Origin of the sequence: Sphingomonas sp. CFBP8993, assembly GCF_034044895.1 — a bacterium.
In the GTDB taxonomy this organism is placed as follows: domain Bacteria; phylum Pseudomonadota; class Alphaproteobacteria; order Sphingomonadales; family Sphingomonadaceae; genus Sphingomonas.
In genome coordinates this window covers 115,344-173,014 of the sequence record NZ_JAXCWU010000004.1, presented here as the reverse complement: position 1 = coordinate 173,014, position 57,671 = coordinate 115,344, and the positions used below count along the sequence as shown (strand labels likewise).

At 66.9% G+C, this 57,671-nt stretch carries 43 protein-coding genes (2 of these 43 cut by a window edge); 20 read left to right on the top strand and 23 right to left on the bottom strand.

Features of this window, described 5'->3' with window-relative positions; genetic code table 11:
• The 3 genes from SOM26_RS09620 to SOM26_RS09610 all read right to left on the bottom strand — a co-directional run.
• A protein-coding gene (locus SOM26_RS09620; RefSeq protein WP_320452503.1) for a TonB-dependent receptor domain-containing protein crosses the window boundary here: on the bottom strand, positions 1–711 show its beginning. 1,275 nt of this gene lie to the left of the window's left edge; 711 of the gene's 1,986 nt are visible here — the first part of the coding sequence; its start codon is at positions 709–711; its stop codon lies beyond the left edge, outside the window.
• A 96-nt stretch (positions 712–807) separates the two neighbouring features.
• Positions 808–1,689: a LysR family transcriptional regulator gene (locus SOM26_RS09615; RefSeq protein ID WP_320452775.1), complete on the bottom strand. Its 882-nt coding sequence runs from the start codon at positions 1,687–1,689 to the stop codon at positions 808–810.
• Positions 1,690–1,977: 288 nt separating this feature from the next.
• Positions 1,978–2,883, bottom strand: a complete 906-nt coding sequence (locus SOM26_RS09610) for a substrate binding domain-containing protein (RefSeq protein WP_320452502.1) — start codon at positions 2,881–2,883, stop codon at positions 1,978–1,980.
• A gap of 92 nt (positions 2,884–2,975) precedes the next feature.
• Between SOM26_RS09610 and SOM26_RS09605 the strand changes: the two genes are divergently transcribed.
• The 6 genes from SOM26_RS09605 to SOM26_RS09580 all read left to right on the top strand — a co-directional run bounded on the left by SOM26_RS09605 (position 2,976) and on the right by SOM26_RS09580 (position 7,317).
• A complete protein-coding gene (locus tag SOM26_RS09605; protein WP_320452501.1) occupies positions 2,976–3,764 on the top strand; it encodes a DODA-type extradiol aromatic ring-opening family dioxygenase in 789 nt (262 codons plus the stop codon).
• Positions 3,765–3,882: 118 nt separating this feature from the next.
• A complete protein-coding gene (locus SOM26_RS09600) occupies positions 3,883–4,728 on the top strand; it encodes an SDR family oxidoreductase (protein ID WP_320452500.1) in 846 nt (281 codons plus the stop codon).
• Between the two features lie 9 nt (positions 4,729–4,737).
• Complete coding sequence (locus tag SOM26_RS09595) at positions 4,738–5,097, top strand: DUF3861 domain-containing protein (protein ID WP_320452499.1); 360 nt, start codon at positions 4,738–4,740, stop codon at positions 5,095–5,097.
• A gap of 35 nt (positions 5,098–5,132) precedes the next feature.
• Positions 5,133–5,660: a phenolic acid decarboxylase gene (locus tag SOM26_RS09590; protein WP_309658643.1), complete on the top strand. Its 528-nt coding sequence runs from the start codon at positions 5,133–5,135 to the stop codon at positions 5,658–5,660.
• A gap of 11 nt (positions 5,661–5,671) precedes the next feature.
• Positions 5,672–6,433 (top strand): glucose 1-dehydrogenase, encoded by a 762-nt coding sequence (locus SOM26_RS09585; RefSeq protein ID WP_320452498.1) that lies wholly within the window; start codon positions 5,672–5,674, stop codon positions 6,431–6,433.
• Between the two features lie 20 nt (positions 6,434–6,453).
• A complete protein-coding gene (locus SOM26_RS09580; RefSeq protein WP_320452497.1) occupies positions 6,454–7,317 on the top strand; it encodes an MBL fold metallo-hydrolase in 864 nt (287 codons plus the stop codon).
• A 206-nt stretch (positions 7,318–7,523) separates the two neighbouring features.
• On the opposite strand, the gene cobA is transcribed toward SOM26_RS09580, so the two are convergent.
• From cobA to SOM26_RS09545, 7 genes are all read right to left on the bottom strand, one after another.
• Positions 7,524–8,309, bottom strand: coding sequence for a uroporphyrinogen-III C-methyltransferase (gene cobA / locus SOM26_RS09575; RefSeq protein ID WP_414712043.1), 786 nt, complete (start codon positions 8,307–8,309; stop codon positions 7,524–7,526).
• Positions 8,302–10,896: a molybdopterin-dependent oxidoreductase gene (locus tag SOM26_RS09570; RefSeq protein ID WP_320452495.1), complete on the bottom strand. Its 2,595-nt coding sequence runs from the start codon at positions 10,894–10,896 to the stop codon at positions 8,302–8,304. The genes cobA and SOM26_RS09570 overlap by 8 nt, the downstream gene beginning before the upstream one ends.
• A 151-nt stretch (positions 10,897–11,047) precedes the next feature.
• Positions 11,048–11,386 carry a nitrite reductase small subunit NirD gene (gene nirD, locus SOM26_RS09565; protein ID WP_175310516.1) on the bottom strand — a complete coding sequence of 113 codons (339 nt, stop codon included), beginning with the start codon at positions 11,384–11,386 and terminating at the stop codon, positions 11,048–11,050.
• Positions 11,383–13,863: a nitrite reductase large subunit NirB gene (gene nirB / locus SOM26_RS09560; protein WP_320452494.1), complete on the bottom strand. Its 2,481-nt coding sequence runs from the start codon at positions 13,861–13,863 to the stop codon at positions 11,383–11,385. The genes nirD and nirB overlap by 4 nt, the downstream gene beginning before the upstream one ends.
• A 28-nt stretch (positions 13,864–13,891) precedes the next feature.
• Positions 13,892–15,136, bottom strand: coding sequence for a nitrate/nitrite transporter (locus SOM26_RS09555; RefSeq protein ID WP_320452493.1), 1,245 nt, complete (start codon positions 15,134–15,136; stop codon positions 13,892–13,894).
• Between the two features lie 285 nt (positions 15,137–15,421).
• Positions 15,422–16,633 (bottom strand): CmpA/NrtA family ABC transporter substrate-binding protein, encoded by a 1,212-nt coding sequence (locus tag SOM26_RS09550; RefSeq protein ID WP_320452492.1) that lies wholly within the window; start codon positions 16,631–16,633, stop codon positions 15,422–15,424.
• On the bottom strand, positions 16,630–17,211 hold the full coding sequence (locus SOM26_RS09545; protein WP_320452774.1) for an ANTAR domain-containing response regulator: 582 nt from the start codon (positions 17,209–17,211) through the stop codon (positions 16,630–16,632). The genes SOM26_RS09550 and SOM26_RS09545 overlap by 4 nt, the downstream gene beginning before the upstream one ends.
• Positions 17,212–17,357: 146 nt before the next feature.
• Between SOM26_RS09545 and SOM26_RS09540 the strand changes: the two genes are divergently transcribed.
• Both SOM26_RS09540 and SOM26_RS09535 read left to right on the top strand, forming a co-directional pair.
• Positions 17,358–18,425, top strand: a complete 1,068-nt coding sequence (locus tag SOM26_RS09540; protein ID WP_320452491.1) for an arabinan endo-1,5-alpha-L-arabinosidase — start codon at positions 17,358–17,360, stop codon at positions 18,423–18,425.
• Between the two features lie 274 nt (positions 18,426–18,699).
• A complete protein-coding gene (locus tag SOM26_RS09535; protein ID WP_320452490.1) occupies positions 18,700–21,606 on the top strand; it encodes a TonB-dependent receptor in 2,907 nt (968 codons plus the stop codon).
• A 174-nt stretch (positions 21,607–21,780) separates the two neighbouring features.
• On the opposite strand, the gene SOM26_RS09530 is transcribed toward SOM26_RS09535, so the two are convergent.
• From SOM26_RS09530 to SOM26_RS09510, 5 genes are read right to left on the bottom strand one after another with little or no spacing between them, the layout of a single operon-like run.
• Positions 21,781–23,226: a GH1 family beta-glucosidase gene (locus tag SOM26_RS09530; protein ID WP_320452489.1), complete on the bottom strand. Its 1,446-nt coding sequence runs from the start codon at positions 23,224–23,226 to the stop codon at positions 21,781–21,783.
• 44 nt (positions 23,227–23,270) lie between these two features.
• A complete protein-coding gene (locus tag SOM26_RS09525; RefSeq protein ID WP_320452488.1) occupies positions 23,271–25,064 on the bottom strand; it encodes a glycoside hydrolase family 9 protein in 1,794 nt (597 codons plus the stop codon).
• Positions 25,061–26,674: a tryptophan halogenase family protein gene (locus tag SOM26_RS09520; RefSeq protein WP_320452487.1), complete on the bottom strand. Its 1,614-nt coding sequence runs from the start codon at positions 26,672–26,674 to the stop codon at positions 25,061–25,063. The genes SOM26_RS09525 and SOM26_RS09520 overlap by 4 nt, the downstream gene beginning before the upstream one ends.
• On the bottom strand, positions 26,671–28,137 hold the full coding sequence (locus tag SOM26_RS09515) for a tryptophan halogenase family protein (protein ID WP_320452486.1): 1,467 nt from the start codon (positions 28,135–28,137) through the stop codon (positions 26,671–26,673). Before SOM26_RS09515 ends, SOM26_RS09520 begins: the two co-directional genes overlap by 4 nt.
• Positions 28,134–29,651: a tryptophan halogenase family protein gene (locus SOM26_RS09510; RefSeq protein ID WP_320452485.1), complete on the bottom strand. Its 1,518-nt coding sequence runs from the start codon at positions 29,649–29,651 to the stop codon at positions 28,134–28,136. The genes SOM26_RS09515 and SOM26_RS09510 overlap by 4 nt, the downstream gene beginning before the upstream one ends.
• 302 nt (positions 29,652–29,953) lie before the next feature.
• Between SOM26_RS09510 and SOM26_RS09505 the strand changes: the two genes are divergently transcribed.
• Entirely contained in the window at positions 29,954–33,340 is a 3,387-nt protein-coding gene (locus tag SOM26_RS09505; protein WP_320452484.1) for a TonB-dependent receptor, read from the top strand.
• A gap of 178 nt (positions 33,341–33,518) precedes the next feature.
• Here SOM26_RS09505 and SOM26_RS09500 read toward each other — a convergent pair whose 3' ends face one another.
• The 3 genes from SOM26_RS09500 to SOM26_RS09490 form a co-directional block, all read right to left on the bottom strand.
• Complete coding sequence (locus SOM26_RS09500) at positions 33,519–34,112, bottom strand: hypothetical protein (protein ID WP_320452483.1); 594 nt, start codon at positions 34,110–34,112, stop codon at positions 33,519–33,521.
• A gap of 102 nt (positions 34,113–34,214) precedes the next feature.
• Positions 34,215–36,566 carry a glycoside hydrolase family 31 protein gene (locus SOM26_RS09495; protein WP_414712039.1) on the bottom strand — a complete coding sequence of 784 codons (2,352 nt, stop codon included), beginning with the start codon at positions 36,564–36,566 and terminating at the stop codon, positions 34,215–34,217.
• A 318-nt stretch (positions 36,567–36,884) separates the two neighbouring features.
• Positions 36,885–38,927: a phosphocholine-specific phospholipase C gene (locus SOM26_RS09490; protein ID WP_320452482.1), complete on the bottom strand. Its 2,043-nt coding sequence runs from the start codon at positions 38,925–38,927 to the stop codon at positions 36,885–36,887.
• 298 nt (positions 38,928–39,225) lie between these two features.
• Here SOM26_RS09490 and SOM26_RS09485 point away from each other — a divergent pair, with 298 nt between their 5' ends.
• The 7 genes from SOM26_RS09485 to SOM26_RS09455 all read left to right on the top strand — a co-directional run bounded on the left by SOM26_RS09485 (position 39,226) and on the right by SOM26_RS09455 (position 47,979).
• Complete coding sequence (locus SOM26_RS09485; protein ID WP_320452481.1) at positions 39,226–40,077, top strand: TorF family putative porin; 852 nt, start codon at positions 39,226–39,228, stop codon at positions 40,075–40,077.
• 109 nt (positions 40,078–40,186) lie between these two features.
• Positions 40,187–40,276 carry a K(+)-transporting ATPase subunit F gene (gene kdpF, locus SOM26_RS09480; protein WP_037531783.1) on the top strand — a complete coding sequence of 30 codons (90 nt, stop codon included), beginning with the start codon at positions 40,187–40,189 and terminating at the stop codon, positions 40,274–40,276.
• 13 nt (positions 40,277–40,289) lie between these two features.
• A complete protein-coding gene (kdpA, locus tag SOM26_RS09475; RefSeq protein WP_320452480.1) occupies positions 40,290–41,993 on the top strand; it encodes a potassium-transporting ATPase subunit KdpA in 1,704 nt (567 codons plus the stop codon).
• A gap of 15 nt (positions 41,994–42,008) precedes the next feature.
• The gene (kdpB, locus tag SOM26_RS09470) at positions 42,009–44,045 is read left to right on the top strand and encodes a potassium-transporting ATPase subunit KdpB (protein WP_320452479.1); all 2,037 of its coding nucleotides are present in this window, start codon (positions 42,009–42,011) and stop codon (positions 44,043–44,045) included.
• Between the two features lie 12 nt (positions 44,046–44,057).
• Positions 44,058–44,630 (top strand): potassium-transporting ATPase subunit KdpC, encoded by a 573-nt coding sequence (kdpC, locus tag SOM26_RS09465; RefSeq protein WP_320452478.1) that lies wholly within the window; start codon positions 44,058–44,060, stop codon positions 44,628–44,630.
• Positions 44,627–47,296 carry a DUF4118 domain-containing protein gene (locus tag SOM26_RS09460; protein ID WP_320452477.1) on the top strand — a complete coding sequence of 890 codons (2,670 nt, stop codon included), beginning with the start codon at positions 44,627–44,629 and terminating at the stop codon, positions 47,294–47,296. Before kdpC ends, SOM26_RS09460 begins: the two co-directional genes overlap by 4 nt.
• Positions 47,296–47,979 (top strand): response regulator transcription factor, encoded by a 684-nt coding sequence (locus tag SOM26_RS09455; RefSeq protein WP_320452476.1) that lies wholly within the window; start codon positions 47,296–47,298, stop codon positions 47,977–47,979. The genes SOM26_RS09460 and SOM26_RS09455 overlap by 1 nt, the downstream gene beginning before the upstream one ends.
• Before the next feature lie 31 nt (positions 47,980–48,010).
• Here SOM26_RS09455 and map read toward each other — a convergent pair whose 3' ends face one another.
• From map to SOM26_RS09430, 5 genes are all read right to left on the bottom strand, one after another.
• Positions 48,011–48,775, bottom strand: coding sequence for a type I methionyl aminopeptidase (gene map / locus SOM26_RS09450; RefSeq protein WP_320452475.1), 765 nt, complete (start codon positions 48,773–48,775; stop codon positions 48,011–48,013).
• Position 48,776: 1 nt separating this feature from the next.
• Positions 48,777–48,983, bottom strand: a complete 207-nt coding sequence (locus SOM26_RS09445; RefSeq protein ID WP_320452474.1) for a ParD-like family protein — start codon at positions 48,981–48,983, stop codon at positions 48,777–48,779.
• Positions 48,984–49,026: 43 nt separating this feature from the next.
• Positions 49,027–49,407 carry a YbaN family protein gene (locus SOM26_RS09440; RefSeq protein WP_320452473.1) on the bottom strand — a complete coding sequence of 127 codons (381 nt, stop codon included), beginning with the start codon at positions 49,405–49,407 and terminating at the stop codon, positions 49,027–49,029.
• Between the two features lie 160 nt (positions 49,408–49,567).
• Positions 49,568–50,764, bottom strand: coding sequence for a Na+/H+ antiporter NhaA (gene nhaA, locus SOM26_RS09435; protein ID WP_320452472.1), 1,197 nt, complete (start codon positions 50,762–50,764; stop codon positions 49,568–49,570).
• A gap of 220 nt (positions 50,765–50,984) precedes the next feature.
• Positions 50,985–52,016, bottom strand: a complete 1,032-nt coding sequence (locus SOM26_RS09430) for an alpha/beta fold hydrolase (protein WP_320452471.1) — start codon at positions 52,014–52,016, stop codon at positions 50,985–50,987.
• Between the two features lie 246 nt (positions 52,017–52,262).
• Between SOM26_RS09430 and SOM26_RS09425 the strand changes: the two genes are divergently transcribed.
• The 4 genes from SOM26_RS09425 to SOM26_RS09410 form a co-directional block, all read left to right on the top strand.
• Positions 52,263–53,777: an MFS transporter gene (locus tag SOM26_RS09425; RefSeq protein WP_320452470.1), complete on the top strand. Its 1,515-nt coding sequence runs from the start codon at positions 52,263–52,265 to the stop codon at positions 53,775–53,777.
• Between the two features lie 82 nt (positions 53,778–53,859).
• Positions 53,860–54,627 (top strand): SDR family oxidoreductase, encoded by a 768-nt coding sequence (locus SOM26_RS09420; protein WP_320452469.1) that lies wholly within the window; start codon positions 53,860–53,862, stop codon positions 54,625–54,627.
• A 128-nt stretch (positions 54,628–54,755) separates the two neighbouring features.
• Positions 54,756–55,586, top strand: a complete 831-nt coding sequence (locus SOM26_RS09415) for a glycoside hydrolase family 130 protein (protein ID WP_414712042.1) — start codon at positions 54,756–54,758, stop codon at positions 55,584–55,586.
• 31 nt (positions 55,587–55,617) lie between these two features.
• Positions 55,618–57,671: the 5' portion of a Pls/PosA family non-ribosomal peptide synthetase gene (locus SOM26_RS09410; RefSeq protein WP_320452468.1), read on the top strand. 1,954 nt of this gene lie beyond the right edge of the window; 2,054 of the gene's 4,008 nt are visible here — the first part of the coding sequence; the start codon lies at positions 55,618–55,620; its stop codon lies off the right edge, out of view.

The window sequence follows — 57,671 nt, the reverse complement described above, 5'->3', positions numbered from 1 at the left end:
AGCCAAGCTCTCGTCCCGGCGTTCTGGTGTGCCGCCGATGACATGATCCTCGCCGCGTCGGGTCGCAGCCCCCTGAACCTGAACACCGACCGAGCCGGCGATCGGACCGGACAAGTAAAAGTTGCCGTCGGCGACGTTGCCGTAATCGGAGCCTAACTGCATCGTGCCATTGGCCCGAGTGCTGCCGCGCCATGTCTTGGAGATGCGCCGCGTGATTATGTTGACGACACCGCCCATCGCATCGGACCCATATAAGGACGACATCGGGCCGCGTACCACCTCAATCCGCTCGATCGCCTCCAGCGGCGGCAATTGCCCGCCCTCCGATATGTTGCCACCGTTGGTTCGCGTCTCGCGGCTCGACAAGCGCTTACCGTCCACTAGGATCAGCGTATATTGCGGCGCCATGCCGCGGATCGAGATGTCGCGACTGTTACCCTCGCCCGGCGTCACGGTGACGCCTGGAATCTCGAGCAAGGCATCGGTCACTTCGCGATAGGGCAGGCGATCCAGATCCTTGCGTGTCAGCACGCTGATCGATGCCGGTGCGTCCTTGACCTGCTGTTCGCGACCGCCCGAAGCCGTGACGACGATCTCATCGGCACGGGTCGTCTGGCCTTGCGTATCCTGCATGCGGTCCCACGCGAGCGCGGATGTGGAGCAAGCGAGCGCGATGAGCGCCGCCGAGGAGCGGTTTAGGATGGTCGACATGAAGGTTCCCGTTATCGCTTGCTATTGCAAGTCGGTCGCAACCCTATGCGGGGGGATGCGGCAACGGGCCAGCCCCCAAATCTGAATAAGCCTTATTCAGCTTGCGGATGCACAATGCCGGGTCAGCATATCCGCCAGCCAGATCACCGCGCGGTCGCGCGAACTGCGGTCGTGCCACAGCAACCGATAGTCGAGATCGTCGATTGCGACAGGAGCGGGCCGGGTTGCCAAGCCATAGCTGGCGGCAAACCGCGTGGCGGCGCGGGTCGGAAGGGTCATCAGCACGTCGCTGCTCGCGATAAGGGAAGGTGCCGCATGAAAATACGGAAGCCGTACGGTGACGCGGCGCTCGCCGCTGCGCACGCCCAGCCGCACCTCGACCCCGTCTACCGCAAGGTCGCTGACTACGATGCCGACATGCGGCCATGCGAAGAACGCATCCAGCGTCAGCGCATCGTCCGACGTGGCAAGATCATGCTCCGCCCGCATGATGCAGGTATAGGTATCGGTAAACAGCGATCGAGTGTGCAGCGCCGGATGGTCGGACTCGAGGCCGGAGATGATGAGGTCGATCTCTCCCGACGCCATCTTCTTCATCATATCCGCGCTGAATGGTACGATATCGACCGTCAGCGATGGAGCGGCGGTGGTGATGGCCTCGAGTGCTGGCGCAACGACCGTGAGCACCCCGTAATCCGTCGATGCGATACGAAAACAACGATCGAGTGTAGCAGGATCGAATGTCGGCGGATGAAGCAGCGCAGAGGTTGATGCGAGCCATTGTTCGATGGGGGCGACCAGTTCGTCCGCCCGGCGCGTCCGCTGCATTCCGCCGTCTGTTCTGACCAGGAGCGGATCTCCGAGGATGTATCGGAGCTCGGCGAGCGAGCGGCTGATCGTGGGCTGGCTCATTCCAAGCCTGCGTGCCGTTCCGGTTACGCTCTTCGTCTGAAGAAGTACGGCCAGGGTGGCGAGCAGGTTGAGATCGATGTGCCCGGGAAGGATACGGCAACTCGCTTTACACTGAGTGACTAATGCGAGCTATTATCAATGCTCCTTGCCATTTTCAACTCTAGCGATGTCGCGCCCACTCACCGTTTCAGAGTGACACCGTGGGGCAACGCCGCACCATTCGGGGTTCGATGGTGCGACTGTGGATAGGTGATCTATCTGTTGCCCAGCGCATCGAAGGCGAGATTGCATGAGTGCGGCGACGTGAAATCCAAATTGCGCCAGCGGCTTTCTCGACCGAATCCGGTGTTAACCTCACCATCTGGTGGCGAGCACAGGAATTTCGCGGGCAAGAAAGTCGATCCAGGCGCGTGTCTTCGCCAGCGGATGGCGGGTCGGATGGGTCACCGCGAAAACACCGCCCAAGTCGACCAGCGGCTCGGTCAGCGTCACCTCGACGAGATCGCCGCGTTCGAGCGCCGCTTGCGCGATGAAGCGGGGTCCATAGACCAGCCCCTGTCCCGCCACGGCAGCGGCGACGAGAGCCTCGCCATTATTGGCGCACAGCGATCCGTGGACTGCCACGCGCTTGCCGCCGTCGGGACCGAAGCCCCAGGAGGCCGAGCCGGTCGCTTCGTTCAGCGTAAACCCCAGGCAGACATGATAAGCGAGATCATCGGCCCGCTCGGGCGTGCCGTATCGCGCCAGATAGGCGGGAGCGGCGCAAATCGCGAGCCGCATGGTGGCGAGCCGGCGTGCCACCAAGCTGCTGTCCGCAAGGCGACCGATACGGATCGCCATGTCCCAGCGCTCTTCGAGCAGGTCGACATAGCGGTCACTAAGTCCCAATTCGATCGTGACGCCGGGGTTCTGCTCATGAAACGCGGCGGCAAGCCGGGCGACGTGCAGCGTGCCGAACGTCATCGGCGAACTGACCCTGAGCAGCCCCTCGACCTTGTGCGAAACGGCGGACGCATCGGCGTCGGCTTCCTCCAGCTCGGACAGGATCCGCTCGGCGCGCTCCAGATACGCGGCTCCCGCCTCGGTCAGCACGAGCCGTCGCGTGGTACGCGTGACGAGCGTCGTGCCGAGACGCGCCTCCAGCGCGTCGAGATGACGTCCCGCCATCGTGGGCGACAGGCGCATCTGTCGCCCGGCCGCCGACAGGCCGCCACTGCGGATGGCGCGGACGAAGACTTCGATACCGGTCAGGCGATCCATGATCTTATACCATGAGTAGATAGTGATTCGACGAATTCGATCATTATCATCGATGATGGCGAGCGCCATCTGGTGGTTCGAAAGGACACACCATGCGACAGCCCAGCCTCTTCATTCCCCACGGTGGCGGTCCGTGCTTCTTCATGGACGACCCCGCCGGTGTCTGGACCAATATGGCAAAGTTCCTGCGGGACCTGCCCAACCGGCTGTCCGAGGCGCCACGAGCCATTCTGGTGGTCTCCGGACATTGGGAAACGAACGGCTTCGCCTTCACCGGCGCGGCGCGGCCATCGCTGATTTACGACTATTACAACTTCCCGCCCCATACATATCGGCTCAGCTACGATGCGCCGGGCGACCCGGCTTTGGCGGAGCGGGCGGCGGGGCTGCTTCGCGATGCCGGGTTCGTTGCGTCGGTCGATCCCGACCGTGGCCTCGATCACGGCGTGTTCGTACCGCTGAAGGTCATGCTGCCCGACGCCGCGATTCCAGTGGTGGAGATGTCGATCGACCATAGGCTCGATCCCGCTCGGGCGGTCGAAGCCGGCCGCGCTCTCGCGTCGCTGCGCGATGAAGGCGTGCTCATCATCGGTTCGGGCATGAGCTTTCACAACATGCGCGGTTATGGTGACCCGCGCTCGACCGTCCCCTCGGAGGCGTTCGACGCCTGGCTCAACGGCGCGATCCGCCAGCCCGGACCTGCCCGAGCGCAGGCGCTTGCGGCGTGGGAAAACGCCCCCGCCGCCCGCTTCGCCCATCCGAAGGAGGAGCATCTGCTGCCGCTGATGGTAGCGGCGGGTGCGGGGGACGATGCACCCGGCGAGCGGATCTATGGCGAGCGCGTGCTGGAAACCGCCATTTCCGGTTTCCGCTTCGGCTGATCGCAACGAGGAGACGTGAGATGATCCCGACGATCGCCAAAGGGCGCGATGCCGGTTCGCCCGGGGCCCGATCGTCACATCTCCCGCCCATTGCCTGTTATGACTGGAGGAGCAAATCATGACCATTGCCGTCACCGGCGCGACCGGACAATTGGGTCGCCTCGTCATTGCCGCACTCAAGCAGCGGGTCGCGATCGACGACATCGTCGCGCTGGCACGATCGCCGGACAAGGCCGGCAAGCTCGGCGTTTCCGTGCGGCCATTCGACTATGCCACGCCCGATGGGCTTGCCGATGCGTTGTCGGGCATCGGGACGCTGTTGCTGATTTCGTCGAGTGAAGTCGGAGAGCGTAGCGCGCAGCATCGCAACGTGATTGCCGCGGCGAAACAGGCCGGCGTCGGACGGATCGTCTATACCAGCCTGCTCCATGCGGACACATCGTCGCTCGACCTGGCGGTCGAGCATCGGGACACCGAAGCCGCGCTTGCCGCGTCCGGCATCCCCGTCACCCTGCTGCGCAACGGATGGTACACCGAGAATTACACGGGTGCGATCCCGGGGGCGCTCGCGGTGGGCGCCTTGATCGGCAGTGCCGGACAAGGCCGGATTTCATCGGCCTCCCGCGCCGATTATGCCGAGGCGGCGGCCATCGCCGCCAGCGTCCCGGATCATGTCGGCAAGACCTATGAACTGGCTGGCGACCATGGGTGGACGCTGGCGGATCTCGCCGCCGAGGTTACCCGTCAGACGGGGCGGGAGATCGCCTATGACGATCTGCCGCCGAACGATTATGCGCATCGGTTGCAGGATGCGGGCCTTCCCGCCGAAGTGGCACAGGCGATCGCGGGATATGACGTCGCCGCCTCGAAGGGCGCGCTGTTCGACGATGGTCGCCAGCTTTCCAGGTTGATCGGCAGGCCGACCACCCCGCTGGCCGACGCCGTGCGGGCTTCGCTGGCCTGATCACCGAGCGTGTCGGGCATCCCCCGATCGGTTCGCTTCCGCAACGACTTTCCGAAAGCCAGAGCCATGCCGCATGCCTTCCGCGTTACGCTGGAGGCGCTTGACGAAGCGTCAGGCGCGCCCACCGGCCGCCGGGTCCACACCGACATCGTCAATCACGACGACTTGTTCGACATCATCGAAAAAATATCCGCGCGCGGTGTCGTCCCCGCCGATGAATCGACCGAATTCGCGATCGGGTTGAAGCTCTTCACCGAAGTGCTGCTCCGCCACCGCAAGGATGCGCCGTTCGCTGAGCTTCAACCGCATATCGGCGCTTTCATGAAACGGCTGAAATCCACGCCCGCTGCAGCGCAGAGCCGCGCCTGATCCTCTCGAAACATCAAACCACAAGGAGAACCGACATGAATACCGACCTCGGCCTCGACCTGCCCAACGATCTCGCCGCCTTTATCGGCAACCATTTCATCTACACCTATGCCAATGGCTGGCGGTATGAATGGTATGCCCGCAACGCGACCACCTGCGACTATCGCATCCACCAGGGTCTGGTCGGCGGTCGCTGGGTGACGAACCAGACGATGGACCTCGTCCAGCTTGCGCCCGGCATGTACAAGGCGGACTGGCATGAGCCGACCGGCACCTGCGTCAGCCTGTATTTCGATATCGAACGGCGCCTGATCCACGGCACGATCTTCTTCCCGCAATGGATCGCGGGCGAAGGCCAGCATCCCGAAAAGACGATCTGCTACCAGAACGACTTCATCCCCGACATGAACCGCTTCCGCGACGAGGGGCCTGCCTACCCGTACGTCATCATCGGCGAGTTCGCGAAGATCACCTTCATGGAGCAGCGCGGCCCCGACAATGACGACGTGATCAATGCCGCGCCGGGACAGCTTCCCGACGGCTTCCTCGATCGCACGAACTGAGGGAGGTCGCCATGTCCCACCAGTCCCGTTTCGCGGATAAGGTCGTGATCGTCACCGGGGCGAGCACCGGCATCGGCCGCGCCACCGCTATCGCCTTTGCCCGTGAGGGTGCCAGGGTCGTCATCGGCGACTTCGACGATGCCGCTGCCGATACGGCCTCGGCCATTACCGACGCCGGTGGATCGGCGATGTTCGTCAAGACCGACGTCAGCCAGGACGCGTCGGTCCAGGGGCTGGTGCAGGCGGCCATCGATACCCATGGCCGCCTCGACATCGGCTTCAACAATGCGGGGCTTCTGCCCCGCACCGCCGATCTTGCCGATATGAGCGTCGAGGATTTCGACCGCACGATCGCGGTCGATCTGCGCGGCGTCTTCCTGTGCATGAAATATCAGATCGCCCAAATGTTGCGCAATGGCGGCGGAGCGATCGTCAACACGGCATCGGTGGCGGGGCTGGTCGCCGATCCCGGCATGGCCCCCTATGTCGCCGCCAAACATGGTGTGGTGGGGATCACGAAGGCGGCCGCCCTCGACTATGCGACCTGCAACATCCGCGTCAATGCCGTCGCACCGGGCCTCGTCGCGACCCCGATGACCGAACGCTGGCTGGCCGATCCCGCCTTTAAGGAGAAGCTTCTCCAGAATTCCCCGATCGGTCGCGCTGCCCGGCCCGAGGAGATAGCGACGACCGTTCTATATCTGAGTTCCGATGCCGCGTCTTTCGTCACCGGCCAGACCTATGTGGTCGATGGTGGCCAGACCTCCCACTGATTTCCATAGGAGACAAGACCATGGCGTCTTCCCTGCAAACCAAAGTCTTCATCAGCAGCGATCAGCATAACGGTTTCGGCGTGTCATCGACCATCGTGTATGGGCCGACCGAGGCACTGCTGGTCGATTCCCAGTTCAGCCTGTCGAACGCGCATCGCCTCGTCGCCGAGATACTCGAGGTGGACCGCGACCTGACACAAATCTTCATCACCCATATGCACCCCGATCATTATCTCGGGCTGGAAGTGGTGAAAGCCGCGTTTCCTGGCGCGCGCGTGATGGCGTACAAAGACGCCGCCGATGAGGTCAACGACGCGTTCGGATTCAAGATCGAGCATTGGCGCGATACCGTCCTCGGCCGCAACGGTGCAACGACGGCGGTGCCAGTCGAGCGCATCGACCAGACGAACCTGACGGTGGATGGCGAGGCGATCGAGATTCTGGGGTTGATGCGCGGCGACTGTGCCCATGCGGCCGCGCTGTGGATTCCGACGATCAAGACGCTGATCGCCGCGGATACCGTCTTCTCGGACGCGCATGTCTGGGTCGCCGATGCCCGCACGCCCGAGGAGCGACAGGCGTGGTTCGAAACGCTCGACCGGCTCGAGGCATTGGGCGCCACCACGATCATTCCCGGACATGCGCCCAATACCCGCCCCTATGATCCCGACGGCATCGGCTTCACCCGCCGGTATCTGACGGATTTCATCCGCGAACTGGAACGTTGCGCGGATGCCGCCGACCTCGTTGCACGGATGGACAGGCTTTACCCAGACCTGCCGGTGCGGATCTGCCTCGAATATAGCGCCCGCATCCTCAAGGATCATTACCGCTGGGACGGCGACTGGCCGGAGTCCTTGCGTGATCGCGAGGCGGTGATCTGACGCACGCTCTCGTATCGTCGCAAAACTCGTCTGGGCGGGATATTGGGACGTAGAAGACTTTCCCGTTCTGGTATCCCACAAGAGACGGCGTAGGAGGGGGCATTCACCCTCCTAGACAACACCGCACTGGGGATCAGCGCCGTGGGACCCAAACTTCCCAACAATCTGAGTGCCCAGTTTCATCCGGCCAGGGGCACCATTTCCGGTCAAGACCGGGCATCGACCTCCACCATAGCGTGCGGTCGGCCATGGGCTGGGATGCGCCGGGCGCCGACGGCTTCGCCGATCAGGAGCAGCGCGGGGTCCTTGTCGCCGATGGTCCGCGTCAGGAAGCCCAAGGCATCCAGGCGGCCGGTGATCAGGCGCTCGGTGGGGAGCGATATGTTCACCGCGATCATCACCGGCGTTCTGGGTGGCATGCCTGCGGCGATCAGCTGGCGTGCGATTTCGGGGGCGGCGGCGCGGCCCATATAGACGGCGAGCGTCGTATCCGGCGCGGCGAGCGCCGACCAGTCGAGCGATAGCGGCTCGCCCGCGCGCAGATGCGCGGTGACCAGGGTCAGTCGGCGGGACAGGCCGCGCAGGGTCAGTGAGATCAGGCCGGATGCCGCCGCCGCACTTGCGGCCGTGATGCCGGGACATATCCGCACCGGGATACCGGCGGCACGGCAGGCGTCGATCTCCTCGGTCGAACGGCCGAAGATCGACGGGTCGCCACCTTTCAGCCGGACGACGCGCTTGCCGGACAAGGCGGCGGCGACGATCAGCCCGTCGATCGTGCCCTGATCCCTGGAGTGGCGGCCCGATCGCTTGCCGACGCTCGACAGTTCCGCCGTCCCGGGCACGAGCGCCAGGATGTCCGGGCCGACCAGTGCGTCGTAGAAGACGATGTCGGCCGCCGCGATCAGCCGTTCCGCCTTGCGGGTCAGCAGGTCGGGATCGCCGGGACCCGCCCCGACCAGCCAGACCGAACCGGCGGGAAAGTCATCCATGCGCATGGGCAGGCTCCTGGGTTTCGCCGAGCAGGCGGGCGAGGGCGGGGCGGCACGATCCGCAATTGGTGCCCGCGCCCAGCGCCGCGCCGATCGCGGCAACGTCGGCCAATTGCTGGTCGCGGATCGCGGTGACGATGGTGCGCACGCCGATGTCGAAACAGGCGCAGACGATGGCGCCGCGATCGACCTGTGCGCCCGGCGCGCGCCCGGCCAGGATCGTGGGCGCGACTTCGGCGGCGGTAAGCTGTGCGATCAGCCAGTCGCGGGCGGGCAGTTCGCCGCGTTCGGTCAGAAACAGGGCGGCGACCAGGCGACCTCCGGCGATCCCCGCGACGCGGCGCGATCCCCGCGCGGGGTCGGTGGCTTCGATCCGCTGACCCTTGGGCAGCAGGGCGTCGAGCTGCGCCGGGTCGCCGTCGCCCGCCACTTCCCACAGCCAGCCGCCCGGAACCGCGATGCGCGTCGCCCAGAGGCAGTCGGGTGCGGCGATCGCCTCACCGGTCAGGATCACAAAGCCCCGCCAGCGGGGCATGACGGCCGCGATGCTGGCGGGCGTGCGCTTGAAGCCGGGCTGGCCCGAATGGGGATCGGTCAGCGGGCGGGGGAGCAGGCCGGTACGCCCGCCGGTCGCGGTCCGGTCGGTCCAGTGGATAGGCACGAACAGCTCGCCCGGCCGTTGGCCCGTGTTGACCGACACGCGATAGAGGCTTTCCCCCTGCGGCGTGCCGACCCGCGCCAATCCGCCATCGGTCAGGTTCAGGCGGGCTGCGTCATCCGGGTGTACCTCGACCAAGGGCTCCTCGCGGTGCCGCGCCAGCTTGGGGGCAAGGCCGGTTCTGGTCATCGTATGCCAATGATCGCGGTAGCGCCCGGTGTTCAGCGTCATCGGCCAGTCGCGCAGCGGCGCAGGGAGCGCCTTCTGAGCCACGGAAACCAGGCGGGCGCGGCCGTCGGGCGTGGGGAAACGACCATCGGCAAAGGGCACATCGCCCCATCGGAACGGCGCCATCACGTCATAATCCCCATTGCCGCCGCTTGACCGGCCGGGCAGGGCGAACAGCCGTGAACCGTCGTTTTCATAACGGGATAGGCGGCAATGCTCGCGCCAGATCTCGGCTGTGCGGTCATAGGCGAAGGCGGTTTTCCAGCCCATGCGACGGCCGACTTCCTTGACGATCCACCAATCGGGTCTGGCCTCGCCGGGCAGCGGGAACAGCGCGCGCTGGCGGCTGATCGTGCGGTCGGAATTGGTGACGGTGCCATCCTTCTCGCCCCAGGCGGCGGCGGGCAGGCGGACATGGGCATGGACCGAACTGTCCGTCTCGGCGACCACGTCGCTGACCACGACAAAGGGGCAGGCGGCCAGCGCCTCGCGCACCGACCCGGCGTCGGGCATCGACACGGCGGGGTTGGTCGCCATGATCCACAGCGCCTTGATCCGGCCCTGGCCCAGTTCGCGGAACAGGTCGACCGCCTTCAGCCCCGGCTTGGGCGCGATGGTGGGGGAGGCCCAGAAACGCTGCACCCGCGCGCGGTTCTCGGGCGCGAAATCCATATGCGCGGCCAGAGTCGAGGCGAGGCCGCCCACCTCGCGCCCGCCCATCGCATTGGGCTGTCCGGTGATCGAGAAGGGGGCCGCGCCCGGTTTGCCGATCCGGCCGGTGGCGAGGTGGAGGTTGAGGATCGCGTTGACCTGGTCGGTGCCAGCCGTCGACTGGTTGATCCCCTGGCTGAATAGCGTGACGGTACGCGGGGTTGCGGCAAACAGCTCGTAGAAGCGGCGAAGATCGGCGGGCGCGACGTCGCAGGTCCTGGCGACCGACCAGAGATCGCTGCCCTCCTCCAGCACAGCCCAGAATTCCTCCGGCACCGCAACCGACGCGCGCAGATAATCCTCGTCCACCACGCCTGCCGTCCGCGCCCAGGCGAGCGCGCCGTTCATCAGCGCCACGTCGCTACCGGGCCGGATGGCCAGGTGAAGGTCGGCCTGCTCCGCCGTCTCGGTGCGGCGCGGGTCGACGACGACCAGCTTCGCGCCCGCATCGCACCGCTCGCGGATACGCTGATAGACGATCGGGTGGCACCAGGCGGTGTTGCTGCCGACCAGCACGATCAGGTCGGCGGCGTCGATATCCTCATAGGAGGCGGGCACGATATCCTCGCCGAACGCGCGGGTGTGCCCCGCAACCGCACTCGACATGCACAGGCGCGAATTGGTGTCGATATTGGCCGAGCCGATAAAGCCCTTCATCAGCTTGTTGGCGACATAATAGTCTTCGGTCAGCAACTGGCCGGAGACATAGAAGGCGACGCTGTCGGGGCCATGCTGCGCGATGGTCTCGCGGAATCGCTTGGCGACCAGATCGAGCGCCTTGTCCCAACCGGCGCGGCGCTTGCCGATCATCGGATGGAGCAGGCGACCCTCCAGGCCGACCGTCTCGCCCAAATGCGTGCCCTTGGAACAGAGCTTGCCGCGATTGGCGGGGTGGTCGGGGTCGCCCTCGATCCTGACGCTGCGGTCGCCGGTCACGGTGGCGCGGATGCCGCAGCCGACGCCGCAATAGGCGCAGGTGGTGCGGATCATGAATCCTCCCCGGGACGGGGAGGGGGACCAGCGAAGCTGGTGGAGGGGGCGTGCGGCGAGGGGCTGACGGCATTATGGAGAGTGAAGCCTTTGCGGCGCCCCCCCTCCACCATGCTGCGCATGGTCCCCCTCCCCGTGCCGGGGAGGATCATCACGCCGCCGCCTTCAGGGTGCTGGCGCGGCAGATCAGCACGCGGCCGCCGCTGATCTTCACCGGCACAACAGGCGTGCAGCCCTTGTCCTCGCCCAGCGCCTCGCCGGTCGAGAGGCTGATACGCCAGTTGTGCAGCGGACATGCCACCGCGCCGCCGTGAACGATGCCCTGGCTCAACCGCCCATGTTTGTGCGGACAGCGGTCGAGCAGCGCGAAGACCTTGTTCTCGCCGGTGCGGAAGACGGCGATGTCGTTGCCGCCCTCGACCTGAACCGTGCGGCTGCCGCGGACCGGGATTTCGTTCACCCAGCCGATATCGAGCCATTCACCGATCATGCCATCTCTCCAACCGGCTGGAAGCGCGCCATCGGCGCATGGATTTCGCGTTCGGCCCCGGCGACGCGCTCGGCCCAGGGGTCTTCTTGCGAGAATTGCTGCGAGAAGAAGAAGCGGCGGGCGAGTTCGGCGCGCGCCTCCTCGTCGGGCAGGAGGCGCGACTGGATGTAGGCCAGGCCGACCCGCTCGATCCACGGCGCGGTCCGCTCCAGATAGCGCGCCTCCTCGCGGTAGAGCTGGACGAAGGCGGCGCACATCTCCATCGCCTCCGCCTCGGTCGCGACCTTGCAGAGCAGGTCGGTGGCGCGGACCTTGATCCCGCCATTGCCGCCGACATGGAGTTCGTAGCCGCTGTCGACGCAGACCACGCCGAAATCCTTGATCGTCGCCTCAGCGCAGTTGCGCGGACAGCCCGACACCGCGATCTTGAACTTGTGCGGCATCCACGACCCCCAGGTCGCCCGCTCCAGCTTGACGCCCAGCCCGGTCGAATCCTGCGTGCCGAAGCGGCACCATTCGGAGCCGACACAGGTCTTCACCGTGCGCAACGACTTGCCGTATGCATGGCCGCTGACCATTCCGGCGGCGTTCAGATCGGCCCAGACGGCGGGCAGATCCTCCTTCCTGATGCCGAAGATATCGAGCCGCTGCCCGCCGGTCACCTTGACCATCGGCGCGTTGAACTTCTCGACCACATCGGCGATCGCGCGCAGTTCCTTCGGCGACGTGATCCCGCCCCACATGCGCGGCACCACCGAATAGGTGCCGTCCTTCTGGATGTTGGCGTGCATCCGCTCGTTGACGAAGCGGCTCTGCTGGTCGTCGACATAGTCGCCGGGCAGCGCGCAGAGCAGATAGTAATTGAGCGCCGGGCGGCAGGAGGAACAGCCGTCCGGCGTCGACCAGTGCAGCTTCTGCATCACCTCCGGGATCGAGCGCATGCCCTGCGCGACGATCTCGCGCCGCACATCGTCATGGCCGAAGCTGGTGCATTTGCACATCGTCTTCGGGCCCGCCTCCACCTCGTCGCCCAGGGTCAGCGCGAGCAGGGTCTCGACCAGGCCGGTGCACGAGCCGCAGCTGGCCGACGCCTTGCAGGTGGCGCGGACGGTGTCGAGGCTGTGCGCGCCCTTGGCGATGCACGAGACGACCTGGCCCTTGGTGACGCCGTTGCAGCCGCAGATCTCCGCCGTGTCGGAGAGCGCCGCAACGGCCGCCTTAGGGTCCGCTTGCCCCCCTCCCGAGGCGAAGGCCTGGCCGAAGATCAGCGCGTCGCGGATGTCGCCGATGCTCTCGCCCTTTTTCAGCAGGTCGAAATACCAGTTGCCGTCGGCAGTATCGCCGTACAGCACCGCGCCGACGATCCGGTCGTCCTTGACTACGACGCGCTTGTAGATGCCGCGCGCGGCATCGCGCAGCACGATATCCTCCGCGCCGTCGCCGCCGCCGAAATCGCCCGCCGAGAAGACGTCGAGCCCGGCGACCTTCAGCTTGGTCGCGGTGGCGGTGGGGCGATAGCCGGACGGTGCGCCGGTCAGCGCATCGGCAAGGCTGCGGCACATGTCCCAGAGCGGCGCGACCAGGCCATAGACCTGTCCGTCATGCTCGACGCATTCGCCGACCGCCAGGATGCGCGGGTCGGACGTGACCATATGATCGTCGACCTTGATGCCGCGCCCGACCTCCAGCCCGGCGGCGCGGGCGAGCGCGACCGAGGGGCGGATGCCGACCGCCATCACCACCAGGTCGGCGGCGATCTCGCGCCCGTCCTTCAGGCGGATCGCCTCGACTCTGCCGTCGCCCAGGATCGCGGCGGTGTCGGCACCGGTCAGCACGGTCTGACCGCGCGCCTCAAGCGCCTGTTTCAGCAGCCAGCCCGCCGCCTCGTCCAGTTGCCGCTCCATCAGCGTCGGCATCAGGTGGAGGACGGTGACCGTCATGCCCCGCAGGCTCAGGCCATGCGCCGCCTCCAGCCCCAGCAGGCCGCCGCCGATCACCACCGCGCTGCCGCCCCGTTCGGCGGCGGCGAGCATATGCTCGACATCCTGCATGTCGCGGAAGCTGATGACGCCGGGCAGGTCGTGGCCGGGCACCGGGATGATGAACGGGTCGGAGCCGGTCGCGATCAGCAGCCGGTCATAGCCGAGCACCATGCCGCTCCTGGCGGTGACGGTGCGGTCCGCGCGGTCGATGGCGGCGACGGGATCGCCGCTGACCAGCGTGATGCCGTTGTCGGCATACCAGTCATGGCCATTGATGACGATCTCGTCGAACGTCTTCTCACCCGCCAGCACCGGCGACAGCATGATCCGGTTATAGTTCACCAGCGGCTCTGCGCCGAAGATGGTGATGCGGTAGCGGTCGGGATCGCGGGCCAGCAATTCCTCGACCGCGCGGCAGCCGGCCATGCCGTTGCCGATCACGACCAAATGTTCGCGGGTGTCCACCTTCGCAGGGGTGACGACTTCGTGTTTCATCGGTTCGATCCGTGGAAGAGAGGAAGCATCAAATCCGCACGCCATCGGCCGCGCCCCAGCTGCGCCGCCAGCGGCCCTTGACCAGCATCAGCCCGGCCAACGCCACCAGCGAAAGCGCGGCGAAGATCAGGAACCCGCTGGAGAAGCTGCCCGTCCACTGCTTGGCGAGGCCCAGCGACGAGGCGAGGTAGAAGCCACCGATGCCGCCCGCCATGCCGACCAGCCCGGTCATCACGCCGATCTCGGCGGCGAAACGCTGCGGCACCAGCTGGAACACCGATCCGTTGCCGACGCCCAGCGCCAGCATCGACAGCACGAACAGCGCCAGCGAGGCGGCGAACCCGTCGACCATCGCCACGCCGGTCAGCGTGACGGCGGCGGCGGTAAACACCGCGAGCAGCGCCTTCACCCCGCCGATCGCATCGGCCAGCGCCCCGCCCATCGGCCGCACCAGCGACCCGGCAAAGACGCAAGCCGCCGTGGCGTAACCGGCCTGCACCGGGGTCAGCCCGAAACGGTCGGTGAAATAGATGGGCAGGCTGGCGGCGAGGCCCACGAACCCGCCGAATGTGACGGCGTAGAAGCCCATCAGCCACCAGGCATCGGCCTGTTTCAGCGGCGCGAGATACTCGACCAGGCGGCGCGGCGGCGGCGCGCCCGGCGCATCCTTCGCCATCACCATATAGGCGACGAACACCAGGCCGAGCGGCAGGCAGGCCAGGCCCAGCACCGCGTTCCAGCCGAAGATCTTGGCCAGGCCCGGCGCGAACAGCGCGGCCAGCACCGTGCCCGAATTGCCCATGCCCGCCAGGCCCATCGCCTTGCCCTGATGCTCGGGCGGATACCAGCGGCTGGCCAGTGGCAGTGCGATGGCGAAGCTGGCGCCCGCAAAGCCCAGGATCACGCCCAGCGCCAGCGTGCCGCCAAAGCTGTTCACCCCCAGCACCCAGGCGGAAAAGAGTCCCGCGATCACGATGATCTGGCTGATCGCCCCAGCACGCTTCGGCCCGATCCGGTCGACCAGCAGGCCGTTGACGACCCGCAGCACCGCGCCCGCCAGCGTCGGGACGGCGACCATCACGCCCTTTTCCGCCGGGGTCAGCCCCAGGCTGGCCGAGATTTGCGGGGCGAGGGGCCCCAGCAGCACCCAGACCATGAAGGCCAGGTCGAAATAGAGGAATGCCGCGATCAGGGTCGGCGTATGGCCGCTCGACCAGAAACTGCCGTCATCCGCCTTTCTCTTTTCGGTGTCGTTCCAGAATGCCGTCGCCATCGTGCCGCCTCCGTGGGGCCTGGCCCCAAAACGAAAAAAGCCGCCAGGACGCGGGGCCCTTGGCGGGTCGCATCCTGGCGGCTTCATTGCCTCCAAGCGGAAAACGGGGACGTCCCCGTATCCGCCAGCGTGTCACCCCGTCGTTGGAGTGGCTTACGCTGCTATCTCGTGTCCGACGCCATTGCCGGACGAGTGGAAAGTTGCCTGATTCGCAGGCGGCGCGCAAGTCCCTTTCGCAATCGCAGCAATCGCATCTCCATTCCTCCCCCTCGCGGCGGAGGAACATCAGGGGAGGCTCGCCAGATATCCGGGAATATCGTCCGGATCGAACGCACGCCCGTCGAAGAACCGGTCGCTGCCCAGCACCAGCCGCCCTTGCGTCGATCCCGCCCCGATCGGCTCGACCAGAGCGCCCTCCAGCTTGGAGCTGGCGCCGGGCAGGGGGGCGCCCGATCCAGCCAGTGCGGCGCGGTACAGGTCGGGACGGAACACCGCCTGCGCGGTGGCGGCGTCGGGCGCGGCGAAGGTCATCCCCTCCCACCGCACCATCTGCGCATAAAGCCATGCCGCCTGGCTGCGCCAGGGGAAGTTCGCCGCCTCGCGATACTGGAACATGAAGTCGGGATAATGGACCGGCTCGCCGTCCGGCACCACGCGGATGCGGTCGGTGATCGCGCGCAGGATCGCGGCGACCGGCGCGTCGAGATATTGGGGGCGGGACAGGATGGCGGCACTGTGTTCGACCGTCTCGGGATCGACGAAATGCGCCGCCGCGGCGTGCAGCGCACGAATCAGGCGGAGGACACCGTCGCGCCGCTCCTCGGCCCGGTCGGCGCGCATCGCCAGCACCTTTTCCACACCGCGCCGCCAGATCTGCGCCGTCGCCAGCGCGATGCGGCCGACGCCGCGATCGACCGCGATCGCGTTCCACGGCTCGCCGACGCAGATGCCGTCCACCTCTCCGGCGGCCAGCGCGTCGGCGGCGAAGGGCGGGCTGGTCACGATGATCGTCACGTCGCTGTCCGGGCGGATGCCGACCCCGGCCAGCCAGTAGCGCAGCATGTAATTGTGGCTGGAGTGACGATGCACCACGCCGAAGCGCAAGGGCCGCCCCGCATCTCGCCGGGCAAATGCCACCCGCTTCAGGGCCGCGCCGATCGCGGCCGGATCGCCCAGCGTCTCGCCCAGGCCCATCGCGTCGCCGAGCGCGGTCGACACGGTGACGGCATTGCCGTTCAACCCCAGGACGAAGGGCACCGCCATGGGCACCGCCGGGCGATCGCGGCCAAGCGCGGTGGCGATCGCCAGCGGCGCGACCAGATGCGCCGCGTCGGTATGGCCATAGAGCAGCCGGTCGCGCACCGCCGCCCAGGTGACGTCGCGGACCAGCGCGATCTCCACCCCCTCGGCCTCGGCGAAGCCCAGTTCGCGCGCCAGGATGGGCAGGGCGGCGTCGACCAGCGGCAGGAAGCCGATGCGGAACGGGTCGAGGCTCATGGCAGATCTCCCATCAGCTGCTCGCTGGTCACGATCGCCTCGGCCACGTCGGCGATGCGGCGGTTGCTGGTCATGGCGTGGCTGCGCAGCAGGGCATAGGCAGCGGGTTCCCCGAGCCCCCGCCGGCGCATCAGGATCGCCTTGGCCCGGTCGATCACCTGCCGGTCGGCCAGCGCGGTCTTCGCCTCGGCCAGTTCGGCCTGGAGCCGCGAAAAAGCCTGGAAGCGGCGCACCGCCAGGTCGAGGATCGGCTTGATCCGCTGCTTGGCCAGGCCGTCAACGACATAAGCCGACACGCCCGCATCGATCGCCGCCATCGTCGTCTCGGGTTCGGACTGGTCGACGAACATCGCGATCGGGCGGTCGAGCGCGCGCGACATGGCGAAGAAATCCTCCAGCACGTCGCGGCTGGGATTTTCCAGGTTGATCAGGACGACCTCGGGCGCGGCCCGTTCGACCTGCGCGGCCAGCGGTCCGGTGGGATCGATCACCACCAGATCGGTCAGCCCCGCCTCGCACAAGCCATCGGAGATGATCGCCGCCCGCGTGCTGCTGGTATCGATGATCGCGATCCGCATGGCGGCTTGATGCCGCGTCATCCGCCGCTCGACAAGGGCGGCGTGGCGGACAATCACGCTTGCGTGGCGAAATGTCGGACTATAGGTGGTCAAGGTCACATGGTTCGGGTTGATCCCGTCCGATGACAGAGCGGGGGATGTCGTCGATGCGTGATCTGGGCCGATCGCCGAGCCTGCGCGTGCTGCGCCTGATGCTGGTCGCGGGGGCGATGGTGGTGGGCGTCCAGGCGCTGCGATCCGCGCCGCAAGCGGTCGGCGCCGCGCAGGACGCCGGAACCGCGTCCTTGCCGCTGTCGGGCGATATCGTGCCCGCGCACGATCCGGTCCTGATCCGCGAAGGCGGTCGCTATTACGCCTATTCGACCGGGCAGCGTGAACGGCGGCCCCTGATCGCCCGCACCTCGCGCGATCTGCGGCACTGGACTGCCATCGCCTCGCCACTGGCGACCATCCCCGACTGGGCGCTGGCGCGCGTGCCCGGCGCCAGCGAGATGTGGGCGCCAGACATCGCCAAGGTCGGCAATCGTTACCGCCTCTATTACTCAGTGTCTCGTTTCGGACAGCAAAGCTCGGTCATCGGGCTGGCGACCGCCTCGACACTGGACCCCGATGGCCCCGATCATGGCTGGCGCGACGAAGGATTGGTGATCGGGTCGCAGGCGGGCGACCCCTATAACGCGATTGACCCCCATTTCGTGCGCGACCGGCAGGGTGGCGAGTGGCTGAGCTTCGGCAGCTTCTGGGGCGGAATTCAGCTGATCCGACTCGATCCGCGTAGCGGCAAACCGGCCATTGGCGGCAAGCCGGTGATGATCGCGCGGCGCGGCCCGGCCGAGCGCGAAAATGCGATCGAGGCGCCGTTCATCGTCGATCATGGTGGCTGGTACTGGCTGATCGTCTCGTTCGACTATTGCTGTCGCGGCGTGAAGAGCAGTTACCATCTGCGCGTCGGCCGCGCGCGCAAGGTCGAGGGGCCCTATCTCGACCGGGCGGGCCTGGCGATGCGCGAAGGGGGCGGCACCGTCCTGCTTCGGGCGGATGCCGAGGGGCGGGACCGGTATCGGGGCACGGGCCATGCGGGCGTGCTGCACGACCGCGATGGCCGCGATTACCTGATTTATCATGCGTATGACTCGGCGGTGGGCGGTGCCGCCACCTTGCGGATCGCCCGGATGCGCTGGGACTCGGCGGGCTGGCCGGTGGTCGATCGGTAAAGCCTGACGCCGTCTGCGCTGTAAAAAGACGGACAAGACGGACCCGGTCCGAATCCTGTTAAGCGCTATCGCTGCGATCGTGTTTTCCGGAAAAATACACCTTTGATGGCGCTAACATCCGCGGATCGCCATAACTTCTGACTGTGGCTTAAAATCCACGACATGACAGCCGCATCATTATTTTGTCATGGCAGGCTTGACCAAATCCTCCGCTAGTCAGACAAATGGCGTCGAAGGGCACCGAAAGGTCGGGCCTACCAGAGGGGATTTCCTGATGAAGCGTCACGCCTTGTTGCTTTCGGTTGCGTCATTCGCGCTGCTGGCCGCGCCTGCCATGGCGCAGACCGCCACGCCCGAACAAAAGGCCGAGGCGGCCGATCCCAACGCACCGATCGAGGCACAGGCCCCCGTCGCCCAGGAACAGGCGACGGCGAGTGCGGCGGGACGCAGTCCGGGGACTCAGGCGACCGAAAATCTCGACAACAATGTCGACCCGCGCGACATCGTCGTCACCGGCTACCGCGCCAGCCTGGGCAGCGCGCAGGCGATCAAGCGCAATTCCGATGCGATCCTGGACGCCATCGTCGCGCAGGACATCGGCAAGCTGCCTGACAATACGGCGGCCGAATCGCTGGCGCGCGTGACCGGCGTCCAGGTCAGCCGGTTTAGCGACGAAGTGACGCAGGTTCTCGTGCGCGGTCTGCCCGACGTGGCGACGACCTTCAACGGCCGCGACATCTTCACCGCCGAGAACCGCCGCGCCGCGCTCCAGGATTTTCCCGCCGGTGCGCTGGCGGGTCTCGAAGTGTACAAGTCGGGCACCGCCGACCTGCTCGAACCAGGCCTGGCGGGCCTCATCAACGTCCGCTCGCGCCGTCCCTTCGATTTCGAGAAGGGCTTCACGATCGCAGGCGGCATCCGCGGGACGTATAACGACCAGTCCAAGAAGTTCGACCCGTTGGGCAACCTGCTGATCAGCCAGCGTGCCGATACGGCGATCGGTGAAATCGGCTGGCTGGTCAACGCGGCCTATACGCAGGCCCAGTATCGCAACGCCGTGCGCTGGGCCGATGGCTTCGTGACGACCCCCAGCGCGAATTCGACGGTCAGCCCGTCCTCGGTGGGGCGCACCTGGGCGATCCCGGCGGCGGTCGGCGTCTATAACGATAGCGGCAAGCGCTGGCGCCCGGCGGTCAACGCCAATGTCCAGTGGCGCCCGGCGCACAATCTCGAAATCTATTATGATTTCCTCTACCAGAGCTATCGCGGCGAAACCGCCAATGACTGGATGCGCGTGCCGCTGGTCGATGGCTCTCCCAGCTTCAGCAATGTCGTTCTGCGGGACGGCGAGGCGCGTCAGGTCGAAAGCCTGACGAAGACGGGCGGCGTCCGGCCCGAAACCTATCGCAGCACCAACAAGGGCTATACCGACACCTATCAGGTGGCCGTCGGCGGCAAGTGGGACCTGGGTCCGGCGCATTTCTCGACCGACCTGGCCTATACGACGTCGCAATATGGCACCAACGAATGGAGCTTCGACACGGCGTTCGCGGGCGCGCCGCAGGCCGATGTCCGCTTCTTCGTCGATGGCGGCTCGTCGTTCAGCCTGCCGGGTTTCGATGCGTCCAACCCCGCAAACTATATCTGGCGCGGTTATTTCGAGAGCATCTACCGGGTTCAGGGCAAGGGCTGGCAGTGGCGCGGCGATCTGGACTTCGACACCAACCTGTCGCTGGTCCCCAAGCTGCAGATCGGCGTGCGCTGGACCGATCGCGATGCGTCGCTGGAACGCGGCAATCGTTATGCCTATACCGAATGGCTGGGCATCCCGCTGAACCAGACGCCGACCGGCACCCTGGCGCTGACCCAGAACGCCTTTCGCGGCAACCAGGGCTTCACCAGCTGGCTGATGCCGTCGCGTGAGGGTATTGCGGGCAACGCCAGTCAGTTGCGTCAGTTCTCGATCGACGCGCTCCAGCGGATCATCGCTGGCAACCCGACCGACCAGGGATATCGCGACGCGCTGAACCGCTGGCAGTCGCCACAGGTCCAGTTCGATCCGTTGCAGGAATTCTATGCCACGGAGCAGACCTATGCGTTCTACGGGCAGGCCAAATATGAATTCGATATCGGCGCGGTCCGCGTCGACGGCCTTGTCGGCACGCGTGTCGTCAACACGGTCGGCCGGTATAGCGGCCTGTCGAGCGTCACGTTCAACGGCGTGACCCGTGCAGAGCCGCGCAGCACCAAGGCCAATTATGTCGACGTGCTGCCCAACTTCAGTCTGCGCGTGCGTCCGAACGACAAGTTGCAGGTGCGTTTCGGCTTTACGATCACCCGCACCAAACCCGAATTTAGTCAGTTGAACCCGGCGATCTTCATTTCGCAGAACACGGCAACGCCCGTCCCCGACCAATTGCCCGACACCCGCTTCGGCCCAGGCCTGCAAGGACGCCCCGACGCATTCGGCAATGGTGGCAACCCGGACCTTCAGCCGCTGACGTCGAAGAATTACGACGCCACGATCGAATATTACTTCTCGCCGACTGCCTCGATCACCGCCGCCGCCTTCTATCGCGACCTGAAGGGCTTCATCAGCACTTATGTGAACCGGACGATCGATCCGGTGTACGGCCTGCTGGAGATCAACCGTCCCGAAAATGCCGGTCGCGGCAAGATCAAGGGCTTCGAGCTGGGGGCGCAGACCTTCTTCGACTTCCTGCCGGGGCTGTGGAGCGGGTTCGGCGTGCAGGCGAACACGACCTATCTGATCGGCGAGCAGCAATATCCGGCCAATGTGTTCGCCAGTGCCGGCGGCACGACCGAGCCGCCGTTCGTGAACATCCCCGGCCTGTCGCGCTGGACGTACAATGTCGCGCTGTTCTACGAAAAGGGCGATGTGTCGACGCGCCTGTCGCTGAACAATCGTGACGCGTATCTGAACAGCAACTTCGTCAACGCGCAGGGCGTATACAACGGCGAGGGTGTCGAGCAGATTCAGCGCCTGGACTTCTCGTTCAACTACAACATCATGAAGGAGGTCACCGTGACCTTCGACGTGGCCAACCTGCTGGCGCAGCCGTTCAACAACTATGCGCAATATGGTGACGGCCTGCGCTACCCGCGCGATATCCGCGACGAGGGTCGTTATTACGGCGTGGGTCTGCGCTTCCGCTTCTGATCCGGTCGGGTGGGCATCGTCCCACCCGCCCCGCCCGCAAGGGCACCTCCGGGGCTGGGACGGCACGCGCCGTTCCGGCCCTTTTTCCTGGCGGGCAGGGGGGAGCGCCCTGATCACGAAAAACCCCGCCGGTCCTGCGACCGGCGGGGTTTCGTCTTGGTCAGGTCGACGGGATCAGACGAGTGCGTTGCGGCGGATCAGCTCCTTATACCACTGCGCGCTCAGCTTGGGGGTGCGCTTCTGGGTCGCATAGTCGACATGATGCAGGCCGAAGCGCAGGCCATAGCCGTCGGCCCATTCGAAATTGTCCATCAGGCTCCAGAGGAAATAGCCCTTGAGCGGATATCCCTCGGTCGCGGCGCGACGGAACTGGCCCAGATAGTTGCGCAGGTACATGATCCGGTCGCCGTCATCGACCAGGCCCTTGTCGTTCAGCTTGTCGTCGGCCGAGGTGCCGTTCTCCGAGATGTAGATCGCCTTGGGGCTCCACATCTCGCTGACCGCGCGCACCCCCCAATAGGCGGCCTCGGGGCCGACATAGAGCCAGGGCGAGGCCATGCGCGGCGAGTTGGGCAGGTGCGGCAGCGGGGTATAGCCGCGCGGGTCCTCCGGGTTCGCCTTGACGAAGGTCGGCGTGTAGATGTTGAGCGCCACGAAATCGAGCGGGCTGGCGATCGCCGCCATGTCACCCGCCTGCACCTTGGGCGCATCGGCTCCGGCTGCCTTCAGATAGGCGTCGGTATATTTGCCCTCCATCACGGCGGTCAGGAACATGGCGTTCTCTTCGCGCATCGCCTTCTTCGTCGCCTCGATATGCTCGGGCGTCTCGATGACGGGGACGAAGATGCTGGCATTGTCGGCGATGCCGACTTCGGTGCCCGCCTTGGCATTGGCGCGGATCGCCTGGACACCCAGGCCATGCGCCAGGCAGCCATGGTGGCGGACCTGATTCACCTGCGCCTGGGGCAGCTTCAGGCCCGGCGCGTGGATGCCGACCATATGGCCGAGGTCGGTGAAGCAGCGCAGCTCGTTGACCGTCATGAAGCGGTGGACGCGGTCGGACAGCTTGCCCGCCATGAAGCCCGCATAGTCGGCGAACGCCTTGGCCGTATCGCGATTCTGCCAACCGCCGGGCAGCGCCTGGGGCAGGTCCCAGTGGAACATGGTGACGTTGGGCTGGATGCCCGCCGCCAGCAGTGCGTCGATCACGCGGTTATAATAATCCAGGCCCTTCTGGTTGGGCTTGCCGCGACCCTCGGGGAAGATACGCGACCAGGCGAGCGACATGCGATACGCCTTCACGCCCAGATTCTTCAGGAGCGTGATGTCCTCGTTATAGCGGTGATAGCTGTCGCAGGCGACGTCGCCGGTGTCGTTGTTCGCGATCTTGCCCGGCGTATGCGAAAATACGTCCCAGTTGGTCTGGCCGCGCCCGTCTTCCTTCACCGCGCCTTCGATCTGGTAGGAGGCAGTGGCGCAGCCCCACAGGAAATCCTTGGGAAAGCTCAGGTCCGAGGCCGTGGCCGCCGCCGCGCCGCTGGCCGCCAGCGTGCCGCCACCGGTGGCCAGCGCGGCCCCGCCCAGCGTCATGCCGGACTTCATGAAATTACGACGATCCATTGTTACGTCCCCTCCGAAATATTGAAATTGGTGTTGGTGGAAATCTATCGGACTGGCACGGCCAGGTCGCTCGTCAGCCAGACAAGCGGCGCGTTCCAGTTGATCGCGACCTCGTTATGCGCATAGGCGCGCGCATCGTCGATCCAGCAGCGCATGCCCACGCAGCGACCCTGCAGCGATGCCGAGGCTTCGGGAAAGCTGGTGCTGTTCGCGCCGCCGCTCAGCACGCCGGGCGGGGGGCCGGGCATACGGGCGTCGACCTGATGCGCCCAGAAACGGTGATGCGGGTGCATCATCGGTTTCCAGCCGAAACCGCTGACATAACTCTGGTCGAGCGGGTTGCGGCCCAGCACATAGTCCATCGCATCGACCGCGCCGTCGCGGTAGCGCGCCTCGCCGGTGAAGCGGGCGGCGAGCGCCAGGATCATGCCGCGCCCCAAAATGCCGCTGTTCGAGCCCCAGCTATAGGCGGTCGAGGCATAGGGGATGTGATAGCCCGAGCGCGCTTCCTCGGCCAGGAAACGGTCGGCCAGCGCGACCAGTTTCGCACGCGCCGCCGCCCGCTCGGCGGGTGCCACGCCGCTCGCGGTCGCCAGCGTGATCGTGCCCAGCGCGGCGGTCGAGGCCCAGCTAGGCTCGCCGGACAGCGGCGCGGCGTGGAGCGGCATCCGGTGCAGCGCCTCGGCCAGTTCGGGCATGCCGGTCGCGGCATAAAGCTCGGCGGTCGCCCAATAGAGTTCGTCCGACAGGTTGTCGTCGCCGTAACCGCCGCTGCCGGTAAAGGCTTGCGCGGCATAGATGTCGGGATTGCGCAGCGCCGCCTCATACGCCTTGCCCGCCGCCGTCAGGCAGCGTTTGGCAAAATCCTTGTCCACGTTTCGCCAGATCCGCGCGCACTGCGCGGCGGTCGCCGCCAGGTTCAGCGTCGCGGCGGTGCTGGGCGGATAGAGCAGCCGCTCCTCGCGATCGTCGGCGGGCGCGGTGGGCAGGCTGGTCCAGTGGCGGTCGGCGACCTTGTGATGCGCCATGCCCCCGGCATCGACCGGCGTCAGCCGGTACGGCCCGCGCCCCTGCGGCCCGACCGGCAGGGACAGGGTCTGCCCCTGGGGCACCTGCATCGACAGCAGGAACCGCATCTCCCAACGCGTTTCGTCGAGCAGGTCGTTGATGCCGTTCCCCGCCTCGGGCAAGGCGGCGCTGCCATCGGCAAAGGGCGGCGCGACGGCATTGGCCTCGAACAGGTTTTGCAGCATCCATAGCGAGATGCCGCCATTGACGACATATTTGCCCTGGTCGCCCGCGTCATACCAACCGCCGGTCACGTCGAGCGTATAGGGACAGCCCGGCCACTGGGTGCCGGACTGGTCGGTGCCCTTGAAGCAGGACACGACTTCCTTGGGATGCCCCGCCGCCCGCGCCCATTCGGCACCCCCGGCAAAACGCGCCTCAATCGGCGTTCCGGCGCGCTGCTGATAGAAGAAGTTCAGCGCGGCGCGGGCCAGCGGGCGGTAGATATCGGGTGCGATCGCAAAGGCGTGGCTCACCTGGCCATCGATGCGCAGGCGATAGGTGCCGGGCGTCCGCACCGCGGCGAAGTCGATCTTCTGCACCGTGTCGCCCGAGGCGGCGTCGGGGCCGAACGGCACGCTCTGCCCGCGCGCGACGACGCTGCCCACTTCGTCCAGCACGTCCCAGGCCAGCGGCTTCGATCCCCCGGCGGCGATGATCGCGCGCTTGGCGGTGTCGGGTCGGAAGCCGACCTGGTTGAGATGCGGCCCCGGCGCATCGGTCGCGCCGATAGTCGCCAGTGCCAGCAAGGGCAGGGCAAGGCGCTTCACAACAGCGGGCCGTTGCCGGTGCCGCCGCCGGGCGCACGGGCGAAGTCGAACCCGCTATCGGCGGGTCGCCCCTTGGCCATGGCGGGGGCGAGTGGCGAGGGGGCGGTCATGCGCAGGAAGTCGCCATGGCTGGGCAGGCGTGCGGCGACATCGGCGTAACCGGCGCGCATCTGTTCCAGTGCCTGTGCGACCAGATTTTCGTCCAGCGCGTCGACGGCGGGTTCCCAGCTGTCGGGCACGATCCCCTGGCCCAGGCAGACCGCGACCCAACTGGGGTTGCTGAACAGGTCATAGCCTTCGCGGAACAACCGTCCCTTGCCTGCCCATAAATCCATCTTGCGCGCCAGGCTGTCGGGCACGTCCATGGTGCGCACGCGGTTCCAGAAGGGCGTGTCGTCGCGTCGGGTCGCCTTGTAATGCAGGATGATGAAGTCGCGCACATCCTCATACAGGTCGTGCATCTGGCGGTTGAACTCGTCGCGTTCGGCCGGATCGAACCGCTTGTCGGGGAACAGCGCCACCAAACGCTGGATCGCGGCCTGGACCAGATGGATGCTGGTCGACTCCAGTGGTTCGAGAAATCCGCTCGACAGGCCGAGCGCCACGACGTTGCGGTTCCAGCTCTGCCGCCGCCGCCCGGCGGTGAAACGCAGATGGCGGGGATCGCCCAACTGCTCGCCCTCAAGGCTGCCGAGCAACTGCGCCTCGGCCGCCTCGGCATCCAGATAGTCGCTGCAATAGACCAGGCCGTTGCCCATCCGATGTTGTAGCGGGATACGCCACTGCCACCCGGCATCGCGCGCGGTCGAGCGGGTGAAGGGATCGGGCTCGGCCGGGTCGGGCAAGGCGCAGGGGGCCGCGACCGCGCGGTCGCAGGGCAGCCACTGCGCATAGCTTTCATACCCGGTTTCCAGCGCCTCCTCGATCAACAGGCCGCGAAAGCCCGAGCAGTCGATGAACAGGTCGCCCTCGATCCGCCGCCCATCGGCCAGCGTCACCGATTCGACATAGCCGTCGTCCGGGCGGAGGTTCACCGCGTCGATACGCCCCTCGATCCGCGTCACGCCACCGCGTTCGGCATAGCCGCGCAGGTAACGCGCATAGAGCGAGGCGTCGAAGTGGAAGGCGTAGAACAACTCGCGGATGGGTGAGCGCGCATCGGCCTTGGCGCGACCGAATTTGCCGCTCCGCGCCGCCATCGCGCTCATCGACCAGTCGGCGATGTCGGGCAGCGCGCGGCGGCTGCGTTCGCGCAGGTAGAGCTGGTGGAAATGGACGCCCTGCAGGTCCTGGCCATGGCGTCCGAAGGGGTGGAAATAGCGTTCGCCGCGCTGGCCCCAGTCGACGAACTCGATACCCAGCTTGAAGGTGCCGCCGGTCTTAGCGAGGAAGTCGTTCTCGTCCAGGCCGAGCATCTGGTTGAAGGTGATGATCGGCGGGATCGTCGCCTCGCCGACGCCGACCGTGCCGATCTCCTCGGATTCGACCAGCGTGATCTGGGTATAGCCGTTGTTCAGCAACCGGGCGAAGGCGGCGGCGGCCATCCACCCCGCCGTGCCGCCGCCGACGATCACGACCCGGCGGATCATCTGGTCATGCTTAGGGGTCATCGGGCAAGGCGCCTCATCTGGGCCGCACGCCACTGGGCATGGGCGGGGGTGTGCGGAAGGGCGGCGGCGATCGCGTCGGTCATCCGCGCCATCATGCGGTGCACGTCGCCGGGCGAGGTGGAATGAACCAGCGGATCGACCCGGCGCGGCAGGAACCCCTGACCCAGCAGGATCGCGGCCCAGCTGTCGCGGGTGAAGGTCTCTTCCTCATAGAAAGGCAGGCGACCGCGTTCGGCGAACTGGGCGAGCGTATGCGCCAGGCCGGGTGGCGGCGCGGCCTGCGCCACCGTGTGCCACATCGGTTCGGAGCGGTGCGCGGTGCGGTAATGCGCGGCCAGGAAATCGCGCACCCGCTCCGCCTCGGCCAGCGTCTGGCGGTTGAAGTCGGCGGCTTCGACCTCGGCCATGTGGCGGTCGGGCAGCATCGCGATCAGCCGGTCGATCGCACTCAGCGCCAGATGGAGGTTACACCATTCCAGCGGCTCGACCTGGGTGGCGGCGTCGCCGATGGCGATGCAGTTGCCGCGCCAGGGGCAGGGGCGGGTGCCGGGGCGGATCGCGATGACTGCGTCGGCCGTCGTGCCCAGCATCGCGGCGGCATCGGCGTCGGACAGATGCGATGCGCTATAGGCGATGCCGCGCTGCTCCCCGCTCGACCAGCGCCATCCGGCGGCGTGCGCGGTCACCTCGGTCAGGACAGTCGCACCTTCGCCCGCCGGGGCCATCGCCAGCAGCACGCGGTCGCAGGGCAACCATGCTTGCCAGTCCCGCCATTCCTCGTCCACCGCCTCGCGCAACGTGGCGGCGGGGCCGGTCGCGTCGACATACAGGTCCGCCGTCACGGTCCGCCCGTCGATCAGCGTCACGCCGGTCACGAAGCCACGCGCATCGACCGAAACCTCTTCGATCTCGCCCGGCATCTCGATCACGCCGACATGGGTTGCGAAGGCGCGGATCATCGCCCGCTGACGATCGAGGTCGAGGGTCAGGCCGTAATCATGCCCGGCAAAGGGCGTGTCGGGCGTCGGCGGTACGAACCGTCCGGCGCGGGCAAGGTGCGCGGCGGGGGAGAACGCATCAAAGGGTGCGACCGTACCGTCCTGCGCCGCGCGGACCCAGTGGAGGTGAAACGCCGCCGAGCCGATCGGGTGGCCATAGCCGTCATAGGCATGGACATAATCCGGCCGTCCCTCCGCCCAACCGACGAAGCGCGTCCCCAGCCGATAGCCTGCGCCGGTGCGGGTCACCCCGTCATCCTCGCCGATGCCCAGATCGACCTGGAAACCGGGCAGCGAGGGCAGGGTGCAGGCGATGCGGTCGGCCAGCGCATCCGCTGCCGGAGGGGTGGCGAGCAGTGTCACGGTCAGGAACGGTGCCCGGCGCTTCAGCGCGGCGGCGGCGTACCAGGCGGTCAGCCCGCCCCCGACGACCAGCACATGGTCGATGCGATCGGCGGCGCTCATGCCGCGGCCATCGGGCAGTAGCGTTCCAGAAAGGCGCGGTGGCCGGGCCGCGTGCCGACGTCGGCCGCGATCTCGGCGCGCAGATCGCCGACGGCGCGCAGCAGATCGGGGGCGGCAGCCATGTCGGCACGCGGGTCCCAGCCTTGGGGAACGATTCCCTGGCCCAGATAGACCGCGATCCAGCTGGCATCCAGGAAGACGCCCTCGCGATACTTCACCACCCGCGCCCGCCTGCGCCACAGCTCCATCTTCTCGGCCAGGCTGTCCGGGATGGGCATGGTGCGGACATAGTTCCAGAAGGGCGAATCGTCGCGCGTCGTGGCGTGGTAATGCAAGATCAGGAAGTCGCGGATCCGGTCATATTCCAGGTCGATGATCCGGTTGAACTCGTCGCGGTCGGACGCGGCCATCTCGCGCGTTGGGAACAGCTCGATCAGGGCGGTGATCGCCTGCTGCACCAGATAGATGCTGGTCGATTCCAGCGGTTCCAAGAACCCGCTGGCCAGCCCGATGGCGACGCAGTTGCCGACCCAGCTGCGACGGCGACGCCCCGCCTTGAAGCGAAGCTGGCGCGGTGCGGCTAGCGGCGCGCCCTCGACCGCCTGCTCCAGCGCACGTGCCGAGTCGGCATCGCTGATGAAGTCGCTGGCATAGACATAGCCGTTGCCGGTGCGATGCTGGAGCGGGATGCGCCAGCGCCATCCGGCGGGCATGGCGATCGCGCTGGTATAGGGGGTGACGGCGGTTTCGGTCCGGCACGGCATCGCCACCGCGCGGTCGGTCGGCAGCCAGCGCGACCAGTCCTCGAACGGCTCCTCCAGCGTCTGGCCGAGCAACAGCGAACGAAAGCCCGAACAGTCGATGAACAGGTCGCCCTCGACACGCTCGCCGCTGTCCAGCACGACCGCGCGGATCAGGCCGCTTTCGCTGTCCCGCTCGACATCGACGACCATCCCCTCGGTCCGCACCGCGCCCGCGTCCTCGGCCAATTGCCGCAGATAGGGCGCGAACAGCAGCGCATCAAACTGATAGGCATATCCGAAGGTCGAGGGCAGGCCACCCCGCACCTGATCGGGATGATCGAACCGGGCCTGACGGGCGAGCTTGCAGGCATAGGATACGTCGTCCAGCGGCGGCAGGTTGTGCCCCTCGTGCAGCAACCGGGCCCAATAATGGTGAAAGTCGATCGCGCCCGCCCCGCGTCCGAACGTGCCAAAGGGGTGGATGTAACTGTCACCGATCCGGCCCCAGTCGCGAAACTCGATACCCAGCTTGAAGGTGGCGGCGGTGCGCGCCATGAAATCGGCCTCGGAAATGCCCAGCCGTTCGTTGAATGCGCGGATATGGGGCAGGGTGGCCTCGCCCACGCCGACCACGCCGATCGCGTCCGATTCGATCAATCGAACGCTGCACTGTCCCGAAAGGAGACGCGTGAACGCGGCGCCGGCCATCCAGCCTGCCGTACCGCCGCCCACAATGACGACCCGAACCTTGTCGTTTGTCACCTTTGTCATCCACTCCCGACCCACCGAATTCGTAGGCCATTTTTCTTATTCCATGGCGTGGGTTACGGCTTCCTGCAATCCACCCTGAAAGCCAGCGTGGCAGGAATGTCGCACCTTGTCCCGGATCGGACGCTTATAAGTTAAACATCTTGTCGAAATGTTGCTGGTAGCGCAATCACGAGTCTGCGGTTCAGGCCAATAGGCACGATCGCGACCTAATATAACGTGACGCCAATGGGGCGCCCGACCAGGGGGGGATGACCGATATGCGCAGCGCTGCGCCGCTAAATGCCAATCGTTTCAATCGGCTTATGCTCGGCGCGTCCGCCGGTGCTTTGTGCATCGCCGCGCTGACCACGCCCGCCTTCGCACAGACCACGACCGATCCGGACCAGAGCGCTTCGTCGCCGACCGGTGCCGTCGCGGGTCAGGGTACGGCAGGATCGACCACGCCGCGCACCAGCGCCAGCGTCCAGGCCGCTGGGGCGCAGCCGCCCGCGGGCGATGCCGAGAATACCACCAACGAAGTCGTCGTCACCGGCATCCGCCAGAGCCTGGCCAACGCCCAGACGATCAAGCGCAATTCGGACACGGTCGTCGACGCGATCACCGCCAGCGATATCGGTGCGCTGCCCGACCGTTCGGTCACCGAGGCGCTTCAGCGCGTTCCCGGCGTGTCGATCAGCCGCTTCGCCGCCGCCAACGACCCCGATCACTTCTCGGTCGAAGGTTCGGGCGTCGCGGTGCGCGGCCTGACCTTCGTCCGCTCCGAATTCAACGGCCGCGACACCTTCTCGGCCGGTATCGGTGGCCAGGCGATCAACTTCTCGGACGTGCCCGCGGAATTGCTGGGTTCGGTCGAGGTGTACAAGAACGCCACTGCCGAGCTGATCGAGGGTGGTCTTGCCGGTACCGTTAACCTGAACACCCGCAAGCCCTTCGACAACAAGGGCTTCCACCTGGGCTTCACCGCCGAGGGCAATTACGGCGACTTCAAGAAGAAGTGGTCGCCGACCGGCTCGCTGTTGGTCAGCGATACCTGGGACACCGGCATCGGCCGTTTCGGCCTGCTCGGCAACGTGTCCTATTCGCGCGTTCGCAGCCGCGCCGACAGCATCCGCATTACCAACATCCAGACCCGCGACAACACGCTGGCGCTGGCGGCGAACTCGACGACCGCACAGAACTGCCGCAACCCGTTGCCCGGCACGGTCGACCAGACGACGCTGCCCGTCGGCGGCACGACCGGTTTCGCGTGCGGCGCGGCCAGCACGCCGGGTGCGGACGGCAATCTCGACCCGGCATCGCTGCGTTACGCCCCGATCGGCGGCCAGTTCGCGACGCAGGAGTTCGATCGCAAGCGTGACGGTATCGCGCTGGCGGGCCAGTGGCAGAGCACCGACGAGCGTACCGTCCTGACCGCGCAGTTCCTGCGTACCCACACGATCAACAACACCTCGGAGCGGACTTTCGAAACCGCGCCGGATCTGGCCGAATACAACACCTTTCCGGTCGGTTGCGTGCAGAACAACGCGGGTCCGGCCAACTCGACGATCGCGCAGTGCCCCACCGGCACGACCAAGAACTATGCCTATGACGCGAACGGCCTGTTCCAGTCGGGCTATATCACGGCACCGGGCAACGGTTACCGCGCATCGTGCAGCGGCCAGGCGACCTGCTGGGTTCCCACCGGCGGTACGCAGCAGTCGCTGGCGCGTGGCATGACCCGTGACGAGAACACCGTCACGGATTTCGGTCTGAACCTGAAGACCCAGCTGAACGATCACCTGTCGATCAACCTGGACGGCGACTATACCCGTGCCAAGAAGACCAGCACCGATTTCCGCGTGTTCGGTTCGACTTTCGCGGATTCGGAGCTCGACCTGTCGGGCAGCCTGCCGATCGTGACCCCGCACAAGCCCTCGACGCTGCAGGCAAGCTGGGCCACGCCCAACCCGACGCTGAACCAGCAGACCGACTCGCAGTATTTCGCCAACCGCAATGTCCAGTTCTGGCGCGCGGCGATGGACCACCTGGAAGACAGCGTGGGCCGCGAATATGCGTTCAAGGCGGATGTCGACTATAAGTTCGACGACGGCAGCTTCTTCACCCACGCCAAGTTCGGCGCGCGTTATGCCGACCGTTCGTCGCAGGTCCGCTACACCACCTATAACTGGGGTGCGCTGTCGGAAGTGTGGTCGGGCACGAACCCGGTGTCGTTCGCGCAGGCACCCGGCCAGACCGAGCTGTATACCTTCCCGAACTTCTTCCGTGGCGCGACCAACGGTGCGCCGTCGGCCTATTACTATACGGGTGACCTGAGCGGGAATTACCAGCAGTCTGCGGCCTATATCCAGTCGATCGGCAATCTGTGGAAGACCGCCAACGGTTCGACCGCCACCACCTGGTCGCCGCTGGCGCAGCGGGCGGGCGTGGTCGCGGGTACGCCGTATCTGCCTTCGGAAATCCAGGACGTGTCGCAGCAGGACAAGAACCTGTACGGCCAGCTGAATTTCGCCACCCCGGGCACCCTGTTCGGCAATGTGCGCATGAGCGGCAATGTCGGTGTCCGCTACGTCCTGACCGACCTTACCTCGGCGGGTTCGATCGGCGCCCCGACACAGCAGCAGACGGGCACGACCGACGCCTTCGCGACGCGTTGCGCCATCACGACCACCACCCGTCCGGACGGCACCACTGTCACGGGACGTCCGGCCGGCATCTGCCAGTTGGGCGAGGCGGCCTACAATAACATCGCCGCCTTCTCGACCGGCATCACCGTACCGGACACGGCGCGGAACCAGTATCATTACTTCCTGCCCAGCGCGAACCTGAAGTTCGGCATTGGGCGGGACGTGGTGCTGCGTCTGGCCGCGTCGAAGGTCATGACCCGTCCGGACTTTGCGAACATCCGCAACTTCCTGCAGCTGGGCTTCGACGCCAATAGCGGTCAGATCACGGCGACGGCGGGCAACCCCTATCTGAAGCCCGCGACCGCGTGGCAGTTCGACGCGACCGTCGAATGGTATTTCGCGCGCGTCGGCCAGCTGTCGGTCGACGTCTTCTACAAGTCGGTGCAGAACTTCTTCTACCAGTCGGTCACCAACCGCTCGATCACCAGCAACGGCATTACCCAGTCGGTGCTCGTCCGTGGCCCGTCCAACTTCGACGGCACCGGCAAGATCAAGGGTGCCGAGGTTGCCTATCAGCAGACCTTCGACTTCCTGCCGGGTCTGCTCAGCGGCTTCGGTGCCAGCGGCAGCTACACCTATATCGACAGCTCGGGCCTGCCCAACTCGTTCCTGAACGGTGGTGCGCCTGCCAACACGTCGAACATCAAGCCGGGCAACATCCCGCTCGAGGGTCTGTCGAAGCACACGGTCAATGCGGCCCTGTTCTACGAAAAGGGTCCGGTCTCGCTGCGTGCGGCGTATAACTGGCGCTCCAAGTATCTGCTGACCCCGGCGGACGTGATCTTCCCGTACACCTCGATCTATCAGGATGCGGGCGGGCAGCTCGACGCCTCGGCGTTCATCAACCTGAACAAGTATCTCAAGATCGGCGTGCAGGGCGTGAACCTGGCCAACCAAGTCATCCGCACCGAGCAGGCCTATATCAGCGGTTCGACCGCGACCGCGCCGCGCTCGTACATCGTCAACGACCGCCGCTTCTCGTTCGCGCTTCGCGGCACGTTCTGATCCGGATTGCCGGCCGGACCTTTCGGGGTTCGGCCGGTACGTGTTGAAACAGAAAACCGCCTGCGTCCCCAAGGGGAGGCAGGCGGTTTTTTCATACCAACCTCCGCTCGGTCCGAGCGGAGTGTCGGGTACGGGATGGCCGACGCGGCAGACACACCGCCCCGGCCACCCCGCCGCATCAGTTCGCGGGCAGCTTCGACCGATCGAATTTCGGCCCCATGTCGAGCAGGAATGCCGGGCCGACCTCGACCACCTGTTTCGCGCCAGCCAGCTGGACCGAGACGTTAGCCTTGCCCGCCGCAAAGGCCTGGCCCGCGACGCCCGTCACGAAATAGCGTTTCCATGTCGATCCGACCTGAAGCGGTTCGCTGGTGATCGTCGGATAGGGAGGCTCGGAGCCACCCATGGCGACGGGGATCGGCACCGTCTGCCCCTCGGGCGCGTTCGGCGCGCGCAGGAAGATCATGGTGACCAGCGTGTCGCCCGATGCGATCGGCTTGACCGTCGGATAGGTGACGCCGCTGTCCCAGGGATTGGCCCCGGCCTTGGCGATCCTGACCTGCACGGCGTTGCCGCCGGGGATTCCGGCGGCGGGCACCTGCTTGGCGGTCTGGTTCGGACCGTAGGGCGTCCAGCCGATCCCCGGCGTGTTGATCGCCCTGTCGAAGATGCTGGGCTGTGCCGCGGCACTCGGCGCGCCCATAGGGGCGGCCTGGCCCGCAGCCCCTGTCGGCAGGGCCGCGACCAGCATGGCAATCACTCCGATCATCATCCTTCTCCCTCCTGTCGGCCGGATATTCCGGTCCGTTGCAAAACGATCGTATCGCGCGGGCAACAGGCGCCAAACCGCCTGTTCGGCGAGCCTGGCGTGCCGTTACCGACCGATGATCTTGACCAGCGGTTCGACTGGCTGACCGGTCGGCAGGCGGCCGCTGGCCGTCAGGCGACGGGCCTTGTCGTCCCAGCGCAGCGTCGCGCTGCGCCCGCCGGTCTTGCGCCAGGCGTTGGTGGCGCCGTCATCGTCATACAGCGTGAAATCGGCATCGCGTCCGGGATAGACGCGGATGCTCTCCAGCGCTTGCGTCGTCGCGGTGCTGGGCACCTGGGTGCCCATCGGCACGATCGAACCGGCGCGGACGAACAGCGGGATATGGTCGATCGGCGCGGCGGCCTCGATCCACTGGCCGCCAGTATAGCGCTTGTCGGTCCACCAGTCATACCAGTCGGCCCCGGCGGGCAGGTAGACGCGGCGCGACGTCTGGCCCTGTTCGGTGACGGGCGCGACCAGGAAGGCCGGTCCGAACATATATTCGTCGCCCAGATCCTTGACCGCCGGATCGTTCGGAAAGTCCATGAACAGCGCGCGCATGAAGGGCGCGCCGGTCTGGCTGGTCTGCCGCCCCAGCGCATAGATATACGGCATCAGCGCGTAGCGAAGGCGCAGGCTGCTCGCCAGGATCGGCTCCGCGGCGGTGCCGTAATCCCACAAAGCCGTGCCCGGCCGCTGGCCATGGATGCGCAGCGTCGGCGTGAAGGCGTTATACTGGAACCAGCGGACGAACAGTTCGGGGTAGTCGCGGTACGACGGCGCCATCGCGGTCGCCCCCGCCGGATCGACCAGCACCGGGTGCCGTGCCTCCGGCCCGTTCGGCCATTGCCAGCCGCCCGTATCGCTGGACCAATAGGCAATGCCGCTGGCGGTCATGCCCAAGCCTGCGGGCACCTGCCGCTTGAGCGCTTCCCAGTTGGACTGCACGTCGGACGACCAGAACAGGCAGCCATTGGCTTGGGTGCCGAGATAGGCGGCTCGGCACAGGATCATGTTGCGCTTGTCCGGCCGGTCGCGCGCCGAGCCCTCGGCGACGCTCGACGTGTGGAGCAGCGGATAGACGTTGCGATAGCGATCGCCCGACCCGATGGCATAGAAATGCCCCTCGGGCACCAGATCCGGCTCGGTCTCGTCCAGCCAGGCATAGTCGAAGCCCTGGGAGAAGATATTGTCGCGGATCTTGTCCCAGAACCAGGCGCGCGCCTCCGGATTGGTGCTGTCGATCAACGCGCCCGCCCGGTCGGAGCGGATCGGCAGGCCGTCGACCGGATTGCCGTCCTTGTCCTTCATCAACCAGCCCTTGGCCGCCAGTGTGTCGAACCAGCGGCTTTCGCGCTCGAAACGTGGCCAGATGCTGATGATGCTCTGCATCCCCATCGACTTGAGATGCGCGTTCATGCCCGCCGGATCGGGGAAGGCGGTGCGGTCGATGTCGAGCTGCCCCATCCGGGTCCAGTAGAACCAGTCGAGCACCATGATGTCGAGCGGCAGGCCGCGCTTGCGATAGCCGTCGGCGATCTCGGTCAACTGCCCTTGCGTCTCGTAGCGCGCCTTGCTCTGGATCAGGCCGAACGCGGCCTTGGGCGGCAACGGCGTCGCGCCGGTCAGCCGGGCGTAACCGGCATAGAGTTCGTCGGTCGTCTTGCCCGCGATCACGAAGAACGACACGCGCTCGCCGACATTGGAGGCGAATTTGGTCGCGTTCATCAGACCCGGCGAGACGGTCGTCGCGGACGGATTGTCCCACAGGATCGCATAGCCCTTGTCCGTCACCATGAACGGCACGCAGACGGACTCGCCGCCGGGGCGGTCATAGTCGTGGCGGCAGTCGATGGTGCGTCCGCGCAAGTCGAGCACGCCGTCCTGATACTGGCCGAGGCCATAATAATGGGTGTCGGGCGTGTCGGTGAAGCTGGCCCCGACGCGGAAGGTCTTCTCGCCCGAGACGGTGTGCGGCGCCTTTTCCCAGCCGTTCATGGCCGTCAGCGGCTTGCCGTCGGGACTGGCGAAGCTGATCGACACGGGCGGCAGCGAGGGCGCGAAATACCGCTCCATCTGGCTGGGCGGCTTGGGCCAGGGCTGGGCGGCGACCGTCACGGTCATGCCGGGCGAGGCGAAGACGTCGCCGGTCGTGTCGGCGCGGTGGGACCAACCGCTCGCGTTGCTTTTCGCGATCAGGCCATAGCCGGGCTTTCCTGCCGTCTCGCCGCGATCGGTGGCGATGGTGACGCGGACGATCCCGGGAGCGTAAGGCTCGACCGAGACGAGCGCGCCGTTACGCTCGACGGTGGCCAGCGGATCGGCGGTGAGGGCGACGGGAGCAACGCCCGCCAGCAGGACCGATAGCGCCAAGGCCCACCGACCGCCCAGCGCCATGGCGCGCGCATTGCCCCGCATATCCGTCCCCTAATAACAAAATTCATTTGTGTGAACGCTACCCTATCGCTGGTCCGGCGGGTGCGAAAGAGGGAATGACATGCGACGAAATCCGATTGCCGCACCCCCGGAAAAATGTCTCGGAAAGTGGGAACATAGCCCAATACCATGGACCACCCCGGCGAAGGTCGGGGTCCAGTTGGGAATCGTTTCCGGTAACTCAGACTCGTCTCGCAACTGGGCCCCGGCCTTCGCCGGGGTGGTGCTGGGAGAGTTTCGCAGAGGAATCCCTGGGGAGGCGCTCAGCGCAACTCCCTATAATGCCGTCTCGACTGAAGGTCAGGCACGGAACGGATCGCTGACGGTCGCGCGGCCGGACCTGTCATGCCGTCCGGCCAGCCGCAGGCGGTAGTGCGGATCGTTCGCCCGCGTCAGGGTGACGTCATACCAGCCCAGCGCCTTGTCCAGCGATAAGCGGTGGCGACCGGGCTTGAGCGGGCGAGGCGCTGGCGAGGCTTTGCCGGGTTCGAGCCGAACGATCGACAGGTCGGTCAGCGTCAGCGGCACGGTCACGATCAGCGCGTCGTCCTCCAGCCGCGTCTCGACGGCCAAAGCGCGCCCGGCGAAATGACGGTGGAAACCGTTGGGGCCCAGCACCCACAGGTCATGGGGGGCGGGCCAGACATCCTCCAGCTCGGTGCCCGCCGCCAGCACATAGCGGCGCGGGACTTGGTCCAGGGCGTGGCGGTCATAGACATGGAAGACCGCGCCCGCGCCTTGCGCATGGAAGCGCAGGCGAACGCCCGCTGGGTCGGCGCTACATTGCACGTCCAGCCGGTATGACAAAGGGCGGGCACGGCGGATGCCGGGTTCCTGGCTTGGCGCGCCGGTCGCGGCGGGGGCCTGCGGGTCGACCTGTCCCTTGATCGCGGCGGCGCGGACGGCCAGCGCGCGCGGGTCAGGCAGCATAGGCAGTCCGGCATCGCTCCCGGCAAAGTCGAACGCACTGGTCAGGTCGCCACAGATGGCGCGCCGCCAAGGGGCGATATTGGGTTCGTGAAACCCGAACCGCGTCTCCAGGAAACGGATGACGCTGGTGTGGTCGAACGCTTCCGAATTGACCCAGCCGCCCCGGCTCCACGGTGAGACGACATACATCGGCACGCGCGGCCCCAGGCCATAAGGGCGACCGCGATAGGCGGGCCTGTCCAGGTCCGCATCGCCGGTCGAGGCCACGTCATGATAGGCCCCGGCCAGACCGACGGTCGACCCGCCCAGCAGCCGGCCGTCCGCATCCCGAGAGGGCGGCGCGGGCGGGGGGACGTGGTCGAAGAACCCGTCATTCTCGTCGAACATCACGAACAGCGCGGTGCGCGCCCAGACCTTCGGATCGGCGGTCAGCGCGTCGAGCAGCTCGGCGGTATAGGCCGCGCCCTGAGCCGGGCTGGAGGGATTGGGATGTTCCGACCCCGCGGCGGTGGCGATGACATAGGACACTTGCGGCAATCGTCCGGCGAGCACATCGGCCTTCAGCGCGTCCAGCCCGCGCGTGGTCAGCGCCCGGTCCTTCAGCGCCGGGTCGCCGCGCCCGTGATGCGCCTCGCGATAGGCGTGGAAGCCGACCAGCGGGTTGTCGGTGAAATTGTCCGCCATGTCCTGATAGATGCGCCAGTCGATGCCCGCCGCCTGCATCCGTTCCGGCGTGGTGGTCCAGCGATACGGGTCGGCCGCGCCGCCATTCTCGACGAAGCTGTCATGCGAGTTGCCGATCGCCGGGCCGCCCGCCTGGCCGGAAGGGTCGTTGGTGCCGGTCCACAGGAACAGGCGGTTGGTATTCGTCCCCGTCTGCACCGCGCAGTGATAGGCGTCGCAGATCGTAAACGCCTCGGCCAAGGCGAACTGGAAGGGCAGGTCGGCGCGGGCATAATGGCCCATGGCACGCTGGTGCTTCGCCTCGGGCCAGTGGGCCATGCGGCCTTCGTCCCATGCGGCTTGCGCATCGGGCCAGGTGTGCGGTGTGCCTGCCATCCGCATCAACGCGAACTCCTTGTCCGTGTCGAGGTGGAAGGGCGAGACGAGGCGCGGGCCGTCCTTGGCCGTGCGGTCCCGTTGTTGCCAGACGGTGCGCGGCTCTCCGTCCGATGATGCCACCGGGATGGGGAAGCGGTCGCCGAACCCGCGCACGCCGCGCATCGTGCCGAAATAATGATCGAAGCCGCGATTCTCCTGCATCAGGATGACGACATGCTCGACATCGCGGATCGTGCCCGTGCGCCGGTCGGGCGGAATCGCGGCGGCGCGGGCGATGGCCGGGGGCAGGGCGGCGGACCCGGCCAGGGCGGCACCAGCGGAGAGGAGGGAGCGGCGGGAGAAGGTGACCATCGGTACGCCCATGGCGGAGATCGTTGACGTTTCGGTGACGCCTTTCTTTTCCTCCCCTGCAAGGGGAGGTGGCGCGCGCAGCGCGTCGGAGGGGTGTCCCGCTATCGAGAGGGTGACACCCCTCCGTCAGGGCTCCGCCCTGCCACCTCCCCTTCCAGGGGAGGAATGAGCGGCCACTATACGCCCTCTATATGCGAAACCGGGGGATCGCCCTCGCAATGCTACGGCGCTCGGGCCTAATTGCTCGGTCCTGGAGGTCGCCCAACTCACTCGTGGCGGCCTGTCCATAGGGGCATATATGAAGACCATGATGTTGAGCGCCGCCACGGCGCTGTTCGTGTTTCCGGCCGCCGCATCGGCGCAGACCGCCGAGACCGCGCCGCCGTCGCCGGTGACAGTCAGCGGGTCGGCCGCGATCGTCTCGGACTATCGCCTGCGCGGCATTTCGCAGTCGGACGAGCATATGGCGGTGCAGGCCGGCATCACGGCGACCCATGAAAGCGGCGTGTACGTCGGCACCTGGGCGTCGAACCTGGCGGGGTGGGGGACCTTCGGCGGCGCGAACATGGAGCTGGACCTGATCGGCGGGTACAAGACCAAGATCACGCCGAACGGTACGCTGGACGTGGGCCTGACCTGGTACATGTATCCGGGCGGCGCGAACAAGACCGACTATGCCGAACCCTTCGCCAAGCTGTCGGGCACGACCGGTCCGGTTTCGCTGACCGCCGGTGTCGCCTATGCGCCCAAGCAGCAGGCGATCGGCAAATGGTACAATAACGGCGCGAGCGCGGCGGCCGGTGCCTATGACAATCCCGGCGCCAAGAGCGACAACCTGTACCTGTGGGGCGACGGCGCGGCCGCGATCGCGGGCACGCCGTTCACCGCCAAGGCGCATATCGGCCATAGCTGGGGCATGGACGGGCTTGGCCCCAACGCGACCGCCCCGACGCCGACCGGCGATTATTGGGACTGGTCGCTGGGCGCGGACACGAGCTGGCACAACCTGACCCTGGGCCTGTCCTGGGTCGACACCAACATTTCCGACCGCAAGGCCGCCTATCTGCGGCCGAGCTTCAGCAAGGGGCAGGACGGCACCGGCAATATTGCGGGCAGCACCTTCCTCGCCACCCTCACCGCCGCCTTCTGAGGAGCATCGCACATGGACGATCTGATCTGGTTGCTGGTCATGGCCGGGCTGGTGGCGGCGACGCTCGCCTATGCCCGGCTGTGCGACCACGCGTGAGGGGGGCGAGACCATGACCCTCGACCTCTGGCTGGCGGCGCTGACCGCGCTTGGCCTTCTCGTCTATCTGGTGGCGGTGCTGATCCGCCCCGAACGCTTCTGAAGGAGGCGGCACCATGACGCTTCAAGGATGGGCCCTGATCCTGGGCTTCGTCGCGATCCTGCTCGCGCTGACCAAGCCGGTCGGTGCGTGGCTGTTCGCACTCTACGAGGGGCGGCGCACGCCCCTTCACCTCGTGCTCGGCCCCGTCGAGCGCGGCTTCTACAAGCTGTCGGGGATCGACCCGGACGCGCAGCAGGGCTGGCGTCGTTATGCGCTGCACATGCTGATCTTCAACGTCGCGCTGATGGTCCTGACCTATATCGTGCTGCGCGTGCAATATTACCTGCCGGGCAATCCGCAGGGGCTGGCCGGGCTGACCCCGCATCTGGCGTTCAACACCGCGATCAGCTTCACCACCAACACCAACTGGCAAAGCTATGGCGGCGAGTCGACCATGTCGAACCTGTCGCAGATGCTGGGCCTGACCATCCACAATTTCCTGTCGGCGGCGACCGGCATCGCGCTGGCCTTTGCGCTGTTTCGTGGCTTTGCGGGGCGTGAGACGAAGAATCTCGGCAATTTCTGGGCCGATCTGACGCGCATCACCCTGTATCTGCTGCTGCCGCTCTGCGTCGTCTATACCGTCTTCCTGATCGCCAGCGGCGTGCCGCAGACCCTGGCCGGTGTCGTCAGCGTCGACACGCTGGAGGGCGTGCGCCAGTCGATCCTGCTCGGCCCCGTGGCCAGCCAGGAAGCGATCAAGATGCTCGGCACCAATGGCGGCGGCTTCTTCAATGCCAATAGCGCGCATCCGTTCGAGAACCCGACCGCGCTGACCAACTTCGTCCAGATGCTGTCGATCTTCATGATCGGCTTCGGCCTGACATGGTGCTTCGGCAAGGCGGTCGGCAACACGCGCCAGGGCTGGGCGATCCTGTCGGCGATGATCCTGCTGTTCCTGGGCGGTGCGGCGGTCTGCTACTGGGCGGAAGCGGCGGGCAACCCCGTGCTGCACCAGCTTGGCGTCGCGGGCGGCAATATGGAGGGCAAGGAGGTTCGCTTCGGCGTCGCCGCCTCGGCCCTGTTCGCGGCCGTCACCACGGCGGCGTCGTGCGGCGCGGTCAATGCGATGCATGACAGCTTCACGGCCCTTGGCGGCATGATCCCGCTGTTCAACATGCAGCTGGGCGAAGTCGTCATCGGCGGCGTCGGTGCCGGTATCTACGGCTTCCTGCTGTTCGCCATCCTGGCCGTCTTTGTGGCGGGCCTGATGGTCGGTCGCACGCCCGAATATGTCGGCAAGAAGATCGAGAGCCGCGAGGTCAAGCTCGCTGTCCTTGCCATCGCCGTCCTGCCGCTGTTCATCCTGGGCCTGACCGCGCTGTCGTGTGTGACGCAGCAGGGGCTGGCCGGGCCGCTCAACAAGGGGCCGCATGGGTTCGGCGAAATCCTCTATGCCTTCACCAGTGCGGTAGCGAACAACGGTTCGGCCTTTGGTGGCCTGACCGCCGCGACCCCCTGGTATGACGGTCTGCTGGGCGTCGCCATGTGGGTGGGCCGCTTCTTCATCATCGTGCCGATGCTCGCCATTGCAGGCAGCCTGGCGGCGAAGAAGCATGTTCCCGCCTCGGCCGGTTCCTTCCCGACCACGGGTGTTCTGTGGATCGGTCTGCTCGTCGGCATCGTGCTGGTGCTGGGCGGCCTGACCTTCCTGCCGAGCCTCGCCCTTGGTCCCATCGCCGATCATCTTGCGATGATCCGCGGTCAACTCTTCTGATCGGGAGCGCCAGTCGTGGCCAATTCCCCTACCAAGAGCCTGTTCACCGCCGAGCTCGTGCTCCCGGCGATCAAGGCGTCGTTCGTCAAACTCAATCCGCGCGAGTTGATCCGCAATCCGGTGATGTTCGTGACTGCGGTGGTCGCCGCGCTCCTGACCGTCCTGCTCGTCGTCGGACATGACGGGCTGACCACCGGTTTCAAGCTGCAACTGGTCGTCTGGCTGTGGCTGACCGTGCTGTTCGGCACCTTTGCCGAAGCGTTGGCCGAAGGGCGCGGCAAGGCGCAGGCGGCGTCGCTCCGCGCCGCCAAGGCCGAACTGACCGCCAAGCGGCTGAGGGGCGCTGGCCATGAGTGGGAGAATGTCCCCGCCAGCGCGCTGAAGATCGGCGACGTGGTGCTGGTCGAAACCGGCGACCTGATCCCCTCGGACGGCGAGGTTGTCGCCGGTGTGGCTTCGGTCAACGAAGCCGCGATCACCGGCGAGAGCGCGCCCGTCATCCGCGAGGCGGGCGGCGACCGCTCGGCGGTGACGGCGGGCACGCGCGTCATCTCGGACGAGATCCGGGTGAAGGTGACAGTCAATCCGGGCCAGGGCTTCCTCGACCGCATGATCGCACTGGTCGAGGGTGCCGAGCGGCAGAAGACGCCGAACGAGGTGGCGCTGACCATATTGCTTGTCGGCCTGACCATCATCTTCCTGATCGCGGTCGGCACCATTCCGGGCTTTGCCTCCTATGCCGGTGGCAGCATCCCGGTGGCGATCCTGGCGGCGCTGCTGATCACGCTGATCCCGACGACCATCGCGGCGCTCCTGTCGGCGATCGGCATTGCGGGCATGGACCGTCTGGTCCGCTTCAACGTGCTCGCCAAGTCGGGCCGCGCGGTCGAGGCGGCGGGCGATGTCGACGTGCTGCTGCTCGACAAGACGGGCACCATCACCATCGGCGACCGTCAGGCGAGCGAGTTCCGTGCGGTCGGCGGCGCGGATGTCGACGCGCTGGCCGAAGCTGCGCTGATGGCCAGCCTGGCCGACGAGACGCCCGAAGGCCGCTCGATCGTCGTTCTGGCGCGCGATCAGTTCAAGGTCTCGATCGCCAGCCTGCCTGCGGACGCGGAGATCATTCCCTTCACCGCCCAGACCCGTATCTCGGGCGTGAAGATCGGTGACCGGCTGATCCAGAAGGGCGCGGTCGACTCGATCCTGCGCGCCCATCCGGGTGTGGGCGAGACGGCGGCGGCGACGCAACTCCGTCGCATCACCGACGAGATCGCGCGCGCGGGCGGCACGCCGCTGGCGGTGGCCGAGAATGGCCGTCTGCTGGGCGCGATCTTCCTGAAGGATGTGGTCAAGGCGGGCATTCGCGAACGCTTCGGCGAGTTGCGCCGCATGGGCATCCGCACGGTGATGATCACCGGCGACAATCCCCTGACCGCCGCCGCGATCGCCGCCGAAGCGGGCGTGGACGACTTCCTCGCCCAGGCGACGCCGGAGGACAAGCTCGACCTGATCCGCAAGGAACAGCAGGGCGGCAAGCTGGTCGCGATGTGCGGCGACGGCACCAACGACGCGCCCGCGCTGGCCCAGGCCGATGTGGGCGTGGCGATGAACACCGGCACCCAGGCCGCGCGCGAAGCGGGCAACATGGTCGATCTGGACAGCGATCCGACCAAGCTGATCGAGGTCGTCGGCCTCGGCAAGCAGCTGCTGATGACGCGCGGGGCGCTGACGACCTTCTCGGTCGCCAATGACGTCGCGAAATATTTCGCGATCATCCCGGCGATGTTCGTGGCGCTCTACCCGGGCCTCGGCGTGCTGAACGTCATGGGTCTGGCGACGCCGCAATCGGCGATCCTGTCGGCGATCATCTTCAACGCGCTGATCATTCCGCTCCTGGTGCCGCTGGCGCTGAAGGGCGTCACCTACAAGCCGATGGGGGCGGGCCCGCTGCTGGCACGCAACCTGGCGATCTATGGCCTGGGCGGCCTGATCGCGCCGTTCGTCGGCATCAAGATCATCGACCTTGTGGTCGGTGGCCTCGGGCTCGCATAAGGAAGCATTGTCATGGGTAAGGATTTCACTTCCGCCTTGCGGCCCGCGATCGTGATGACGATCCTGTTCGCAGTCCTGCTCGGCATCGCCTATCCACTGGCGATGACCGGGATCGGCCAGGCGATCTTCCCGCATCAGGCCAATGGCAGCCTGGTTCAGGTCGGTCGCCGGGTGATCGGTTCCGAGGTGGTGGGACAGGCATTCGTCAGCGACCGCTATTTCCAGACGCGCCCCTCGGCAGCGGGCAAGGGCTATGACGGGCTGGCCTCGTCCGGCTCGAACCTCGGGCCGACGTCGCAGGCCCTGGCCGACCGGGTGAAGGCCGACGTGGCCAAGCGCCGCGCCGAGGGCGTTATGGGCCCGGTGCCCGCCGACCTGGTCACCACCAGCGGTTCGGGCCTCGACCCCGATCTGTCGCCCGAAGCGGCACAGGCGCAGGCGGCACGGGTCGCCCGCGTCCGTGGACTGGGCGTGGAACAGGTCCGCGCGCTGGTCGTCGCCAAGACCGAGGACTCGGTGCTGGGCGACCCGCATGTCAACGTCCTCGCCCTCAACCGCGCGCTGGACGCGCTCGGTAAGCGATGACGGCAGGCGAGTCGCGTCCCGATCCGCAGGCCCTGCTTCGCGTCGCCGAACGCGAGGGGCGCGGCCGCCTGAAGATCTTCCTCGGGGCAGCACCGGGCGTCGGCAAGACGTTCGAGATGCTGTCCGAAGGGGCCGCACGACGGCGCGACGGCGTCGATGTCGTCGTCGCGGTCGTCGAAACGCACGGCCGGGTCGAGACCGAGGCCCTGGTCCGGGGGCAGGAGGTCATGCCCCGCCGCCCCGTCCCCTATGAGGGGCGGACGCTGCACGAAATGGATATCGACGCGGTCCTCGCCCGCGCGCCGCGCCTCGCGCTGGTCGACGAACTGGCCCACACCAACGCTCCGGGCAGCCGCCATCCCAAGCGGTATCAGGACGTGGAGGAACTGCTGGCGGCCGGGATCGACGTCTATTCCACGGTCAACATCCAGCACATCGAGAGCCTGAACGACGTCGTCGCCAGCTTCACCCGCGTCCGGGTGCGCGAGACGGTGCCCGACCGTATCCTGGAGGCCGCCGAGATCGAGGTGGTCGACATCCCCCCCGACGAACTGATCGAGCGATTGAAGGCGGGCAAGGTCTACCTCCCCCAGGAAGCGACGCGCGCATTGTCGCACTTCTTCTCCAAGTCCAACCTGTCGGCCTTGCGCGAACTGGCGCTGCGGCGCGCGGCGCAGGCGGTCGATGCGCAGATGCTGGACCATGTCCGGTCGCTCGGTGTCGGCGGGCAATGGGCGGCGGGCGAGCGGCTGGTCGTCGCGGTCAGCGAACTGCCCGGTGCCGACGAACTGGTCCGCGCCGCCAAGCGTACCGCCGATGCGCTGCGCGCGCCCTGGACCGCGCTGTTCATCGACACGCCGCGCACCGCGACGCTGGGCGAGGCGCAGCATCGGCGGCTGGCGGCGTCGATGACGCTGGCGACGCAACTGGGCGCGGCAGTGGCGACGGTGCCCGCGCCGAGTGTGGTCGAGGGTATCCGCGCCTTCCTGACCGATGCGCGCGCCACGCAGCTGGTCGTCGGCAAGGCCAAGCGCTCGCGCTGGTTCGAGCTGCGTCACGGATCGGTCGTCGACCGGCTGGTACGCGAGACGCCGGGTGTCACCGTGCATGTCCTGCCCGTCGGCGAAGTCACCGCCGATCCGCGCGATCGGGTTCGGCCGCGCGGGCAATGGGGATCGCCGACCGGTTATGCGCTGACGCTGGCGGGGGTCACGGCGGTGACCGCCTTGGCCAGTGCGCTGTTCCATATCCTGAACCTGGGCAATGTCGCGCTGCTTTACCTGTTGCCGGTCATGGCGGCGGCGAGCCTCTATGGCCTGCGCACCGGCCTGTTCGCCGGGATCGTGTCGAGCCTTGCCTACAACTTCTTCTTCCTGCCCCCGGTCGGGACGCTGAGCGTCAGCAATCCCGAGAATATCATATCGATCTTCGTCCTGCTGGGCGTCGCGGTCGCGACCAGCCAGCTGACCTCGCGGGTGCGGGCGCAGGCCGATCTGGCGGCGGCGAGCGCGCGCGACAATGCCACGCTGGCGGGGTTTCTTCACCGGTTGAGCGGTCTGGCCGACCCGGCCGAGGCGGCGCGGGTGATCTGCGAGGATATCGCGCTTCTGTTCGAGGTGCAGGCCGTGCTGCTTACCCCGTCGCCCGCCGGGCTGGCGGTGCAGGCGGCGACCAAGCCCGATTACCGGCTGGAAACCATGGAGATGGCGGCCGCCCACTGGGCCTTCGACACCGGCACGCCCGCGGGCAAGGGATCGGCGACGCTGGCCGCGTCGGAATGGCTGTTCCAGCCGCTCAAGGCGGGCAACCGGACGCTCGCCGTGCTGGGACTGGCACGCGATGCGGGGGGCGAGCCGGTGCGTGCCGACCGCCTGCCGCTGCTGACCGGATTGATCGACCAGGCCGCGCTGATCCTGGAACGGTTGCGGCTGGAGGCCGAGGTGCGCGATGTCGATGCGGTGCGCACCCGCGATCGCCTGCGCGCCGCGCTGCTGTCGTCGGTCAGCCACGACCTGCGCACGCCGCTGACCGCCGTGATGGCCGCCGCCGCGCAACTGCGGCAGGGGGCGACGCCCGACCTGATCGCCACCATCGAGGGGGAGGCGGCGCGGCTAAACCGCTTCGTCGCCAATCTGCTCGACATGGCGCGGGTCGAGGCGGGGGCGCTGAAGCTGAAGATCGAGGCGATCGACCTGAGCGATGCCGTCACCGGCGCGGCGCATGACGCGCGCCGCGCGCTGGAGGGGCATTCGGTGCGCCTCGACGTGCCGCCCGACCTGCCGTTGGTCCGTGCCGATCCGCAGTTGCTGCACCATTGCCTCCTCAACCTGCTCGACAATGCCGGGCGCTATGGCGATCCGGGGACCGAGATCGTGATCGAAGGGCGGCATCGCCACGGCACGCTGCGCCTGTCGGTGCTCGACCACGGCCCGGGCCTGCCACCGGGTCGCGAGAACGAGGTGTTCGAGACGTTCCGCCGGCTGGAAGGCTCCGACCGGGTGGCGGGCGGCACCGGACTGGGCCTCGCCATCGTCAAGGCCTTTGCCGAGGCCATGGGTCTGGGCGTAGAGGCGGGCAACCGCGAGGATGGCGAAGGGGCGATGTTCACCCTGTGCTTCCCGCGCGACCATATCATGCGCGATGGTGCGCCGGAGGGAATGGCCTGATGCCCGCGACGATCCTGGTGGTGGATGACGAAATCGCGATCCGCCGCCTGTTGCGCAACACGCTGGAACAGGCGGGGCATCTGGTGGTCGAGGCGCGTGACGGGCGCGAGGCGCTGGCGCGGGCGGCGGCGGACCATCCCGATGCCGTGCTGCTCGACCTGGGACTGCCGGACCGCGACGGATTGAGCCTGATCCCGCTGCTGCGTGCGGGAGAGCGGGTGATCCTGGTGGTGTCGGCGCGCGAGGCGACCGAGGAGAAGGTCGCCGCGCTCGACCTGGGCGCGGACGATTATGTCACCAAGCCGTTCGACACGGACGAATTGCTCGCGCGGCTGCGCGTGGCGCTGCGGCACCGACGCGCGGCGGAGGCGGCGCCCAGCATCGTGCGGACCGGCGATCTGGCGATCGATCTCGACCGGCGGGTGGTGACGCGCGGGGGCGAGGAACAGCATCTGACCCGCAAGGAATATGATGTGCTGGCCGTTCTGGCACGCCATCCCGGCCGGGTGGTGACGCACGACAAGATCATCGACGCCGCCTGGGGCGGGGACGAGGATCCGCGCATCGATTACCTGCGCATCGTCGTGCGCAACCTGCGCCAGAAACTCGAAGCGCCGCAGCCGGTCGGGAGCGTCATCGCGAACGAGCTGGGGGTGGGATACAGGTTGCGGGTGGAGGGGTAGAAATTCCTCCCCGGTACGGGGAGGATTTGGATCACCCCATCGTCTCGCCCGTCCGCAGGGTCAGCACCTCGACCCCGGTCTTCGTCACCGCGACCGTATGCTCGAACTGCGCCGAGAGCTTTCCGTCATCGGTCACGACCGTCCAGCCGTCATCCCCGGTCGACACCTTGCGCGTGCCCTGGTTGATCATCGGCTCGATGGTGAAGGTCATGCCCTCGCGCAGCGGCACACCCGTGCCGGGCCGTCCGAAGTGCATGACGTCGGGCGCTTTGTGCATCTCCCGCCCGATGCCGTGGCCGCAATAGTCACGGACCACCGAATAGCCGTTCGCCTTGGCATGTTTCTCGATCGCCGCGCCGACATCGCCCAGCCGCGCGCCGGGGCGGACTTGGGCAATGCCCTTCCACATCGCCTCCTGCGTCACGCGGACCAGCCGCTTCGCGACCGGCGAGACCTCGCCGACCATATAGGTCTTGCTGGAATCGGCGATGAACCCGTTCTTCTCCAGCGTGATGTCGAGATTGATGATATCACCGTCCCGAACCACGTCGTCGGCGCTGGGCACGCCGTGGCACACGACTTGGTTGATCGAGCTATTGAGCACATAGGCAAAGCCATATTGGCCCTTGCTCGCCGGGCGCGCCGACAGGTCGTGGGTGATGTACCGCTCGACCAGATCGTTGATCGCCAGCGTCGACATACCCGCCAGACTCACGCCGTCGAGCATCTCGAACACTTGCGCCAGCAATCGCCCGGACACGCGCATCAGCGCCAGCTCCTCGGCCGTCTTCACCATGTCAGGCGACCAGCGGCTGGGGCAGGGGAACGTCGGCGGCGGCCAGTTGCGCCTTGACGATTTCGTGGAAGCTCAGCGTCGGATTGGCCTCGGCCAGCATGCCCATCTTCATCCAGAACTCGGCCTGCGCGTTGATCGAGCGGCACATGACGGTGCTGGCGCAGCGGACCTCTTCGTGAAGCTGGTCGTCGATTTTTACGATACCCATATATGAAACATATATGCTTCATATGGTATCGGCACAAGCCGGGTCAGGCGGTCGGTCGGGTCAGGACGAAGGACGCGCAAGCCAGCATGACGGCCGCGACCAGCAGCGCCAGCGGCCAGTGCGGCCGCGCGCCCAGCCAGAAAAGGCCATAGCCCAGCGTCATTCCGCCGCACGCCATCATCTTGCCCCGTCGCCCGATCGCGCCCCGCTCCCGCCAGGCGCGTAAGGTCGGGCCGAAGCGCGGATGGTCGAGCAGCCACGCCTCCAGCCGGGGCGACGACCGCGCGAAACACCCCGCCGCGAGGATCAGGAAGATCGTCGTCGGCATCAGCGGCAGGATCGCCCCGATCACGCCAAGCGCGACGAACAGGCACCCCAATATAAGCCAGCCGAGCCGTATCATTCGCCAGGGGTAGCGGGACATGAAGACGGGAGGAAGGGGAAGGTGCTTGAGTGGCACGATGCCCGTGTCCCAATCACGCCCCCTCCCGCCTGCGGGAGGGGAGTAAGAAGGGGTGGCGGCACCGCTTGCGGGGGGCGAGTAAGGGGCCGCTACCCCTGCAAAAGAAAGTGAACGTACGCCCCTATCGCCCGGCGCGGCGCAAAACCGCATATCCCAACAACCCCGACACCAGCGACCCCGCCAGCACCCCCAGCTTCGCTTCCGTCTGGAGCAGCGGATCGCCGGGAAAGGCGAGCAGGGTGATGAAGATGCTCATGGTAAAGCCGATGCCGCAGAGCAGGGCGGTGCCCAGCATCTGGACCGGGCTGGCATGGGCGGGCGCATCGGCAAGGCCGGTGCGGACCGCCAGCATCGTCATGCCGAAGACGCCGACCACCTTGCCGAGCAACAGTCCCAGGCCGACGCCCAGCGTGACCGGCGCGGCGAAGGCGTCCACCGGCAGCCCCAGCACCGACACCCCGGCATTGGCCAGCCCGAAGATCGGGACGATCAGGAAACCGACCGGTTTGTGCAGCGCGTGTTCCAGCCGGTGGAGCGGGCTGTCGCGCGTATCGTCCTCGCAATCGGGGCGGGCCGGGGTGCGCGTCATCGGGATGGTGAAGGCCAGCAGCACACCGGCGATGGTCGCGTGGATGCCCGACCGGATCATGAAGACCCACAGGATCAGCCCGACCAGCAGATAGGGCAACAGTCGCTTCACCCCCAAGCGGTTGAAGGCCACCAGCAGCGCCAGCATCGCCGCCGCGCCGCCTAGATCGATCCAGGATAGCGAGGACGAGTAAAAGGCCGCGATCACCACCACCGCGCCCAGATCGTCGATGATCGCCAATGCCGCCAGGAACACACGCAACGACGCAGGAACGCGGTCGCCGACCAGGCGGATCACCGCCAGCGCAAAGGCGATGTCGGTCGCTGCCGGGATCGCCCAGCCCGATGCGGTGCCGCCGCGATTGAAGGCGAGATAGACGAGAGCGGGCACCACCATGCCGCCAAGCGCCGCCAGCCCCGGCAGGATACGGCGCGGCCAGGTGGATAGCTGTCCGTCCAGAACCTCGCGCTTGATCTCCAGCCCGACGAGCAGGAAGAACACCGCCATCAGCCCGTCATTGATCCAATGCTCGACCGATAGTGGCCCCAGATGCCGGTGGAGCAGCGCGGTATAACCAGCCGCGAACGGCGAATTGGCGAGGACCAGCGCGATGGCGGCAGAGGCCATCAGCACCAGTCCGGCCGCGGTCTGGGATTCGAGGAAACGGCGGATCGCGCTGACGCGCACGGGGCGAATCGCGCTGCCGCGCAGGGGATGGTGACGGGTCATCGGCCTATGGCTCCGGCAGGACTGGTCCTCGCTGGCGGCCCGACCAACGATCATCCTGCCCGTGGCTCATCCACGAACACCCTGGGGTTCGTGTCGCATGACGTGACACATTCGGCAAATCCATTCCTCCCTTGTCAGGGGAAGGGGATCATGCGGACCATGGTGGAGGGGTGTCATCCGGTGTGATGAGGGGGCAAGACCACCAACCGCGCCACCCCCGTCAGACCTCCGGCTTGCCACCTCCGCTCGCGGGGGAGGAAGGATCGGACCCCGACTCATCCTCCGTCCGGCGGGTGCAGGCAAGGCCGATGGCGGCGGCCAACAGCCCCGCCGCCGCGACCCCGGCGGCGATCTTCCAATGGCCGTGGTCCTGTTCCGCGTCGACGAACAGGTCCAGCAAATGCCGCGTCACGGCCTCTGGATTCTCCCGCTGCGGGAAATGGCCGACGCCGGGCAGCTCGACCATCTTGAACGGCCCGGTGAACTTGCCCGCTACGTCCCGCGCGGTCGCGGGCGGGTTCACGCCGTCCACGGCTCCGTGGATATAGAGCGTGGGCAGGGACAAAGTCTTGGTCGCCTTGACCCGATCGGCCAGCCAAGTCCCGCGCGGATCGGGCTGCGCCTCGTCCCAGCGCGCGCGGTAGCTGTGGATCGTCACCGCAGGCCAGTCGGGATTGTCGAAGGAACGCGCGACCCGGTCGAACGTCGCCTCGTCGAACCAGCCCGGGGGCGACCAGTTGACCCAGTGGACATGGGCAAAGCCGCGCCGGTCGTCGCGCACCGCCTGAGCACCGCGCCGGGTGGCCATGAACCAGTGATACCATTGCCGCTGCGCCTGATCGAAGGACGGCGTCGGCATCCCGCCCAGTCGCGGCGGCGTGCCGAGCATCGCCAGCCGCCGGACCCGATCGGGCCAGCCGACCGCCAGCGCCTCGGCGATGTTGCTGCCCCAGTCATGCCCCGCGACCATGAAGCGATCGACGCCCAGCGCGTCCATCAACGCGATCGCATCCAGTGCCAGGATCGCGCTGTCGCCGGTGCGTGGCGTATGGTCGTAGCGGAAGCGGGTGGTACCAAAACCGCGCAGGGTCGGCACCACCACGCAAAGGCCCGCCTGCGCCAGGCGCGGCGCGACCCGGTCCCAGGTGGTCGCATCGTCGGGCCAGCCGTGCAGCAGCAGGACGACGGGATCGCCCTCGGCCCCGTACAGGTCATAGGCGATGGAAAGATGGTCGGTGGTGATCGTCGGCATCGGTGGAAAAGACCCTTTGCATGGACCGTTTCCAAACCCCGTCGGCCTGACGCCGTTCCATTCGTCTTGCGGCAGTCGGGGCGATCCGGGCGGTTCACGGGGTCGGAGGTGCCATCGCTCTTCGGCAAGGGGAGGAACGAGGAATTTTGGTCGATGACAGCAAAACTTCGTCACGGGTCTTGATCACGGGGCCCGCTATCGCGTTTGAGGAACCTCGGGGGTCACGCGATTGACGAATGGAACGACATGCGGTGGCGACGACGTAACCTGGCCTCGATGAGTGCGGATGTGAATGACGGTCTGGCCCCCGGCGTCGAAGCGGTGACCAGTGGCGCGCCGCGTTCGGAAGAACCGGTTCAGACGCGCGGCTATCGCGTCATCGCGCTGGTCGTCGCCTCGGCCCTGTTCATGCAGCAGCTGGACGGCACCGTGCTGACCGTCGCGCTGCCCACCATGGCACGCGATCTCGCGACGCCCGCCACCAGCCTCAGCCTGGCACTGACCAGCTATCTGCTGGCGCTGGCGCTGTTCATTCCCGCCAGCGGGACGCTAGCCGACAAGTTCGGGTCGCGCACCATCTTCTGCTCGGCGATCGGGGTGTTCCTGATCGGCTCGGTCCTGTGCGCGCAGTCGGGATCGCTGCCCACCCTGGTCGCCGCGCGCTTCCTGCAAGGCATTGGCGGCGCGATGATGGTGCCGGTCGGGCGGCTGGTCCTGCTGCGCAGCGTCGCCAAGGCGGACATGGTGCAGGCACTGTCCTGGCTGGTGATGCCAGCGCTGATCGGGCCGATCCTGGGACCGCCGCTGGGCGGGTTCATCGTCACCTGGCTCGACTGGCGCTGGATCTTCTATCTCAACATTCCGATCGGCGTCATCGGCATGATCGGCGCATGGATGCTGGTGCCCGAGGTGCGCGGCGATGCGCGGTTGCGGTTCGACGTGTCGGGCTTCCTGTTCTCGGGCATCGCGCTCGGTTGTCTGTTGTTCGGGTTCGAGCTGGCGAGCCGACCCGGCACCGGTAGGCTGGCGATCGGGCTGCTGATCGTCGGTGCCGTCTTTGGCTGGCTCTATATCCACCATGCGCGCCATACGGCCGATCCGATCCTCGACCCCAGGCTGATGCGGGTGCCGACCTTTCGCCTGTCGGTGATCGGCGGCTCGCTGACCCGGATCACGCAGGGCGCGCAGCCCTTCCTGCTGCCGCTGATGTTCCAGCTCGGCTTCGGGTTGAGCGCGGCGAAGACCGGCACGATCACCATGGCGGGCGCAGTCGGCGCGCTGGCGATGAAGGCGCTTGCCCCGCGCGTCCTGCGCCGCTGGGGCTTTCGCCGCAGCCTGATCGTGTCGGGACTGGCGAGCAGTGCGGGCTATGCGACTTGTGCGCTGTTCCGCCCCGACTGGTCGATCCCGCTGATCACGTTCATCCTGGCGCTGTCGGGGTTCTTCACCTCGTTCCAGTTCACCGGCTTCAACGCCATTGCCTATGCCGATGTCGACAAGGACCGGATGAGCGCGGCGACCAGCTTCTACGCGACCTTCCAGCAACTGACCCTGTCGCTGGGCATCTGCACCGCCGCGACCGTGCTGGAGCTGGGCACGCTGATCGAGGGCAAGGGCGGGCCGACGCTCAGCAGCTTCTCGGCGGCGTTCGTCGTGGTGGCGATCATCTCGGCCTCGGCGGTCATCTGGAACCGGCGTTTCACCCCGGATGCGGGTGCGGCGATGAGCGGGCATCATGAACGCAGCGGTGGCGACGAATGACGGATCGTTAATGTCGTTCTTCTCCAGCAACAATCCCGGATAAGGATCGTTGGCGGCGTTCATCCATGATGGGAGGAAGCCGGTGGCAGCGCAGACGGTGATCGTGACGGGAGCCGAGTCAGGGATCGGCGCGGCCTGTGCCCAGGCGTTCGGCGCGACCGGAGCCAGGGTCGCGGTCCTCTATCACAGCGATCAGGCCGCCGCCGACGTCACGGCAGAGGCGGTTCGCAAGGCGGGCGGCGAGGCGATCACGGTGCAGGTCGGGGTCGATGACGAAGCATCGGTCGATCGGGCATTCGCCATCGTCGAGAAGCAATGGGGCGCGGCCGACGTGCTGGTCAATTCCGCGGGCGTCAACATGGCGGGCGTGGCGGTGCGCGACATGACGTTGGACCATTGGCGTCGCATGATCGACACCGACCTGACCGGCGCCTTCCTGACCTCGCGCCGTTTCCTGACTGGGCGGGGCGAGGCGAAGGGCGACGCGACGATCCTGCAGATCTCGTCGATCCACGCCTATGCCGTCCGCGCGGGCGGCGCGGATTACTGCGCGGCCAAGGGCGGGCTGACCAACCTGGTCGAGACGCTGGCGATCGAGGAAGCGCCGCGCGGCATTCGGGTGAACGCGATCGAACCGGGCATGATCCTGACCCCGATGAACGCGAAGGCCCAGGCGGACCCCGCGTATCGCGCCAGCCTGGAGAAAAACATCCCGATGGGCCGGGCAGGCAACGCTTCGGAGGTCGCCGACCTTGCCGTCTTCCTGGCCTCCGACAAGGCGAAGTATATCACCGGCGCGCGCATCGTGATCGACGGCGGCCTGTCGCTGATGCAGGCGCTCGGCGCATGATGGCCCCGGACGCGAACGGCCCGGTCGCCGATCCGCACGTCAAGGACCGGGTGGCCGATGCACCCTTCGACCTGGACTTCAACGTCAAGCGGATCGAGGCGGTGACGCTCGACGGGCCACCCGAACTCATGGCCCGCGACCTGATGAGCCCCTATGTCTGGCGCGAGGCGGATGGCCGCTGGGGCATGATGGTCCGCGCCGTGGTTCGCCCCGGCGAGACCCTGACCGATACCGGCGTGATCTGGGCCGGGTGGAGCGAGGACGGGCGGCATTTCACCATGCTGGACGCGCCCTCCATCGCGCCGGGGCCGGGCGAGCATGACGCGGGCGGGGTCGAGGACCCGACCGTCGTGCGCCGCGACGACAGCTATCTCGTTTATTACTCGGGCGTGCTGGCCGATCACGCGCATGGCGAGCTGTCCTATGCCACCGGGCCGTCGATCGACCGGCTGGTCAAGAGCGGCGTCGCACTCGCCTCGTCCAAGTCGGAGGGCAATACCAAGGAGGCGACCGTCGACCGCACGGCGGACGGCCGCTGGCGGCTGTTTTACGAATATGCCGCCGACGAGGCGTCGCGTATCGGCCTGGCGATCGGCGAGGACGGGGCTGGCCCCTGGACCGAGCAGCCGACCCCCTTCATGCCGCGTGAGGATAGCTGGGACGACTGGCATCTGTCGACCGGGCCGCTGCTGACCGACGACAGGGACTGTCCGGTCATGTTCTACAACGGCGCGACGCGGGACGCGCGCTGGCGGATCGGCTGGGTCGCGTTCGATGCGGACTATAGCCGCGTCGTCGCGCGCGGGATCGAGCCGTTGATCCTGCCGCCGCCCGCCGACGATCGCGGCGCGACCGATATCGCCTTCGCCGCCTCGGTCGTGGTGGGGGAGGACGGTATCTGGCTTTACTATTCGCTCGAAGATCGGCGATTGTCACGGGCACTGATCCGGCGCAGTTGAGCCGACCGTCCTTGCCCATGAAAGCGTGTTGATGTCCGCAGATTCCGAAGTCTCCGTCGCGCCGAGCATCCATGCCTCGATCGCCCCGGCCCCGGCGCTGCGGCCCGATCGCCCCTATGCCCGCGACGAATTGCTGCACGAGCTGTTCGACGCGACCTGTCGGACGCGCGGCTGGACGACCGCGCTGAAGCTGATCGGTGCGGACGAGGAGTTCGATCGTTCGACCGAATGGACCTATGACATGCTGGCCCAGCGCAGCCTGTCGCTGGCGCATCGGCTGCGCGCGCTGGGGGTGGGGAAGGGCGACCGTGTCGTCCTGTGCCTGCCGCGCGGGCTCGACCAGTATATGGCGATCCTGGGCGTGTTGCGCTCAGGCGCGGCCTATGTGCCGGTCGACTGGGGCTATCCGCAGGATCGCATCGCCTACATCATCGAGGATAGCGGCGCAGCGCTGACCATCACCACCGGCGCGCGGGCGGGGGAGATACCGGGGGCGACGCTGGCGCTCGACGCCGAACTGGGCGACCTGGCCGCCGAACCGCCGGTGGCGATGGGGCGCGAGGTGACGGGATCGGATCGCCACGACCTGGCCTATATCATCTATACCTCGGGCACGACCGGGCGGCCCAAGGGGGTGATGATCACCCATGCCAATGCCTGCCACCTGGTCCGCTCCGAAAGCGCGATCCTGGCGCTGGAGCCGGGCGACATCGTGTTCGGCGGGTTCAGCCTGGCCTTCGACATGTCGGTCGAGACGATGTGGAGCGCGTTCTTCGTCGGTGCGAAGCTGCTCGTCGCGACCGATCCGCTGGCGGCCAGCGGCCCCGACGTCGCCATCGCACTGGCGGCGGAGGGGACGACGATCTGGCACGTCGTCCCCTCGCTGATCGCGCTGGTCGAGCATCCGGTGCCGACGCTCCGCCTGATCAACATGGGGGGCGAGGCGTGTCCGGCCGATTTGCCGCGTCGGCTCGCCCGTCCCGGACTGCGACTGCTCAACACCTATGGCCCGACCGAAACCTCGGTGACGGCGACCTGGACCGAGGTGCAGCCGGGCAAGCGCATCACCATCGGCAAGCCGCTGCCCGGCTATACCGCCTGGATCGTCGACGAGGCGCTTCGGCCGGTCGAGGCGGGGCAGGAGGGCGAGCTGGTGATCGGCGGCCCCGGCGTCGGTGTCGGTTACGTCAACCGGCCCGACCTGACCGCCGAGAAGTTCACCATGACCCCGTTCGACACCGTGTCGGGCGGGCCGGAGCGTATCTATCGCTCGGGCGATCTCGTCCGGCTGGATGCGGCGGGGGATATCGATTTCGTCGGGCGCATCGACACCCAGGTCAAGATCCGCGGCTTCCGCGTCGAACTGGCCGAGATCGAGGCGGTGATCGGCGAGGCGCCCGGCGTCGCGCAGGCGGTGGTCCACCTGTTCACCGACGCCGACGGCTCCGAGTTTCTGGCGGCCTTCCTGGTGGCCCGCTCGGGCGAGACGATCGACACGGCGGACATCAAGGCGCGCGTCACCGAACGCCTGCCCAATTACATGCGCCCCGCCGCCTATCAGGTGATGGCGGCGCTGCCGACCTTGCCCGCCTCGGGCAAAGTCGACCGCAAGGCGCTGGTAAAGCCCGAGATCACGGTCGATACCGGCCGCACGATCGAGCCGCCCGCCACCCCGATGGAGGAAAAGCTCCACGCCATCTGGACGGAAGCCTTCGCGCCGCAACCGGTGTCGGTCACGGATGACCTGTTCGAGGATCTGGGCGGCCACTCGCTGAAGGCCGCGCGGCTGGTATCGGCGGCGCGCAAGGTCGCCGGGCTGGAGGGGCTGTCGCTGGAAGACCTCTATGCCGCGCCGACCATCCGGGCGCTGGCGATCCGGATCGGCGGCGCGGCGGCGGTCGCGGTGGTGAGCGAGGACAGCTTCCACCGCGTCCCCGAATGGAAACGCTGGCTGTGCGTCGCGGCGCAGACGGTCGCGCTGCTGCCGGTCTATACCATTGCCGGGTTGCAGTGGTTCTTCCCATACGTCGCCTATACGCATCTGGCCGGGCGGATGCCGCGTATCGACGCGCTGATCCTGAGCGC

Coding starts and splice junctions, on each gene's coding strand:
- cobA (WP_414712043.1), bottom strand. CDS start 8,309: ATGGATGACTTTCCCGCCGGTTCGGTCTGGCTGGTCGGGGCGGGTCCC.
- SOM26_RS09605 (WP_320452501.1), top strand. CDS start 2,976: ATGCGACAGCCCAGCCTCTTCATTCCCCACGGTGGCGGTCCGTGCTTC.
- SOM26_RS09520 (WP_320452487.1), bottom strand. CDS start 26,674: ATGACCCCTAAGCATGACCAGATGATCCGCCGGGTCGTGATCGTCGGC.
- SOM26_RS09610 (WP_320452502.1), bottom strand. CDS start 2,883: ATGGATCGCCTGACCGGTATCGAAGTCTTCGTCCGCGCCATCCGCAGT.
- nhaA (WP_320452472.1), bottom strand. CDS start 50,764: ATGACCCGTCACCATCCCCTGCGCGGCAGCGCGATTCGCCCCGTGCGC.
- SOM26_RS09430 (WP_320452471.1), bottom strand. CDS start 52,016: ATGCCGACGATCACCACCGACCATCTTTCCATCGCCTATGACCTGTAC.
- SOM26_RS09490 (WP_320452482.1), bottom strand. CDS start 38,927: ATGGTCACCTTCTCCCGCCGCTCCCTCCTCTCCGCTGGTGCCGCCCTG.
- SOM26_RS09440 (WP_320452473.1), bottom strand. CDS start 49,407: ATGTCCCGCTACCCCTGGCGAATGATACGGCTCGGCTGGCTTATATTG.
- SOM26_RS09540 (WP_320452491.1), top strand. CDS start 17,358: ATGCGTGATCTGGGCCGATCGCCGAGCCTGCGCGTGCTGCGCCTGATG.
- SOM26_RS09515 (WP_320452486.1), bottom strand. CDS start 28,137: ATGAGCGCCGCCGATCGCATCGACCATGTGCTGGTCGTCGGGGGCGGG.
- kdpF (WP_037531783.1), top strand. CDS start 40,187: ATGACCCTCGACCTCTGGCTGGCGGCGCTGACCGCGCTTGGCCTTCTC.
- SOM26_RS09505 (WP_320452484.1), top strand. CDS start 29,954: ATGCTCGGCGCGTCCGCCGGTGCTTTGTGCATCGCCGCGCTGACCACG.
- SOM26_RS09600 (WP_320452500.1), top strand. CDS start 3,883: ATGACCATTGCCGTCACCGGCGCGACCGGACAATTGGGTCGCCTCGTC.
- SOM26_RS09500 (WP_320452483.1), bottom strand. CDS start 34,112: ATGATGATCGGAGTGATTGCCATGCTGGTCGCGGCCCTGCCGACAGGG.
- SOM26_RS09445 (WP_320452474.1), bottom strand. CDS start 48,983: ATGGGTATCGTAAAAATCGACGACCAGCTTCACGAAGAGGTCCGCTGC.
- SOM26_RS09555 (WP_320452493.1), bottom strand. CDS start 15,136: ATGGCGACGGCATTCTGGAACGACACCGAAAAGAGAAAGGCGGATGAC.
- SOM26_RS09545 (WP_320452774.1), bottom strand. CDS start 17,211: ATGCGGATCGCGATCATCGATACCAGCAGCACGCGGGCGGCGATCATC.
- SOM26_RS09510 (WP_320452485.1), bottom strand. CDS start 29,651: ATGACAAAGGTGACAAACGACAAGGTTCGGGTCGTCATTGTGGGCGGC.
- SOM26_RS09495 (WP_414712039.1), bottom strand. CDS start 36,566: ATGCGGGGCAATGCGCGCGCCATGGCGCTGGGCGGTCGGTGGGCCTTG.
- SOM26_RS09415 (WP_414712042.1), top strand. CDS start 54,756: ATGGCCCGCGACCTGATGAGCCCCTATGTCTGGCGCGAGGCGGATGGC.
- SOM26_RS09485 (WP_320452481.1), top strand. CDS start 39,226: ATGAAGACCATGATGTTGAGCGCCGCCACGGCGCTGTTCGTGTTTCCG.
- map (WP_320452475.1), bottom strand. CDS start 48,775: ATGGTGAAGACGGCCGAGGAGCTGGCGCTGATGCGCGTGTCCGGGCGA.
- SOM26_RS09535 (WP_320452490.1), top strand. CDS start 18,700: ATGAAGCGTCACGCCTTGTTGCTTTCGGTTGCGTCATTCGCGCTGCTG.
- SOM26_RS09590 (WP_309658643.1), top strand. CDS start 5,133: ATGAATACCGACCTCGGCCTCGACCTGCCCAACGATCTCGCCGCCTTT.
- SOM26_RS09460 (WP_320452477.1), top strand. CDS start 44,627: ATGACGGCAGGCGAGTCGCGTCCCGATCCGCAGGCCCTGCTTCGCGTC.
- SOM26_RS09570 (WP_320452495.1), bottom strand. CDS start 10,896: ATGATCCGCACCACCTGCGCCTATTGCGGCGTCGGCTGCGGCATCCGC.
- SOM26_RS09550 (WP_320452492.1), bottom strand. CDS start 16,633: ATGAGCCTCGACCCGTTCCGCATCGGCTTCCTGCCGCTGGTCGACGCC.
- SOM26_RS09580 (WP_320452497.1), top strand. CDS start 6,454: ATGGCGTCTTCCCTGCAAACCAAAGTCTTCATCAGCAGCGATCAGCAT.
- SOM26_RS09530 (WP_320452489.1), bottom strand. CDS start 23,226: ATGGATCGTCGTAATTTCATGAAGTCCGGCATGACGCTGGGCGGGGCC.
- SOM26_RS09585 (WP_320452498.1), top strand. CDS start 5,672: ATGTCCCACCAGTCCCGTTTCGCGGATAAGGTCGTGATCGTCACCGGG.
- SOM26_RS09455 (WP_320452476.1), top strand. CDS start 47,296: ATGCCCGCGACGATCCTGGTGGTGGATGACGAAATCGCGATCCGCCGC.
- nirD (WP_175310516.1), bottom strand. CDS start 11,386: ATGATCGGTGAATGGCTCGATATCGGCTGGGTGAACGAAATCCCGGTC.
- kdpC (WP_320452478.1), top strand. CDS start 44,058: ATGGGTAAGGATTTCACTTCCGCCTTGCGGCCCGCGATCGTGATGACG.
- SOM26_RS09425 (WP_320452470.1), top strand. CDS start 52,263: ATGCGGTGGCGACGACGTAACCTGGCCTCGATGAGTGCGGATGTGAAT.
- nirB (WP_320452494.1), bottom strand. CDS start 13,863: ATGAAACACGAAGTCGTCACCCCTGCGAAGGTGGACACCCGCGAACAT.
- kdpA (WP_320452480.1), top strand. CDS start 40,290: ATGACGCTTCAAGGATGGGCCCTGATCCTGGGCTTCGTCGCGATCCTG.